Below are 57,671 nucleotides of genomic sequence, written 5' to 3'. Positions count from 1 at the left end.
CAGGTAGGTGCGAATGCCACCGCTGGTATCACCAAACCATTCGGTGATATCGAGCACTCCCAGCGACGACGATGGGCGCAGGCGCGGCGGCAGCGGATCGCGCCCGATGTGGATCACCGGCAGCTCGGATTCCGGGCGCGTCAACCGGTCGATGAATGCGCGTGTCTCGGCCATTCCCGAATACTATCGTGGCCGACCCCCGAGGGGACCGGCCACGTGGTCACAACACCGTTGCGCCGGGGGAGGGCAACGGGCTGCAATCAACGCATCGACAGCACCGCCACGGTCGCTTCGGCGGGGGCGTCCACGACAAACGTCACCCGACGGTTGAGTTCAGCGCCGGGCGCATCGCCCGTGGCGCCGGCCTTCACCAGCCGCGTCTTGCCATAGCCGACCGTCTTCAGCAGCGTGCCGTCGAGACCCTTCGTCACGAGATAGTCACGCACCGCATCGGCCCGTTCGCGCGACAAGCGCAAATTGTACTGCGCGCTTCCGGCAGGATCGGCGAAGCCTTCAATCGTGATCGTGGCCCCGGGATAGTGCTTGGCCGCCACCTGGGCGAAACGCTCCAGCGCCGCCTGATCCATCGCTCGAACGGCCGCATCATCAAAGCCGAAGTGCACCGGCATCGCAAACTTCACCTGTCCTTCCACGGCCGAAATGCGCGCGCCGAACTCGTTCTTGAGACCCGCGAGGTCGGTGCGGAGCGCCGCGAGGTCGGCTTTCACGCCGTTGACATCGGTCTTGACGCCGTTGACGTCCGTGCGGAGTGTGCTGTCCGCGGCAACGCGGGCGCTTTGCTCCGATGTCAGGGCGACCCGTTGATCTTCCAGGCCGCGACGCACAAATCCTTTCGTGGCGCACGCGCCAAGCGTGCTGGCCACCAGCACTGCTGACACCGCGAATCCAATGGCTCTCATGGCTCCTCCAAAATGAGTGAGTGGGAGACCGGGCACGGCTGTCATTCAGCAATGCTCCGGCCTACACGTGCAACCTCACCCACTGCCGCGCCCGATGTCGTGACCACCATCACCACGCGCCACGCGTCGTGCGACGCGCGTCACGTATTGCGCGGCGTCACCAATCGCGGCGCACGCGTCCGTTCATGTGGAGGCCTTGGCCAGCCACTCACCGCCATCAACCACGAAGATGGCGCCGGTAATCCAATCACCCGCCGGAGACGCGAGAAACGCCACCATGTTGGCGATGTCATCGGGACTGCCCCAGCGACCAAGGGGAATACCCTTCGCGGCGTATTCGGCCATATGACGTTCGGTGGCCGCGAACACGTCAGGCACGCCGCTGTCACTCGGTGGCGTGAATGCCTTGCGAACGCCTTCCGTCGGAATAGGGCCCGGGGCGATGGCGTTGATGCGAATGCGTTGCGGCGCCCATTCCACGGCCAACGTGCGGGTGAGCGCGTCCACACCGGCCTTGGCCGCCGTCGCATGGGCCATCAGTGGCCAGCCGCGATAGTGCAGCGTCATGCTGGTGCTCACGATGCGGCCACCGCCCTGCTTCGCCATGTGCGGAAACACCGCCTGCGAACAGTAGAACGTGCCGAATAAATCAATTTCGAGCACGCTGCGCCAGGCATTCGGTGACAACGTGGCGCTGGGCGCATAGAAATTGCCCGCCGCATTGTTGACCAGCACATCAATGCGCCCGTGTTCGGCGACGATCGCATCGACGGTGGCTTTCACCCGCTCCGGATCGCGCACATCGAGTCGCACGGTGGATGCGGAACCGCCGGCCGCTGTAATCTCGGCCAATGCCTTCTCGAGATGCTCCGGCTTCCGACTGGCGATCACGACGTGCGCCCCCAGAGCCGACAGCAGTCGAGAAATGCCGAAGCCGATGCCCGTCCCTCCGCCAGTGACGAGTGCGACCTGTCCATCGAGCAGGCCGGGGCGAAAGACTGAAGTGGACAGCGCCGTCATGGTGAGGATTCCCGGTAGGGGTTGGAGGTGTCGAACAAGAGGTCGTGCAGCGTCACTTGTTCGTCAAGACAGAAGCTCCGACGATGATGGGGCGTCAGGCCCTGCACCGCCAGCGCGCCGAGATGCTGGGGAGTCCCGTACCCGGCGTTTCGCTCCCACGCAAATCCGGGATACCGCACCGCGAGGTCATGCATCAGTCGGTCGCGGGTCACCTTGGCGACAATCGATGCGCACGCGATGGCATAGCATTTCGCATCGCCCTTGACCACGGCCGTGTGCGCGTGTCCAAGCGTGCGAATGGGATTGCCGTCCACGAGCACATGATCCGGTGGCCGGCCCAGTCGCTTCGCGACACGCAACAGGGCCCGCTGCATCGCCAGCACCGTCGCATGATAGATGTTCAGGCGGTCAACCTCACGCACCGACGCCGCGCCCAGCGCGATGATCAACGCGCGCTCACGGATGCGTACGGCCAGTGCATCGCGCGTTGCCGCGCTCAACTGCTTGGAGTCATTGACACCGGCGATGGCACGCTGGTCGGGCGGCATGACGATCGCGCATGCGACAACGGGGCCCGCAAGCGGGCCCCGTCCAACCTCGTCGACTCCGGCAATCAGCGGTCCGAACTCCGCGCGCACCGTGCGCTCGATCGGACTCCACCGTGCCACAACGCGCTCGCCTGGCGCTCGCGTCGGACCCGCGATCCCTTACTTGGCGGGTGTCACCCGCGTGACCTTGCGCTCCTTGATGCGCGCGGCCTTGCCGACCACGTCGCGCAGGTAATACAGCTTGGCACGACGCACCGCACCACGACGCACACAGACGATGTCAGCGATCATCGGGCTATGCAGCGGGAAGATACGCTCAACGCCTACGCCGTTGGAGATCTTGCGCACCGTGAACGTCTCGCTCACGCCACCACCGCGGCGGGCGATGCACACACCTTCAAACGCCTGAATGCGTTCCTTGTCGCCTTCCTTCACGCGCACGTTGACGCGCACGGTGTCACCCGGGCGGAATGGCGGGATGTTGGTCTTCAGCCACTCTTTCTGCGTTTCGATGAACGGATGCATATGTCGCTCCGGGGCCGCTTGAATAGCCCGGTATTGGGTGCCACTGATCCGGTCGATCCGGTGGCACACCGGAAACGAAGCCGTCGCGAGAGGCCATGACGCGGATTCGGGAGCGAAGTCCCCCGACCGGACCCGACATGGCATCGCCGCCGAGGCATCTGTCGCGGCACGCCGCGTCAGTCCCCAGGAAGCCCTGCTACACTACACCGATATTCTGGTGGAGCTTGGAAGAATAAGGGGGGTCCGGGCGTCTACGCCAGTGGGCTATTGTTCCCTAGCCGCGAAATCCCCCACAATCGACGATAATATTTGTGATGTACCCAACGACGCGGAAGGCGGACCAGCTGGACTGGCTGCACGGCACCCCGGTTCCTGACCCCTACCGTTGGCTGGAGGACGATACCTCCGAGGAGACCGGAGCGTGGGTTGCGGCACAGAATGCGGTCACCTTCGCCTGGCTGGATGCCATCCCCTTTCGCGATGCCCTGCGAGCGCGGCTGACGCAGTTGGTGGACTACCCGCGTGTGTCGGCACCCTTGGTGAAGCATCACTGGCACCTGTTCACCCGGAACACCGGGCTGCAGAACCAGGCCGTGTACTTCCTCCAGGCCGGTGAGGCCGGGACTCCCGAAATCCTGCTCGATCCGAATGCGATGTCCGTCGACGGGACCACGCGCATCGCCAGTGTCACGTTCGACGGTCGCGGAACCCGCGTCGCATACATGATCAGTGCCGCGGGCTCGGACTGGCAGCAGATCCGCGTCATGGATCTGGCCACCCGGGAGGATCTTCCCGATCGCATCGACTGGGTGAAGGTCTCCGCCATCGCCTGGTTCGTCGATGGCTTCTTCTACAGCCGCTACCCCGAACCGGACAACACGGCCGCGGCGTATTCGTCGATGAATGAAGACCATCAGGTCTACTTTCACACCCTCGGAACGTCACAGGCATCGGATCGAATCGTCTATCGCGACTCGGTCAATGCGCAGCGTTTCCATCAGGTCGTCACGACCGAAGACGAGCGCTTCGCGGTGCTGTATGTGAGTGACCGGGGCAATGGCAAGGATGGCACGGCATTTTCGGTGCTCGACCTGCAACAGCCCGAGGGCGAGATCCGATCGATCTGGCCTGGCTTCGACGACGAGATGCACGTCATCGACAACGACGGCAACTCCCTGCTGGTGCTGACCAATCGGCACGCGCCCAATCGCCGTGTCGTCCGCATCGATCTCGCCGATCCCGAGGAACCGCACTGGACCACGGTCATCGCCGAACGCGCCGAGCCGCTCGAAGGGGTCACCTCGGCGGGTGGTCGGTTATTCGCCAGCTACCTGCATGATGTCACGACGCGCATGGCGGTGCACCAACGTGACGGTACGTTCGAGCGCGAGATCGTGTTGCCCGGACTCGGGACCGCTGTCGGTTTCCTCGGCGAACGCGACGCCGACCTGGTGTACTACACCTTCACGTCATTCACCGCACCGGCCACCGTCTACGCGTACGACATCGCGAGTGGCGCCAGCCACCAGCTCCATGATGTCGCCTTGCCATTCGATCCGTCGCAATTCGAGACGCGGCAGGTGTTCGTGAACAGCAAGGACGGAACGCGGGTCCCGGCGTTCATCGTGGCGAAGAAAGGCCTGGTGTTGGACGGCAACAACCCGACCCTGCTCTACGGATACGGCGGCTTCAACGTCTCACTGCCACCCGCATTCAGTGCGCTGCGCGTCGCGTTTTTGGAACAAGGCGGTGTGTACGTGCAGGCCAATTTGCGCGGCGGCGGCGAGTACGGAGAAGACTGGCACCGGGCGGGCATGAAATCGCGCAAACAGAATGTGTTCGACGATGGCATCGCTGTGGCCGAGTGGCTGATCGCCCGCGGCTACACGCGGTCTGAACGACTCGCGGTGCAAGGGGGGTCCAACGGTGGCTTGCTGGTTGGGGCGATCATGACCCAGCGACCGGAACTCGCGCGCGTGGCGCTGCCGTCCGTGGGCGTCATGGATATGCTCCGCTTCCACCACTTCACGATCGGATGGAATTGGATTGCCGACTACGGCTCCAGCGACGACGCCGAGGCATTCCGGTATCTGCTGGCCTACTCGCCGCTGCACAACCTGCGCGACGGCGTCGACTATCCGGCCACGCTCATCACGACAGGCGATCATGACGATCGGGTGGTGCCGGCACACTCGTTCAAGTTCGCCGCGCGACTGCAGGAAGCGCATCGGGGCGAGCGTCCGGTACTGATCCGCGTTGAAACGCAGTCGGGACACGGCAGTTCGTCGCTGACCAAGAGCATCGCGGAAACGGCCGATGTGTACGCGTTTCTGTTCCACAACCTGGGCATGACACCGACGTTTCCCGGCTGAGGGTTCAGCATTCGGCGGTCGTCTGCCCGGAGCGCTACGGCAGCGACTGCAATTCGGCTGCGGTCCACGGCCTGGCGCGACCGGCTGTGGCCGCGCGCACGCGCGAGACATCGGCGGCGGACACCGCCGTGGCCGTGTTCCCCCAACTCGAGCGCGCGTACGTGAGGACGCTGGCGATCTCCTCATTCGTCATGGGCAGTCCATCACCTGACGGCAACATGGCACTGAGAAATGGCCGCCCGTTGACGGCGAGCGCGCCCTCGATGCCGTGCAGCGTGATGGCAATCGCCCGGTCGATCGGCCCGTTCACCCGAGAGTCGCCGGTGAGCGGTGGATACACATTCGGGATGCCCTGGCCGTTGAGTTGATGACACCCGACACAGCGGGCATACACGAGTGGCACGCCCGCCTGCACCACGGAGGCCGTGTCCGCGGCGCCCCCGTGGGACGGCGTGTCGCACGCCCACACGCACACGGCGAGGGGGCCAAGGGCACGACGGATCAACGGGCCATGCATCGGCGCAGCAGCACAATCTGCCCGGCGTGGTAGACGCCGTGCTCAACGACGCCATGCAGCATCTCGGCGCGCGAGTAGGGTTGCCCAATCACCAGTTCGTCAAGCGCATCAGCTGAAAGTGCCTCCACGGCGGCGGCCAGCGACTCGTACGCACCGACCGCGCGCGCGATGTCCCGCGACCAGGCACCGACCTCGCCCCTCGTCGGCGGCGGAAAATCCTCTGCGTTGCTTGGATCCCGCCATGGTGTGCCCTGCAAACGCGCATGCGCGATTTCGGCCCAGGCCGCAATGTGCAGCACCAGCTCCCACACCGAATGCGCACCGTCGATCGGCGATTCCGCTGCTCGACCTGCTGGAAGATCACCCATGGCCTCCAGGAGGCTGGGCCCATGCCACATGGGCCCATGCATCGTACGACGCAGTCGACCGGCAATATCCGGTGGCGAGGCCATGTCGGGGCGCTACCTGGCGGCCTTTACCGGAAACGGGCGCGGCGGCGGCAAGTCGTCGGCGAATCGCCACGGCGTCGCGCCGTCACGGGTCAACGGCAGCTTCAGCAGACGCGCCCGGATCATGGCGATCGGCATGGGTCCGCCCTGAATCACGGCGTCGTGGAACTCACGGTCCGTCATCTTCTTCGTCATCACGACTTCCTTGTACAGCGCACGAAGCTCCAGACCGCCCAACATGTACGCCGCTTGATAGGTTGGTGAATAGCTGCCATTGAACGATCGGCGCACTTCTCCTTCGGCGTTGGCCCTTTCGAAATTCACTGTGTCAATCAGAAATTGAATGGCCTGCTCCGGATTCATCTTGCCCAGGTGAAAGTTGAGCGAAAAGATGATGCGGGCGCTTCGGTGCATGCGCCAGAACAACGCGCCGATGCGATCTTCCGGCGTCACGTGGAAATCGTGATCCCACAGAAACATCTCCCAATACAACGACTGGCCTTCGTTCCAGAACGGCGTGGCGAACAGGCGGCGGTGCGAGTTGTAGCGTGCCGCCATGAAGCCCTGCAAATGATGGCCGGGATTGAGCTCATGAAACACGGTGGCATGGGAGAAGTGCGGATTGTTGCCCCGCAGACTCATCAGCTTCTCTTCGTCCGTCATGTCGTCGGTGGGATACGACACCTGGATCAGGTCGCCCCCAAGAAAGAACGGCGCGACGCGCTGGCGCTCCGGCGTCATCATCTCCATGCGCCAGTCTTCGCGCGCCAGGGCCGGAATCGTGATCCAGTCGTGCTGGTCGAAGAATGCCTCGGCCTGGCGCGCCAGGTCCCGAATGAGATCGGGCTGCTTGCCGGGTTCCACATACGTGTTCTTCACTTTCTCCATTGCGGCCTTCCAGTCGTCGCCAAAGCCCATTTCACGAGCGGCCTTCTTGGCTTCACTCAGGCTGAACGCATACTCCTTTTCCGCAATCGCGATGAGTTCCGGCGCGGTGTACGGAATCATTTCGTGACGCAGATCGACGGCGAGTCCTTCGGCGCCAATCGGATCGCCGATGATGGGACCGGTGTTGTCGCTGGCGGGCGCACCGCCTCGTCCACCACCGCCACCGGCTGCGGCGCCACCACGCCCCGCACCGCCGGCAACAGCGACGGTCGCTGACACGGGGATGCCCACGACCCGCTGCCGAATCGTCTGCGCATACCGCTGCATCGATTCTTCAAGCTTCTGATATGGACTGGCGGCCCACCAGGAAAAGAGCGGATCATAGCCATCGTAGAATCGGAACCACTGCCCGATGAGATTGCGCACGGCGTCGAGATTGTCCGCGGCGCGATTGCCGACTGTGCGCGAGACCTTGGGCGCTGGCGCCCGCGGCTTCGCACCGCTGTCGGCCGCGACCCCCGCACCGCCACCACGCCCCGCCGGTACCTCGAAAAGCGCCCGGAGGCTGTCGATCTGCTTGGTCACCTCGGCCAACGTGCGCGCGGCGCTTTGCCCATCAATGGACACCAGATTGCGCCGCGCGTCGTGCAACCCCAACAAACGGTCCGTAAACGGCAGCAGCGGCGTCATCTCGCCACGCATTTTTTCCTGACGGTCTGCCAACTCCTGCTGATAGCGCAGGTGGTTGTCGAGCAACACGTAGTCGGCCTTGCCTTCCTGCGACAGCTTGTCGAAGTCGATCTCGCGCAAGCGGTCTCGCCACGCGGTGGCAAACCCCCGCACGCGTTTGCGCTGCTCCGGAGAATCCACGCCATCGTAGCGCCGGCTCACGGCCCCTTGATCGGTCTGAAAGCGCTCGACGACGTCGGCCAGTTCACTGCCCTTGGTCGCAATCATCGCGGGCAACTTTGGCACGGACGCCATGGGATCGGTGGGGAACGGCACCTTGACCGTGGGCCGCGCATCCTGCGCGTGGAGCGAAGGTGCCGCCAGTGCACCCAACACCCATGCGCCGACGGCCAGCGCCCCGCGCACAACGGATAGGCGCCGGCGCCACGCGGCCTGTCGCAACATCGGTCGATTTACGGCCATCACGAGCAAGTCTCCCTGGGGCCGGAACGCACGTCGCGCGCCCATCGCGCGAGTTGGTTCACTGACCGATCACGACGAACATGGCCTGACGCCGTCCGGTGCGCCAGCGCGCCGCGCCTCAACGGGCGTTCAGCTATCGACGCCCCGGAATCCTGGCGATCACCACGGTTTCGGCATCGGTTTCGGGGGCCAGTTGCACGCAGGCCATCACGCCATTGCGCACCACCGGCGCGGGGAGCGTCGTACAATCGGCTGGCACCATCACGGTCCGGAGGTAGCGTCCGTCCGCGTTCAGCACATCAAACCACGACACCCCGCGCTGCCCGGACGCACTCCAACGGCGGGCCCAGGCAGGAGGGGAGCGCGGGTCGTGGTTGGCAGCCGTCGCGCGTGCGCCGACGGATACGAGACCGGGAGCGCTCGTCCACTGTCGGGCGCCGGACGCACGCACGTGCGCACGAGGCGCTGTGTGGCGTCGGTTTCCTACAACAGCATATCGATCTGACGGCATCGTTCCCGCGTCACAGGCAGCTGAGTCCTGGGTGAAGCGGCGTTACCTCGACGCGTCCAATTCCCGATACCACGCCGTCATGGCCCGTTCGACGCCAACCTGACTGGCCATCCATTCGCCAAGCGCCGCCGGCACGACATACCCGGTCGCCGCTTCCGCCGCCGATCGACCGGCCGCGTGCCCACGTCGCGCGGTCGCTTCGAGATCAGCCAGCAGGTTGATGTAGCGCGCGACACTCGCGGTATCCGCCGTGGCGCCATGTCCGGGCACAAACGCGTCGCGCGTTCGTGCGGCCAGATGTTTGATAGACACCGACAGCTGCGTGGGGGTTGCATCGACGAAGTTGGGGAACATGCCATTCCACAGCAGATCGCCCGCGAAGGTGATACCGGCATCCTCGTCGACCAGGGCCAGATCGCTGCGCGTGTGGCCATGCAAGCCCACTAGATCGACACGGCGATTCCCCAAGTCAATCACACCGGGCTGGGCGGCGTTGACGATCACCACGTCCGCGAACGCCCGCATCAAGGCGTCGTCACGGGCAGGGGCCACCGGACCACCTCCGGTGGCAAGCTCACGGGTGATGGCCGTGGTGCGCAACGCGGGCGTGGTCGAGCCGACGTACCCGCTCACTCCCGCGGCGTGATCGACATGGTAGTGCGTGAGGACCACGTGTGTTGGCCATCGACCGGTCAACGCCCGCGCATGCTGCGCCAGCCACGTCGCACCGGCAGGACGATAGAAGCCCTCGATGGCGATCACGCCGGTTCGCCCGGCGATAATACCGCCATTGGCAAAGGTGGTGCGGTCGCCACCCAGCGGCGTCGAGATGACCGCCCACGTATCCGCACCAATGGCATCGAGTCGTGCAAATGGGGTTGTCACGACGGTCGGATTCGTCGGCGCGGTCCAGCGCGCGCGCGTACCACGACCGGCGCACGCTGACATGAGCATGACGTGCGCCAGACACCCACCGGACACCCGCAGGAAATCGCGCCGGCTGGTGGTCATGAGGGAGACGGGAGACGGGAGACGGGAGACGGGAGGATTACTGTACGACTAAGGCGCGCACGTGAGAATCGCGGAAAGTCCTTCGATTTGTGTTCGTTGTTCTGACCTGGTGGCGAGGCGCTTGGCGTTCCGGAATGGCTCGCAGGCGCGATCGGGTCGTTCCGCCATACCATACGCCACCGCCAGTCCGAGGTAGGCCCACGCACTATCCGTTGCCGAACCAAGGCGCGGCAGCAATCGCGTGAGCTGTGGGATGGCCTTATTGCCGACGATCGCATCTTGGTCATCGGGCGCCGTGCTCAATGCCGTTCTGATTCCATCAAGTTCCTGCCTCGCGTTCGCGGCGTCTGCCGCACTCACACCACTCGCCACCGGCACACTCGGCGCGGCCGGCGGCGGCGCCACCGTGCCTGAAGCCGGCGGGGCGGCGACTGGTGGCGTCGTCGTACGTGCCGCGCCGCTACCCGGTCGCGTCACTGGAGCGGATCCACCGGCCGCATTCGGTACGGGCGCCGACGGTGTTGAGACCGGTGTCGTCGCCGGCGACTGCGACGCCACTTCCGGCGCCGCAACCACAGGAGCAACCACGTCGTTCGATCCATCGCGACCGAAGGCGAAATAGCCGCCGCCGGCCGCGAGAGCCAGCACCACCGCCGCGATAGCCGCGATGGGCGGGCGCTTCTTGGGCGACGGCTCCGGAATCGCCAGCTTACTGGCTGACGTACCCGCACCAGGTGTGGCGGGTCGGCCGTTTGTTGCCGTGGGCGCGGCCGCCCGCACCGGCGCCGCGGTCGGCGAGGACATGGGCGTCGGGCGCGCCAGCGAACTCGTACTCTCGTTGGCGGCGGAGACAATGGCTGGCGTCGACATCGGCGTGCGCGCACGCAGCACGGAAAGTCCCGTCCATGCCTCAACGGCGTTCACGATCGCATCACCAAACTCGAGCGCACTCGCCGTGCGTCCTTCGGGTTCGCGCACCAACGCATGATCGAACGCCGCCTGCAATGCCGCCGGCCATTCGATGTCGGGCGCGACCTCGGACAATCGACGCGCATCCTGAATCAAGCGCGCGGTGAGTTTGCGCTCGGGTGTCGTGCCGTCAAACGTCAACGCACCGGAGAACATTTCGTACGCGACCAGCGCCAGCGCGTAGACATCACTCCGTCCGTCCAGCTGCTCACCAAGCACCTGCTCCGGGCTCATGTAATCGGGCGTGCCCACGAGCATGCCCATCTGCGTGAGCTGTGTCTCGGTGCTGTTCGTCACCTTGGCGATACCGAAGTCCACCACTTTGCAGCGATCAACGCCGCTCTCGTCGGTGATGACGAGGATGTTGTCCGGTTTGAGGTCCCGATGCACGATGTTGAGGCGATGCGCGGCATCCAACCCTTCCGCCACCTGATACACGAGATTCGCCGCCCGCACCGGGGTCATGCGACCGTCCTCGTCCAGCACATCGCGCAGGGTCTTGCCTGGTACGAACTCCATCGCGATGTACCAATGGCCATCGCTCGTCTCACCGAAATCGAACACCCGGGCCACGCGATCGTGCTCGATGCGCGCCGCGTTGGCGGCCTCGCGATTAAACCGCGCGACGGCGCCGGCATCCTTCACCATGTCGTTATGCAGGACTTTGATGGCAGCCTTCTGCGGCAGGCGCACGTGCGTCGCGAGATAGACCTTTCCCATGCCGCCTTCGCCAAGGAGCTTTCCCACCAGATAACGATCGGCGATCACGCTACCGACGAGGTCACCGCCGACCTCATCCATTCGCAAGGCCGTGCCGTCAGTCGGGCAGAATACCGTTGTGTCGGGGTAGGTCGTGCCGCAGGAGGTACAGGTCTTGGGCATGGTGCTCGGGTATTCCAGTCAGGAGAAACAGGTCGGCCGACAGTGAAATGCGGTCCAGCTATTGACGATATGGCGCGAAAGGCACGACGTTGTAGGAGGTGCAGAAATTTCCCTCCATCGAGGTGCTCGCATGTCCGTGATCCTGAAAGCTCTACGTCGGTCGAACCGTTCGCGATCGCTGCTGATGGCGGCAGCGACCCTGGCGGTGTCGGCTGTGCCGGTTTCTGGCCAAGGCACTGCCGCCAACCAACGTCCGACGATCGCCGTCCTTTACTTCACCAACGGTGCGCTGATCGACAACGCGTCGTACGCTCCGCTCAGCAAAGGTATGGCGGAGATGCTCATCACCGAACTGGCTCAGAATAACGCCGTGCGCGTCGTGGAGCGCGACCGGCTGCAGAGCCTGATCGAAGAGCAGAATCTGCAGAACAGCGATCGGGTGGACAAGGAGACCGCCGTCAAACTGGGCAAGACGCTTGGCGCCCGCCATATGCTCATGGGCACGTTCGTCATCGATCCGAAGCGGAACATGCGCATCGATGTGCGCGCCGTGAACACCGAGACGTCGGCCATCGAGTACACGGAATCGGTCACGGGCAACGCCGACAATCTGTTGCAGATGGTCATCCAGCTTGGATCCAAGGTCAACGCGGGGCTCAAGCTGCCCGCCCTCAAGACCGCCAGCGCCACCACACCGGCGGCCAAGAGCCCCAATCAGTTCAAGGCGCTCATGGCCATGAGCCAGGCCCTGGAAGCTGAGGACAAGAAGAACAAGACGCAGGCCGTGTCGCTGTACAAGCAGGCCATTGCGCTGAACCCGGACTTTGATCGCGCCAAGGTGCGGCTGGCCTCGATCGAGAAGTAAGCCGGCCGGCGGTTCCGTCAGTGGAACGGGGGCGGTGAGGATGCGAACCACGCATCTTCACCGCCCCCTTTCACGTTCCGCTGACTGGACGTCAGCGCAGCATCACGGGATGAACCCGGCGGTGAAGACCCGCAGGAAGCCGATGCCGCGATAGGTGCATTCCTGAACTGGCGTACTGCTGACGCTTTCCACACACGGCCCGATAAATCCGTCAAAGCGCCATCCTGGTGCCGAGAAGCCTCGCAACACCGCGTTCGTCCCTCCCGGCAACGAGTAACGGCAAGACACCGGGGTTCCCGGCACGGACACCACGCATGGCGCCTGACTCGGCGCACCCGCCGGCGCGAATGTGATCGAGCCGGCACCCGGACCGCTCAACCGCACCTCGACGTCGATGGCGGCAGAGAAACCCGCCGACGCGCGCATGGGCGCATTGACCACCAGCGTGCACTCGTGCGTCACACGACCGGTGCAACTCCCCCCCCAGAACGTCAGCGCATTCCCGACGTTGCCCGTGCCTTGCAGCGTGATGGAGGTGCCAACGGGAACGGTCGCCACGCACCCGGAGCCTGACGGCTGTCCGCCGACGATCGCACAGTTGATGCGCGGCGTGGACTCCGTGCTGCGCAGCACACCGGATCCACTCGCCAGCCCTTCAATGGTCAGGGTCACCAGCACCGTGCCGGCAAACGCGCTGGTCACCGTCCGAGATTGGCTCATCACCAGGGTGCAGCTCGTCATGCCGACACAGTCGCCGGTATTCCCGAGGAAATCGGTACCCGCACCGGCATTGGCGCTCAGTGTGACCACGGTACCGATGTCGTAATCCCGAACGCAGGTGACGGTGCCGAATGTCGTGTTGGTACGATCGCAGCCGCTGATGCCGTTTACCGTGACCACGCCGTTGCCGCCGCCGGTCAGAATCATGTTCAGTGAAACGGTCCGACGGGTGTACGTGGCAATGGCCGAACGGGCCTGCGTCATCGACAACGTGCAGTCACCAACCTGGCCCGCGCACGCGCCGCTCCACCCGACGAAGACCGACTGAGGATCGGCGTTCGGCACCAACGTCACCGTTGTCCCGTGCGAGACAGTTTGCGCGCACGTGCCGCTCGTGACGTCTCCGCTGCGGATGCAGGAAAGGCCAGCGGTCGACGTGACAGAGCCGCCGCCAATCCCCGTCATGACGACGCTCACGGCCTTACCACCCAGGAACCCGACGCTGGCAGCCCGATTGCCACCCGTTGGCGTCAACGTGCAGGACGTCCCTGACGCAGCCGCGCAGTCACCCGACCATCCACCAAAAACCTGCGCCACAACGCCTGCATTGGCCCCGTCGGCCACGCTGGTGAGGGTCACCGGTGTGCCATCCGCGACGTCAACAGCGCAGGTGCCAGTGGTACCGGCGCCATCAATGCGGCAGTCCATGCCGAATCCACCTGTGACGCGTCCACGGCCATCCGTGCCAGCACTGGCCACGGTAACTCGACGCATGGCGGTGAACTGTGCCGACGCCGTACGTGCCTGCGCCATGGTCAGCGTGCAGCTTGCCCCAACCGAGCTTCCTACGCAGGCACCGCCCCACGAGCCGAACTGCTGACCGGCGTCCGCCACGGATGTCAACGTCACCTGCAGATCGGCGGCGAAGTCGACGGCACAGGCGCCTGAAACGGTTCCGGCAACTATGCGACAATCGATTCCCGCGGGCACGGAACGCACAACGCCAGTGCCGCTGCCTGTCGTCGGCGAGATCACCAGCGATACGGGCGGACGCACAACCTGCACCAGTGTACTGCCGGACAACGATCCAAGTGTCGCCGTGATCCGCGCCTGTCCGGCACCGATCGCGGTGACCTTGCCGTTGCCATCAACGGTAGCCACGGTCGGCGCGTCGGTGCTCCAGCCCACGGCGCGACCCGTCACGACCTGTCCTCGTGAATCCTTGACGCTGGGTGTCACGGTGGTGGTGCCACCCACGATCAGCGACACAGTGCCCGTAGGCGCGACCGTCACGGACGCGATTTCAAACAGCGTCACCGGCTGACTGACTTCGGTCGTCGCACCGGGCTTCAATCGCAGTGGCCCGACCGCCTGCCGATCGACCACGGCGTCGTTCACGCTTAATGCCAGTTCCAGCACGACAGAGCAGCCGCCGTCGGTTGCCGCGCCCTCACGATTGGAATCGGCCAGACAGCCGGCCAGATCGACCGGAATCGGCACGGATTGCGTCGAGGCCGAGGTGAGCGCCAGTGTCTGGGTGCCAATCGTGTCGCGCAAGCCACCAGCCAGCAGGTACGAGGTGGTGACGCGCAGACTTACCACGTCAGCCGCAGATCGGGCGGCTGGCGAGGCAATAGAGGCGGTGAAGGCCACCCGCGCGGGGCGCGCGTCTGCCGGACCGGACGACGCCACCATGTTCGCCAGATCGCCGCAGCCAGACAGCACCAGTGCCGAGGCCAAGGCGAGAGTGGATCCGAATTGTCGGTTCATGGGCGCGAAGGATCTATGGAATAGACGTTGGCGAACGATGGCAACTTGTTCCCGACCGGAGAATAGCCTGTTTCCCTGCAAGAATGGCACCTCAAAACCGCGTGACGGCCACGAGGCCCCCAGCCAGCCCGTTGAATGACTGCGAGGGAGCGGAGGACCCGACCCCGCGCTGCTTCAGGACTCCCCCCTGCGCTCTGACATACGGCTGAAACGACAACAGCCCACGCCGGATCTCAAGCCCTGCCGACAGGCCGCCACTGGCAACGCCAGACGTTGGCAATCCCTCGTCAACGCCGAGGCCCGCGTGCAGTCGAGAGTCCGCACCGAGAATCAGATCTCGCTGAGGTCCCATCGCCACCGCTGCACGAACGCCTGCATCGAAATACTGCCCGCTGGACTTGGCCACACTTTGGCCATCGCGAGAGAACGGCGCGCGCCGACGGAACGACGCATATCCCATGAACTGCCGAAACCGTGGAACGGCAAACAACATCTGGACATCGGCGCTGAAGACCGGTCCGAGTCTGACAATCGTGATGCCGCTCGGACCCGTGCCCGTTGTGCCCCCTACGGTCGACGGGGGCGTGCGCAGTTCATCGTCAGCAAAGACGTCAGCCGCAAGCGCGACGCTGAGCCGGTGCGGACCGACCGTGCGATCGGCCGTTACCGATGCGCGCATCACCCCGCCGGGTTGGAAATCGGCAGACGCCGATCCTGCGACGAGCGCGGCCACCGGCTGATAGCTGCCCCGATACTCATACGAGCCGCCGAACGCCATCGACCACGGTCCGGCGCGCCGAGCGAGTACCAGTCCCATTGTCCCGCTGGCACCGGCGCCCACCGGAGTACTGCCAAGTCCCAGACTCGGCGCCGCCATGATACGCAGGACGCCGAACTCTCTATTGGTGAGTGAGGTCCGCCCGGTCGGCACATTGATGCCGGCCGTGGCGACCAGCAAGTCACTGATCAGCGTGCCGGTCGCGCGCACACGCACATCGCTGATTCCCGACAAGGTGGCCGAGCGACGATTGTTGGGCGTGGCCGCGTCACGATACGACACCGTCGCCGACGCATACAGTGTCGTCAGATCGACGCGCCACGATGAGCCCAACGCGAACGCGGTGGTGATGGGCAGTGACATCTGCCGCACGCCGGTGATTCGCGCGGAATCCAATCCCGCGAAGTTGTACTGGCGCAGTCCCGTTCCGCCAAATCGAATGTTCTCATACGACATGCCAATTCCCGCCGACTGATTGCCCACCAGTCGCTCTTGCGCGGACCCGCGGGCGACGGGCAGCACGGCGAGCAGCGCGAGGGTCGCGGCCGGGCGCAGCCGTCGCCAGCGCTGCTGCGACGTGACGGCACCAGCAATTGTCCGCTGCAAACGACTCACGGGCGCGTCACTGTGATGACGACTGTCACGATCGTGCTGGGAAAAGACGGATCGCCGGGACCGGCCAGCGGGCGCGACAACGACGTGATGATGTCGATGGGGCGGTTCACGCGATCGACGGTGCCCGTGACGGGGGCATTGATCGAGCGAATGCCCGGCAACACCGACGGGGCCTCCGCAGACCGACGGGCTTCCGATTTCATCTGCGTCGCGCGATCACGTGCCTGACTGAACCCTGGATCGACCACGAGTGCTTTTTCGAACTCATCGATGGCTCGGCGGCGATCTCCAAGGAAGTCCGCTTGCACACCACGGCCATATGCCGACAGGGCCGCCAACGACGTGGTGGGATACGCATCAACCGACGCGCGTTCGGCCGGAGTGAGCGTGACGCCGAGGGCATCGAACAACCGCAACGCCAGCGCTTTCTCGGCGGCAAGCACGTCGTTCAGCGGTGCGCGCGCATCGAGCGCCGCATCGAGTACACCGCTCTCGACATCGGCCACACGCAAAGACAGGCGCAACTGACCGCCGGTCATCGTGTCGACCGAGCCCAACACCAGACGCTTGGCCCGAAGCAACTTGCCCAGACGCGGTGCCGACGCCGAATCGATACGCCCGCTGCGGACGAGATCCTGTTCGCGCAGGACGTCGGTCAGTCGCGAACGTTCAACGACCGTCACCCGGGCACTGCGCGAGAGATCGCTGGTCAACAGATCGGCGATCGCGAAGCCGAGCGCGGACAGCCCATCGGTTTTCGCCAGCAGCTGGAACGGCGGCACGCCGATCGCGGATGACGTGGTGGCACCACCCGCCTGCTCACGCGCGACCGCGGCGGCGAGCGACGAGTCGGCTCCCCCTCGCACGGCGACACGGCCCGCACTTCCAGCGGTCGCGCAGGCTGTCATCACGCCAAGGCCAAGCGTGCACACCATGAGCAACGCCACCTGGCGAAGTGGCGCGGTGCTGGCGCGAGCTGAGGCAGCCTGGACAGGTGAATCGTAGGTCACGGAGTTGGGCACGGGAATCCTCAGGCTGATGACGGACAGGCCCATCATCGCCAAGGAAACTTGCTGGACCACATCACCAGCGTCAAGAAAATGATGCGAAGCCTTTGGGGTGCGGCCTCCACAGCCTGATGCGGTCACGCAACAGCACTTCCGATTAGTTTACGCTGCTCTGGCGAACTCGGGCTTATTTGGCGTACTGTGGCGCACAGGGACGGTGGTTTTCGGGCTTCTGGCTCCGCGGTACGGTTCCTGCGAATAGGGTACGGGAAAGCCGTCCGATCCAGCCCGCCGGTGACAATCCAGCGAGGCGCGTCGTTCCATCCAACTCTCAGGCTCCCGTGATTCGTCGTCTTGGTTCAGCCCTCACATTGGTTCTCGCCGCTGCCGTTCCGGCCGCGGCGCAGGGCACCTGTGCGATCGGGATGACCGGGGAGTTGCTCGAGGGTCGCAACACCGGGCTATCGGGCAGCGTGTCGACGATCAACTTCGAAGGGCTTGGACTGGCCAGCGGCAGCGCGGTGACGGCGCCGTTCACGCAGGGCGGCGTCACGATCAATCTGCAAGGGGCATTTGCCGGTTCCGGAATTCTCTATTTTCCGTCATCCGGCTTTGCGATGTACAACTACGGCGGCGGTGCCATCGCGAATCCCGAAGTGGCGATGACGTTCAATGGACCCACACGCGCCGCCGCGTTCCAGTTTGCCACCGATGCCGGGAAAGCGACCTTCAAGGCGTGGAATGGCGCATCGCTGGTTGGCACCATCGCGGCCACGTTCCCGCGCATCGACAATCTCAGCAATGCCTGCTGGTGGGGCTTCGACTTCACGTCAACGACCTTTGATCGATTGACCATCATCATGAAGCCGGACGACGGGAGCACGCTCGCCTTTGGCTTCGACAATTTGCAGGTGCCGATCGTGAGCACGGTTCCCGAGTCGTCAACGGTTGGTCTGCTCGCCGTCGGATTGCTGGGACTTGGCGCTTCCGCCCGCCGACGCCGGAAACGCTGATCGACCGCGCCACCGACGGCTGAGACAGTACAAGGGGCGACCGGCATGCTGCCGGTCGCCCCTCGTGCGTTGGTGTCCTGAAATCGACGGTGTGCTGCGGCGCCATCACCGCGCGACCAGCGCGGTGATGGCGCCGGAGATCACGGAGGCGTTGGCACGACCGTCGCGGTGATCGTTGTGCCTGCATGCGCCTCGTACGCGAACACCTCGATTCGCCATACACCGGCCGCCGGGTTGGCTACGGCGCAGTCTTCGACAATGGTGCTGCCACCGTTTTCCGAAGCGCAGGCAACCGTGGTCTGGCCAGGCCGATACAAGTACAAATCGGGATCGCCGTTCCCGCCGCGAATAGCAATGGCAAAGTTGGTCGAGCCCGCCGGCACATAAACCGCGAAGAAGGTTGACGTGTTCACCGCGGCGTTGGTAAACGTCACAGGTGTGGCGCTGGCGAGTCCGCGCAGGGTGGTGAAGCTGGCAACGGCCGATCCACCGTCGTTGCTCGCGGTAATCGTGACGCTGCCCGCTGCTAGCGCTGTCACGACTCCCGAGGCGGATACAGTGGCAATCGCCGGGTTTGACGTTGTCCACGTGACGATGCGACCCAACAGTTCCACGCCGTTCGCATCGCGAAGGGTGGCGACGATTGGTACGCCAACACCGATGGGCATATAGCCGGTGTTCAGTGAAAGCGTGATCACCGGTACGGGCGGCAGAATGGTTGCGGCGGTCGTGGCCGACTTCCCCTCAACCGTGGCCGTGATTGTCGCGCTGCCAGCCGAGATTCCGGTCACCACCCCAGCGCTCGATACTGTCGCAACCGTCGGCGCCGACGAGGTCCACGTGATCGGGCGGAACAAATCGTTGCCCGCGGCATCCTTCACGGTGGCCAACAGTTGCCGCGTGAGGGGTACCGGAAATGAGAGGGTCGCCGCGGAAAGCGATATCGTTGCGACATTCGCGTCAGACACAATCGTCGCGAACCCAGAGGTGCCGCGCGCACTGGCCAGAATTGCCGTTGAACCTGGGCCAACAAGCGATACGAGTCCGGTCGCGGAAACCGTTGCCACCGACGGCTCGGACGATTTCCAGGTGAAGGTCTCTCCGGTCATCGGATTGCCACTGGCGTCCTTGGCAACCGCCGAAAGCTGCTGCGTGGTACCCACGCGAGCGGTCGACAAACGGGGTGTGACTTCCACCGTGGCCACACGAATGGGATCCGCTGGCGTATCCTCGGAGCACGCACCAACCGAGAGCAACGTGCCCAGAAGCAGTATGGACGAGACTCGCGAGCGGCGGAGGCGAGCAGCGCCACTCAGCGTGGAGCGAAGCGAGAGAGAAGGCATGGTGCGCTCATTCGAATAGATGGGGACAGATCATCCGATCGGTACGCCGAAGCGTGGAAGGGCCGAACGGACGCTGCATCATGATGCGCTGTCAGGCCCCGTTTCGGGAAGGGACCGCGCACACTTTGCTTGCGTCAGGCCGTCCAATCGGTAGCGTTCTTCGCCATGAGCCTCCCCTTCCCGGAATATGACGCGTTGGACGGACTCGGCCTGGCCGAATTGGTCCGCGCACGACAGGTCTCACCCGCCGACGTGCTGAATGCCGCGCTGGCGCGCATCGCCGCTCGCAATCCAGCCCTCAACGCCGTGGTGCGGACGCTCGAGACCGAAGCGCGCGACAGCCTGGCGCGCATTCCGGCCGATGGCCTCTTCGCCGGCGTACCCATGGTGATCAAGGACTTGCAGGCCACCATTGCCGGTGTCCCGACCAGTCACGGGACACGGCCGCTCAAGCGTGTTGTCCCGGACCACGACAGTGAACTGGTGGCACGCTACCGTCGGGCCGGCGCGGTCTTCGTGGGCAAATCCAACACACCCGAGTTCGGCCTGACACCATTCACAGAAAGCGAGGCCCTTGGCCCGGCCCGCAATCCGTGGGACACGACGCGCACCACCGGTGGATCGAGCGGCGGTTCCGGCGCAGCCGTGGCGTCACGTATGGTCCCCATCGGTCACGGTGGCGACGGCGGTGGGTCAATTCGCATACCCGCATCCTGTAATGGCGTGTTTGGTCTCAAGCCAACACGTGGCCGCATACCGACCGGTCCCGACTTCGGAGACATGTGGCGCGGCTTCGCGCAGGAGCATGTGCTCACGCGCAGTGTGCGCGACTCGGCGGCCATGTTGGATGTGACCGCTGGCGAAGACGCCGGAACCCCGGTGGCCTGCCCCGGACAGGCGCGCGCGTTTCTGGAGGAGGTGACGACGGAACCGGGGCGCTTGCGGATTGCCATGACCAGTACTCCGTTCTTCGGCAAGCACGTGCACGACGACTGCAAGGCAGCGCTGGCCGAGGCCGCCACGCTGCTCACGTCACTGGGCCACGACGTCGTGGCGGCGGAACCGTCACTCGACGGCGACGCGCTGGCCAAATCGTTCCTGACCGTGATTGCCGCGGAATGCCGCGCCGATATCGAGTGGCTGGGTGAGCAACTCAAACGCGCGCCGCGTCGCGACGACGTGGAGGTAGCGACGTGGGCGTTGGGAGTTCTTGGTCGTCACTTCCGGGCATCCGACTACGCGAACGCCGTCCGTCGCCTGCAGACCGCGGGACGAACGGTCGGCCAGTTCTTCACACAGTACGATTTGCTCATCACCCCCACGCTCGCCGATCCACCGTTCACGATTGGCGCTTTGCAGCCCAAGCCGTCGGAACGAATGGCGCTCAAGATTTTGGGCGCGCTAGGCCTGGGCAGCGTTTTGGGATCTGGCGGGCTGCTGAATGAGATGGCCGACAAGGCATTCGGGTTCATTCCCTACACACCGCTGTTCAACGTGACCGGGCAGCCCGCGATGTCCGTTCCGCTGTACTGGAACGCACAAGGGCTGCCCATTGGCACCCAGATCGTCGGCCGATTTGGCGATGAGGCGACGTTGTTTCGCGTGGCGGGGCAGTTGGAGCGTGCGCGACCGTGGGCCGGGCGTGTGCCGGTGGTCTGAAAGACGGGAGAAGGGAGACGGGAGACGTCCAACCGGCGAGAGACGTCCAACCGGCGAGATACGTCCGGTTCAGCGTCTCCCGTCTTTCCGTCTCCCCTCTCCCTTCTTTACTCCTACTTCACCCGCTTCGCACCCGCCAACTTCCCCAACGCCCCCAGGGTCGTTTGCGCCGCGTTCATTCCCAGACGGAAATCGGCGTCGCTGAACGTGGCGAAGACGTCGGTGGGCTGGTGCCAGTGCGGGTCCCAGCCACTGCCCACCTGCGTGCCGCGTTCGTTCTCGCGCAGACTCACGGACGCAATCAGATCCTGAAACGGACCGGAGTCGGTGTTGGTCATGTGTGGACCAACCTGCGCCGGATAGTCCGTGGCGTATTTTGCGTTGGCGGAATGCAGTGCCCACGCCAGTGTCTGCGATTGCGCGGCCATCTTCGAGTTGGACTGGAACTCGATGTTCACATCGGCTTCCGGTCGCTGCTCCTTGGCCATCGTGCCATCGGACTTGGGCATGCCGTGGTCGAACATCATCATGTCATGCTGGATCATCCCCAACCACCTGGGTTCGGGATACTTGCCGGATCCGGCCGGACTCTCTTTTCCCTGCAAGGGTGCGCGCTGGTCCACATAGGCTTTCGCGCCATTGAGGCCTGACTCCTCGTTATTCCACAGGGCAAATCGAATGGAGCGTTCGGTCTGCACGTCGGGGCTGCTGAAGATGCGAGCCAGTTCCATCACGATCGCTGAGCCGGACGCGTCGTCGTTGGCCGCTTCGCCCCACCCGATACCATCCATATGCCCGCCGACGATGTACATCTCCTCAGGGTGCGTGGTGCCGATCTTCGTGCAGAACACTTCCTGACGCTGGCCTGGCGTGCTGGGTTGGGCGTTGAGCGCGCGCAGCCGCGCGTCCGGCTGCAGCAACGAATCGTTGTTGACGCCGGTACGCGTCCGAATGCCACGGGCGCGCCCACCGCCGGATGCGGTGGCCGGTTGCGGCGGTCGTGCGGCGCCACCTGGCGCGCCCGCGCCCGCGCCCGCGGCGCCCGCGCGGTGTTGGCGGTGGCGGTGAGTAGTCGTAGGTGATGCGTTCGGTGTTGGTGCAGCCATAGCTCTTGAGTTGCGCCTCGATCCAGTCAATGGCCGCGCGATTCCGATCGGTGCCTTGACGTCGATCGCCAAACTGGGTGAGCCCCTTCACCGTCGCCTTATAGCGATCGAGTTCCAGTCGCGAGACCATCACGGCCACGGGGTCGGTGGAATCAATGACTACCGGCGCGCTGGGTAACACGCGTGACTGCGCCACCACAGGCGTCGCACCGAGTATCAGCACGAATGACACGAACGGGTTTCGCAGGCCACGGCGGGACGGCGCAAAAGGGGGGAGCGAGGTGCGCATGATGTGGGCGGGTCCGTGTGAAGGCGGCAGGTGAAGGACGGGATAAAGTGCGGGCCAGTGGGGTCGTGTGCCAGACTGCCGCGCGTCCATTCAAACCCTCCTACGTGCTCTGGCGTCCAAATGCTGACACCTGCGGCCACTGACCGCCGTACAGGTCACACCCTCAACCGCCGGTTGCCATGACGCATTTGTTCGTTCCGAGCCGCTCCCTCGCGATGTGCTCCATCGCCGTTGCCTTGTCATCCAGCGTGGCGTCGCCGCTGTACGCACAAGATCGCCAAGTGGTGGGCGGCCGCGAGGTCGCGATCTACAACGTGGCCGGGCATGTGCGTGTGGAGGCCGGCAGCGGCAGCGAGGTCACCGTCGAGATGACGCGCGGTGGTCGCGACGGCGCGAAGCTCAAGACGGCGATCGGCGAGATTCGGGGGCGCAACGCGTATCGCGTGCTGTACCCCACTGATGACGATATCGTGTACGGTGGAGATCGGACCGATCGCGCTGGCAGCAGTACGGACCTGCGCATAGATCGCGATGGCACGTGGGACGGCGGCGATCGCAACGGCAATCGCGGCGATCGCGTGCGGGTCACGACGCGCGGCGACGGCACGGACGCCTGGGCCGATCTCGTGGTGCGCGTTCCGGCGGGCACGACCGTGTCGGTGTATCTCGGACTGGGTGAACTGACGGCCACACGGGTGGACGCCGACCTTCGTCTTGATGTTTCCGCAGCGCGCGTGGTTGCCACCGGCACACGCGGCCGACTCGACATCGATGCGGGATCGGGTGGCGTCGAGGTGCGTGAGGTTCGGGGCAGTGAATTGAAGATCGACAACGGATCGGGCGGCGTGACGATGACCGATGTGCACAGCGACACGTGCACCATTGACACGGGCTCCGGCAGTGTTGGCGGCACGGGCGTGCAGTGCGGCGTGCTGCGCGTCGATGTCGGTTCGGGCACCGTGCGATTTGACGAGATCCGTTCGACCGACGTGGCCGTCGACGCGGGCAGCGGTGGGGTCCATCTCGGCTTCGTGTCGTCACCGAAATCCCTGAGTGTCGAGTCGGGGTCAGGAAGCGTTGCGGTCGCGCTGCCCGCCGGCGTCGATGCGACGGTCGACATCGAAACAGGCAGCGGCGGCATCAGTTCCGACTTCCCCGTGCGCACCAACAGCGTGCAGCGCGACCGTCTGCGCGGGACCATCGGCGACGGCTCTGGACGCATTCGCATCGAGACCGGCTCGGGGTCGGTGCGACTGCGCAGGAACCCCAACTGAGCAACGGCGCGGTTGCGCCTGTTGGTTTCGTTTGTTAACATGCTCCGCGCTGCAGTTCCCCGCGCTTCCGCGCTCGTTCCCCAGGTGCTTCGATGAACATGCTCCGAATCCCTCTGACTGCGTTCGCCGCCCCGGTGTGTCCGGGCCGGTCGGTCGTGCTCATGGACAGCAGCATCGAAGCAAGGAGCATCGAGTAGCAGCCGCGAATTGGTCGCCGCTCCTCGCTGACAGACGCCCCTCCTGCTTCGACGTGCAGGTGGGGCGTTTGTCTTGATGATGACGAGGGTGGCGTGACAACAGAAATCAACGCGGCAGCGGAACCCGTATCCATGTACCGGCGCATCAGTCGCGATGTGCGGCAGGCACTGCGCGGCAGTTCCCACGACTACACCACGGGGTCCATCGGGCAGGCAATTTTTCTGCTTGCCATTCCCATGGTACTCGAGATGATCATGGAGAGTCTGTTCGCGCTCTCCGATGTGTTCTTCGTGGCCCGACTCGGCGCCAGCGCGGTGGCCACCGTGGGACTCACCGAGTCCATGATGATCGTGGTGTACACGTTGGCGATGGGGCTCGCCATCTCCGGTACCGCGATCGTGGCGCGACGCATCGGCGAAAAGAACGCCGATGGCGCCGGACGCGCCGCCGTCCAGGTGATTCTGCTGGGGGCGGTCATCTCCGGTGCACTCGCGTTGATCGGTGCGGTCATGACGCCCGCGCTGCTACAGATGATGGGGGCCAGTGCCGATGTTCTGTCAACCGGCACCACGTTTGCCCGCGTCATGCTGGGTGGCAGTTGGACGGCATTCCTGCTGTTCGTGGTCAACGCGACCTTCCGCGGCGCCGGCGATGCGGCGGTCTCGATGCGGGTGCTGTGGCTGGCCAACGGCATCAATATCGTGCTCGGGCCGTTGCTCATTTTCGGCGTCGGACCGTTCCCGGAGATGGGCGTGACGGGAGCGGCCGTGGCGACCACCATTGGCCGCGGCACGGGCTTGCTGTTCGCGATCTCGCGCCTGTTCCGTGGCAGCGGACATCTGCGGGTGCAACGGCATCATCTGGTGGTCGAGCTGGACACCATGCGCAGCATGCTGCGACTCTCGTTGCACGGGACGTTTCAGGTGCTGGTGGGCAGTCTCAGCTGGATCGTGCTGGTGCGACTGATGGCGGCGTTCGGCAGTGCGGCCATGGCGGGGTACACCATCGCGGTGCGCATGGTGATGTTTGCGATGCTGCCAGCCTGGGGTCTGGGCAACGCGGCGGCAACCATGGTGGGTCAGGCGCTTGGGGCGCGGAATCCCGATCGGGCCGAGCGCGCCGTGTGGACGGCCGCCCGGTACAACGTGGCCTTTCTGGGCGTGATGGGGTTGACCTTCGTGGTGTTTGCGCGCGCCATCGTGTCCGGCTTCACGCATGATGCGGCCGTGGCCGAGGTGGCGGTGTACGGACTGCGGATCATCGCCTTCGGGTTTCCGCTGTTCGCTTTCGGCATGACCCTCACGCAGTCGTTCAATGGTGCGGGCGACACGACAACACCAACGCGCATCAACATCGGCGTGTTCTGGGGTTTCGAAATCCCGCTGGCGTGGTTGCTGGCCCGTCACACCAATATGGGATCGCACGCGATTTTCGTCTCGATCACCGCCGCCTACTCCGCGCTGGCGGGTGTCAGCTTGCTGATGTTCCGGCGTGGGCGTTGGCGGACGCGCCGCGTGTAGTCACGCAGCGTGAGCGGCGTGGGACTATGGTGACGGGGCAAGTTGTCGCAGCAGCGTCCCCTTGTTTCCGAAGTCCCACGTACCGCCATAGCGAACATCGTGCACCAGCCATCGTCCGTCGTGCTGCGTCACCACCACCGTGTCGGTCCAGCGCACCACCGGGCGTTCCTTGTCATTCGTGAACTCGACAGGCACCAGCGCGGGGTCCGTGTTGGGTATCGCCGGCATCACGCGGTACGCCGTCGCCCCTTCGAACAGACTCGAGAACATGTCGCCCTCCACAAAGCGCGGCTTCTCGTCCGGTGCCCGCTCCATGTCCGCCTGCCGCAGGGAATCGGCAATGAACAGACCGCGCGCCAGGGAATCGGCGATGAACGGCCGAAGCGCGGCCAGTTCCTTCGCCGTTGGCGCGCCCGTGCCGCCGAGGGCGTCGCGCATGGTGTAGAACTGCAGCACGGCGTCGGACGCGGTGGCCGGGTGCTCGCCACGACAGCCGGCCAGCAGCGCACACAATCCGATCGGCCACGTCCGACGAATCACCTGCCTGACGGCGCGCATCAGCGCGTCCCCACGTAGCCAGCACCGCGCAGGGCGCGTCCCGGTTTCGCACCGGTATGCTTTCCGTTCTTCCACACGGCGACACCGTTCACAAACACGTCACGAACGCCGGTCGCCAATTGATGTGGCGCCGAAAACGTCGCCCGATCACTGACGGTGGTCGGATTGAAGATCACCAAGTCGGCAAACATGCCTTCCTTCACCAAGCCACGATCCCGCAGTCCGAGAATCTGCGCGGTGGACCAGGTCATTTTCCGTACGGCCTCTTCCAATGTGAACAGTGATTCGTCGCGCGCGTACTTGCCGAGCATGCGAGCGAACGCGCCGTACGACCGCGGATGCACCAATGCCGTTGTCGTGTCGGGATCGTATCCCCCGGCGTCGCTGCCGACCACCACCCATGGCCGGCTGAGCATGCGCGCCACATTGTCGTCCGACATGGCGAAGGACACCTTGCCCAGCACATTGGATTCGCCGAGGGTGAGTTGGATGACGGCGTCCGTCCAGTCGAGCCCCAGCGCCGTGGCGATGGCATCAAGGCGGAGCCCCTCGAAACGCTTCCACTCAGGTTTCTTGAATCCCGCAATCTGATAGGCGTTGGGCGGATTCTGCTGACAGAGCGCCGGCGCCGTTGGCGTCTGGTCGGCCATTTCGCGCTTGATGCGCGCGCGCAGCGACGTATCGCGCAGTCGGTCCAGCAACCGGCCATCGGCATGTACCCACCCGGGAATGCACGACGAAAGGTTGTTGCCTGAGGCGGGATAGGTATACATGGTCGCCTTCACGTCCTGCCCGGCCGCGCGCGCTGAATCGATCTTCGCGATGGCCGGTCCGGCGAGGGGCCAATTGACGCGCCCGCTCGCCTTGAAGTGGTAGATCACCACCGGAACACCGCCGTCCTTGCCGATGCGGATGGCCTCGTCCATGGCGGGCAACAATTCGTTTTCTTCCGAGCGAATGTGGGTGATATAGGTTCCGTGCAGCGGCGCCATGGCCTTGGCATTTTCGATCAGTTCCGCCGTCGCCGCATACGAACCTGGCGGATAGATCAACGCGCTCGAAATACCGAACGCGCCGTCCCGCATCGCGTTGACCACCACCGCGCGCATGGTGTCCTGTTCCGCGGGTGATGCATTGCCTTCGCGTTGGCCCATGGCATACGCGCGCACGGTCGTGGCCCCCAGATAGCTGCCGACGTTGACGGCGTTGCCGTGCGCTTGCATCGAGTCAAGCCACGTCCCGAAGCCGTGGGTGCCGCGGAACTGCGGCACACGTGCCAGCATCAAGGCGTCGTCGGGGTCGCCGCCCATGTACAGCGAGTCAATCCGCTCGTTTGACGGCGCCGGCGTTGTCGCTTCGCCGAGGATCTCCGAGGTGACCCCCTGGGCCACTTTGCCGATGACGCGCCCGTCGGCAAACAACAGCTGGTTCCAACTGTGCGCCTGGATGTCGATGAAACCGGGAGACAGCACGAGTCCGGCCGCATCCACGCGCTCCGTGGCAGGGGCGGTGGCCAGCGCCCCGCGCGGCGCGACGGTGGCGATACGATCGCCGCGAATACCCACGTCTCCGTCGTACCACGGATTGCCCGTGCCATCCATGATGCGGGCGTTGGCAATCACTACGTCGTAGGTGGCCGTGCTGACGCGCTCGACCGCCTGGCGATCGCACGCCCCAAGCACTACCAGCAGCGCAAGCACAGGGCCACCACGGAAACGGTGCGGACGGTGGGGCATCGAGGATAGCTTCATGAGGGTATGGATAGGGGTCCGGTCATACAATCCGACGTTACCCGCCTGTTCACAAGGAGTCGTCTCGTGCCGGTTTCCATCTGCCAGCGCACACGGCGTATCGTGTGCGTCGTTGCGCTCGCCACGGCGGCACCGACGCCGGCAGTGGCCCAGCGGCCCACGCCGCTGGTGGGCACCGTCTCGCCGAATGCGATCGGACCGGCCGCACCGACAGCGGTTCCGATTGGCGGACTGCGTACGCGGCCGTTGTCGTCGCCCACCAACGCCGCGATTGCGCCGCGTCAGGCGGGTCACCTTCGTTTCGCAGTCGCCGACGCGCCTCGTTCGCAGGCAGGAGTGGTCGTCGCCACTGGCACCACCGGGAGGCGGTCCGACTTGCCCATGCCCACGTGGCTCCCCACCGCAGAACGACCTCGATGGATTCCTGACCCACGAGTCACACCGGTGCAGGCCTGGCGCGATCTGCTTGTCACCGATGTGGTCTGCAACGGCCTCGGCACGTGTCTCGAACGTCAGCAGGCGATTCGCGCGCGGTGGATTGGCGGATGCCGTTGCTACGCGTTTGCCGACGGTTGGAACCGCGTCTGGCGCGTGGAGTAGTTCGCGCACACTGCGTCAGGCCGTGCTGAGCACCGGGCGCGGCGCCCCTCGCTTTCGCAACTCGCGCAACAGCATCAAAATGCTGAGTACGGCCTGCACGGAGACCGTGGCGACCGACAACAGCCACACCTGTCGAAGTCCGAACCCGGCGCGCGTGGACATCCACAGCGCCGGCAAGGCAAACGTCAGCATGCGGGAAAAGCTGCTGATCAGTGATGGGATGGTATTCCCCAACGCCTGAAACATCCCCGAGGCCGTGAAAATCAGTCCGGTGGCAACGAAGTTCCAGGAAATCACGCGCAGAAACTCCGCGCCCACGGCCACCACGGCGGCCTCCTTCGTGAAGATGCCGATTGGCCACTCGGGTCGGATCTGACAGAGCAGCGTGAGCACGGCCATGGGCACGCAGCCGATGATGGCAGCCCAGCGAAACGTGTCGCGCACCCGATCCATGCGTCCGGCACCAACGTTCTGACCAGCCAGCGGCGCGGCGGAGAACGCCACGGCCATCACCGGCATGAAGATCGCCTGCATTACGCGCGACCCGATGCCATAGCCCGCCTGCGCCGGCGCCCCGAAGTCGCGAATCACGTAGTACACCACCGCCGTGTACATGAACATCAAGGCAAACTCACCGCCTGGCGGAACGCCGATCTTCAGGACACGTCGCATCACGTCGCCGCGAAACCGCAGCAGATGCGACTTGAACCCGACATAGTGCTCGAGACGCAGGAAGTACGTGGTCATCATCACGACGCCCGTCCCGATGGCCAGTGAGCTGGCCAGTCCGGCCCCCGCAGGGCCCAATGGTCGGCCCGTCCCCCACCCGGCGATCAGGACGGGCGCGAGCACGATGTTCATCACGACCGTGACGATCTGCACCAGCATCGTCGGTTTGACAATGCCGGTGCCGCGAAGGGCCGACCCCATGGAGATCAGTGCGAATTGCAGCGCCAGTCCGGGCACGAAGGCCCTCAGGTACTGCGTGCCCGCCTCCACGGTGGCCGCGTCGGCGCCGACCGCCAGCATGTATCGTCGGCAGAACAGCAGACCGCCGATCAGCACGGAGACGCCGCACACAGCCGCCATCAGCGTGCTCTGATTGAACACCAGATTCGCGTCGTCCTGATCGCGGCGGCCGACCGCATGCGCGATCAACGCCATGGTGCCGACACCAAGCACTTGTGTGAGCGCCATGACAATAAACTGAACGTTGCCGGCGGCGCTCACCCCGGCTACGGCTGCGTCACCGAGCCGGGCCACGAAATACAGATCCACCAGATAGTACAGCGTCTGGAAAATCATGCCGGCCGCCATGGGGATGGCCAGGCGGACGATGTGATTCGGAATCGAACCGGAGGTGAGGTCCTTCAATACGCAGGCCTGGATTTGAGGTTCCGAACGATCAGGGCGGGCGCCACTTCGCACAAGTCGCTTTTCGTGGGCAGCCGAACGGGTGTTGCCTGCGGGTGGCCGACGCGGCCCTGTATGGATAGCCTCTCCCTGCTCCTCCCGTCATCCTGTCGCCCTTCCCCGATGACCATGCGTGGCACCACACACATATCCGTTCGGAATTCCCTGCTGTTCACCCTGCTGGCGATTGCTCCGCCGCTTGCCGGGCAGACGCCAACACCGCTCAACGACGCCCCCAATCCGTATCGTACAATCGTCGGCTGGGCCAAACTGCCCGAGGGACGGGCGTGGGGTTCCACCAGCGCGGTGGACATTGACAAGGACGGTAAGAGTATCTGGGTGGCCGAACGATGTGGCGCCAACAGTTGTGCCACGTCGTCGCTGCCGTCCGTGTACAAGTTCGATGCGTCCGGCGCGATGGTGAAGGCGTTTGGAGAAGGCCTGCTGATGTCGCCACATGGCATTCACGTGGATCGCGACGGCAACGTGTGGGTGACAGACTGCACATGCACCGGTGGCGCACCGGCGGCCGGTGCGGCACCGGCCCCACCGCGCGGTCATCAGATTTTCAAGTTCAGTCCCAATGGCAAGCTGCTGATGACGCTGGGCGCAGCCGGTGGCGGTCGCGACAGCGCGTACTTCTGGATGCCGAATGACATCGTGACGGCGCCCAACGGCGATATTTTCGTGGCGGAAGGTCATGCCTCGCGCGCCGGATCGAACGCGCGCCTGTTCAAATTCGACAAGGCGGGCAAACTGCTGAAGACGTGGGGGACGTTTGGCAAAGGGCCCACCGATCTCGATCAGCCGCATGCCCTCGCCTTCGATTCGCGCGGCCGGTTGTTCGTGGGTGATCGCGGCAACGATCGCATCATGATCATGGACCAGAACTTCACGCTGCTGGACACGTGGTATCAGTTCAGTCGCCCCAGCGGCCTCTACATCGACAAGAACGACATGCTGTATGTCGCCGACTCGGAATCAGGCTCGGTGGCGCCGCCGCACAGTGCGTGGAAGCGCGGGATTCGCATTGGCAGTGCGCGCGACGGCAAGGTGACGGCGTTCATTCCCGACCCGGACGAGAAGGCGCCGAGCACGAGTTCCGCGGAAGGGGTGGCGGTGGATGCCGCGGGCCACATTTACGGGGCCGAGGTGGGGCAGAAGGCGCTCAAGCGGTACGAGCGAAAGAACTAGTTCAAGCCATTCCTGATCGGTGCAGGATATTGAACCGCGAAGTGCGCGAAGGTCGCTAAGTCAAATCCTTAGCGACCTTCGCGTACTTCGCGGTTCACGGCGTCTTACTTTCTCGGCAACACCAACGCCGTCAGTCCGGTGCTCTCCTCCGCACCCGTTGCAAACACGATGTACTGCCGTCCCATATGCATGAACGTCATCGGCACGGCCGTGGTGCGCGAGTCAATCTTGAGCGCACCCACCTGTTTGCCCGTGGCCTTGTCCACCGCATACAGCGTGGCCGGCGAACCCGGCGGTCCGCCGCCCCGACCGGTGCCGTAGATCATCAGCGTCTTGGTGGTGATCGCCTGCGCCTGACCACGCGCGCCTTGATCAGGCAGCGTGACGCCGGCAAACAGCGGATCACGACTGGTGATCTTCTGCATGCCGCCATTCGGGATCCACCAACCCTTGTCGCCGGTGTTCATGTTGTACGCGGTGATGCCGCCGTAGGGCTTGGGTTTGACGATGGACACGCCACCCAGCATTGAGCCCGCCGAGCGCGCGCCGAAGTCCCCGCCACGATCGCCACTGGCTGGCTTGACGTAGCCCGGCGGGGCTGGCAAGGCACCCGGCAATCCGCAACTGTCGCGCACCGAGCTGTAGTCGAATTCGGAGCACGGATCTTTCTGCACCTGCGCCGTGCTCATCCCGGTGATCGACGCCACGAACAGCGTGCCGGTTTCGGGATCGACGGCGGCCCCACCGTCGATGTTCACGCCACCACTCGCACCGGGGGAATACCAGGTGCACCGCACACCGCTCTTGCCCTTTCCATCGGCCGCCGCCGGCGGAATGAAGTACGGACCCATACGGCATCGCTTCGCCATCTTGAGCGCCGAATCCTTGATGGCCGGCGTGTAATCAATGAGGTCGGCTTCCACGAGCCCCTGCTGTGAGTACGGTGCGGGCTTGGACGGAATCGGCTGCGTCGGCGATGAGATCTCGCCGGGGACGTCGCTCTGCAGCACGGCCGTTTCCGGCATCGGCCAGATCGGTTCACCGGTCACGCGATCAAACGTATACACCCAGCCTTGCTTGGTGGTCTGTGCGATCGCCTTGCGACGTTTCCCGTCGACCGTGATATCCAGCAGGTTCGGCGCCATCGGTGCGTCGTAATCCCAGATGTCGTGATGGACCATCTGGAAGTGCCATTTGCGCACACCGGTCTTCGCATCAAGCGCTACGATGCTGTTGCCGAACAGGTTGTTGCCGGGTCGATGGCCGCCGTATTCATCCATGAGCGGCATGCCCACCGGGATGTACACCAGTCCCAGTTCCGGATCAGCCGAGTAGGTTGCCCACGCGTCATTCTTGCCGACGCCCTTGGTGCCAATCTTCGATCCATTCTTCCAGGTGTCCGCGCCGAATTCACCCGGCTGCGGCACGAGGTTGAACTTCCAGACCTGACGCCCCGTGCGGATATCGAATCCGCGAATGAACCCGGGAATGTTGTGCGCGCGAATCGGGTAGTAGCCGTGAATCGACGAGTTGCCGACGACCAGCATGTTGCCAACTACAATCGGCGGCGAACTGGCGGCAATCTGGCCTGCCTTGGGGTCGATCCCGATCGTGCCATCGGCGCCAATCTTCCTGACGGGATCCCAGGTCTCGCCCGGCTTGGCCTGACGCATCGGCGCGGCATCGCTGATGATCAGCGGACCGGAATCGTCCACAGCCAGCGGAACCATCGGGTACCCGAGACCTTCCATCAGGTCGACGACACCGTTCTTCCCGAACAGCGGATCGGGACGTCCGGTCTTGGCATCGAGTGAGACCAGATGGTAGCCCGGCGTCACGACCAGCACGCGTTCAATGCGTCCGTCGGTCCAGTACGACAGACCACGGCCGGAATACTGTCGCGGCGCTTTCTGCCACCGGATACCCTCTTCCATCCGATACATCCACAACGTCTCGCCCGTGCTGGGATCAAGCGCCATCGCGCTGCGTCGGGTCGTGGCCACGGTGAAGAGTCGACCGTTCGCATACAGGGGCGTGGCGCGGTAGTACTCATCCTTGCCGAACGCCCCCGCGTTCCATGTCCACGCCACTTTCAGTGAATCGAAGTTGCTGGCGTTGATTTGTTCGAGCGGCGAGTAGCGCGAACTCCACGCATCCGCCCCCCAGTATCGCCACTCGCCAACCGCGTTGCCACGCACCAGCGGCTTGCCGGCCTGGGCCACCGAACGCACCGCATTGACCCCCAGCGCACCGACTACCACCGCGCTGGCGGCCAACACCATCCCGAACACCCGCCTGGTTGATCGCTTCGTCATGGATTCTCCGTTCATGCTGCGATGTAGTCCCGCGCCATCACCGGATGCGCGCGCCGTGCCTGCTTCCACCACTCGACCGTTGGTTCACACCGTTCGGCACGGTGTCAATACGAATGCTTTTCAAGTCCTCCGGAACCGCCTTCAGCTCACTCGATCCGGCGGGCATGCCGTTGAGCTTGAGCACGTAGGCCGTCACCGACAGGTACTCTCCTTCCGACAGCGCGCCGGGCGCCTCGTCCGGCATCAGCCGACTGACATAATCGTAGAACTCCCACAACATCTTGCCCACCCACCGTTTGGCAAACTCCTCGCCGCTGTGCGACGCGGAGGTATGGCAGCCAACGCACGCGCCATTGAACACTTCCTTGCCCTTGGTGGCCTGTTCGACGGTGTAGACACCAGTCATCGTGGTGCGCACCGAGTCCTGCGCCGCGCCCACCGACGGCAGCATGGTGACCGCCAGCATCGTTCCCGCGCACAGGGCCAGCAACAGGGCCGACCCCCGCGGACGCACCGCAGTCCAGCGCGACATGAATCCGGACAGCGCCCACGCAGTGCCACCGACGACGAGTAATCCCATGGCCAATCGAATGAGGGTGATGGCCAGCGCCACGTCCATGGCGGGCCAGCTGAGGTGATACGTGCGAAGCGTCTCGAACCGTGACGTCATCCAATGCCAGGCCGTGTGCGCCACCAGCACGGAAATAACGATACGCCAGGGGCCTTCCGCCACTCGGCGTGTGAACAGCCACGACAAGAGCGGTACGGCGACCATCAGCACCGCCAGTTGCCCCAACTCAATGCCCACGTTGAACGCCGCCAACGCCGTCACCAAATGCGCGCCGGCAAACTGCAGCGATTCCCGCAGCGCATACGAGAAGCCGAATCCGTGCACCAGTCCGAAGCCGAACGCCACCAGCCACCGCCGTTCCAGTTTCGCGCCAACGATGTTCTCGATGGCCATGTAAACGATCGACGCGGCGATCAGCAGTTCCACGAGCGGCGGGAACCACAAGGCGTCGGGCGCGTACCCCAACGCCGATGCCGCCAGGGTCATGGAATGGGCCACCGTGAAAGCGGTCACAATGCCCACCAGCGGACGGATGCGACGCACGGGCAGGATCAGGCAGAGCAGAAACAGCAGGTGGTCGATGCCATCGAGTAGATGAGTGGCACCCATCACCACGAACCGCGTGGCGGCATGCCACCAGCTGGGATCGAGTGGGAGCAAGCCGGCATCACCCTCGTACACATAGGCGCGCTCGGTCCCATCCGCGAACACGGCGCGCAACGCCGTCGACGTGCGCACGCCGAGATGGGCAAAGCGTGCACGGATGGCCAGCCGCGCATCGGGCTCGGTGGCCGGGTATTCGAGCAGCACGTCAAGCATGGCCTGCGGCACGGGAATGTCGATCGCGCCATCGAGTGGCACTCCGCGCACCAACGCGAGCGCGTCGGCGTAGCGCTCGAACGCGTGGTCGGATGGCAATGACGCGCGGACGGCGGCGAGACGTCCCGTGGGAAGGGTGACATCGTTGGCGACGAGATCGATCGCATCGGCCACCCAAATACGCGCTGCGTCTCGCAAGGTGCTGTCGGCGCGCGCCACGTCGAGGTATCCCGCACCGCGTATCGGAAACTCCACATCGCGCATCGCGTCCAACGGCACCCGCACCAGCACCCGCACCACCGTTCCGCTGTTGACGACGAATGCCTGCACGGCCACGCGCCGAGGGATCTCGTGGGCCCACGGGGTTGACGGCGCGACCACCAACAGGCCGCCCGCGACCAGCGCGCCGCGGCGCCAGCGTGGCACGCGACCCCAGACACTGCGGACGTGGTGGAGCGCGCGATCGATCATGGAAATGCGCAATTCGCTGGACAGGCGGAGTGAGGCGGGATACTTCTATGGCGTCCTGCAGGCGACCCAACGCGACCACGCGTTTGAATTCGCCACGAACTTACCACCGCGACGCGCAGAACACAGGGGTCCCCCACCCCGATGAGGCTGCGCGCTGGAGAGGCACTGATGAGGCAGTCGAACAAGGCGTTCGTCGGGCTGGGACTTGGAGTGGCGATAGTGGCCCTCGCCGTCGCGCAGGCGAAGCTGGGCGCGGCCGATCGGCAATTGGTGCAGGCGCCGCGTTTTGAGGTGGACCCGGTCTGGCCGAAGCCGCTGCCCAACCACTGGATCCTCGGCTCGGTGATCGGCGTCGGCATCGACAGCCGCGACCACGTGTTCATCATCCATCGTGGCGATTCCACGCTGAACCAGCGCACCGAAGCCGGCATGAACGCCACGCCGCCCATTGCGGAATGCTGCCAGTCGGCGCCCCCGATCGTCGAGTTCGATCCCGAAGGCAATCTGGTCAAGGCGTGGGGTGGTCCGGGAAAGGAGTACGAGTGGCCGTCATCGAATCATGGGATCAGTATCGACGATAAGGACAACGTGTGGATCGGGGGCAATGGTCGCGTCGATTCCCACATGCTCAAGTTTACGCACGACGGCAAGTTCCTGATGCAGATCGGGAAGCCGGGGCAGAATCCGAGCAGCAACGACAGCACCCACTTTGGCCGGGTTGCCAAGATCTCCTTTGATGTGAAGGCACAGGAGGCATTCGTCGCCGACGGATATGGCAACAAGCGCGTGGCCGTGCTCGACATGAAGACCGGCGCCCTCAAGCGGTATTGGGGTGCCTACGGCAACAAGCCGGACGATGCCAATCTGGGCCCGTACGACCCCAGCGCGCCGTTGGCCAAACAGTTCCGCAATCCCGTGCACTGCGCGGAGCCCAGCACCGATGGCCTGGTGTACGTCTGTGACCGCCCGAACGATCGCATCCAGGTGTTCAAGAAAGACGGGCAGTTCGTGAAGGAAGTGCGGATCGCGCCCGCCACGCGAGGCGACGGATCGGTGTGGGACATCGCTTTCTCCCGCGACGCGGCGCAGAAGTATCTGTACCTGGCCGACGGCAAGAACGAACGGGTGTACGTGATGGACCGCCAGTCGCTGGAGATCCTCACCAGCTTCGGCGATGGAGGTCGTCAACCCGGACAGTTCTTTGCGGTCCACAGCATTGCCACCGACTCGAAAGGCAACGTCTACACGACCGAGACGTACGAGGGGAAGCGTCTGCAGAAGTTCGCCTACAAGGGGATTGGATCGGTCACCCGCGCCAATCAGGGCGTGGTCTGGCCCAGAAAGCCCTGACCGGCTGCGGGTAGTTCCGTCGCGATCCCTACATGGCGTTTACGGGATCGCGGCGGAGCACTCGATCTCGACCTTGGCCCCGGCCGACACAAGCGCCGCGACCACCACGGTCGAGCGAGCCGGCGGTGATGTCGGGAAGAATTCCCGGTAGGCCGCATTCATCCCGGCAAAATCCTTCAGGTCGATCAGGAAGACCGTGCACTTGACCGCATTGGCCATGGTCGTGCCGGCCGCCTCGAACACTTTCTGCGTGTTCTCGAGCGCCACCTTGGTCTGTCCCTGAATCGTGGAATCCGGCGCGTCGCGCCGGAGTCCCAACTGGCCGGACGCAAATACCATGTTCCCTACGCGAATACCCGGGGTCAGCGTCGGCGACGCACTCTGGCCAGCCGGTATGACCGGCTGCCGCGCCCCTTGTGCCAACGCCGGTGCGGCAGCGAGAGTAAGCAGAACGGGTACGACGTGGATCGAAAGGCGGAACATCAGATCCTCGGTGAATTCAGGTGAACGGGAGAAACCATCATGCCGATCTTCGATTTCGTCTGCAGCGATTGCCAGCATCCGTTTGAAGCATTGGTGCGTGGCAGTGCGGCGCCAGCGTGTCCGGCGTGTGGCAGTGTGGCGCTGGAAAAGCAGATGTCGCTTCCCAGCGTCAAGACGGAGTCAACGCGCGGAAAATCCATGCAGGCCGCCAAGCGCCGAGACCAGGCGCAAGGCGTCGATCGGATGCATGAACAGCGGAAGTATGAGCTCAGTCATGATGACTGAGAACTAAGTACCAAGTACTAAATACCAAGTACCCAGTACCAAGTACTAAGTACCAAGTACTCAGTACTCAGTACTCGGTACTCGGTACTCGGTACTCGGTATCAACACGACTTGCACTTGTTACTGTTCTTGGCCCCCATCTTCACCAGCAGGTCGACCGTCTCGAGAAATGGCGGCACACGTTGCACGGGGCCGTTCGCCATGTCCACCGTGGTTTGTCCGCGACGACTGATCGCCATGATATCCCCGCCCTTGCTGGCGAGATACGTGATCAGCTCGTTGTCGCCGCGAGCCGCGGCATGATGAATCGGGTTGTAGCCGTTATGGTCACGGAGATTCACATCCGCATGCAACTCCTCAATCAGGTATTTCATCGACGGCAGCCAGCCATCGGGGGCGTGGCGATGTGAGTTGGCGGCGAATCCTTCGCCATAGCCCACACCCGATGCGGCATGAATCGGATACACGCCAGGGCCACCGGCAGGAATCGGGGGCATTCCGGAGGGATCCTTCCCCGCGGCGCCGTCTTCGTCTGCTGGAGCGTCATCGCCCGGCAGTCGTCCGACCGGCTTGAGCGTGGGAATGTTCGGATCGGCACCGTACTTCACCAGCAGCTTCATGGCGTCGACGTCGGTGCCGTATGCGGCACGCCAGAACGGCGTGGCCCCGGTGGTATTCACACCGAGCAGGTCGAAGTTGAAGGACATGTACCAGAGATGCTTGGTGAGGCGCGCATTCACATCGGCGCCGGCCTTGATCAGCGCTTCCATCAATTGCAGGTGGGTCGTTTGTTGCTGCAACTGCGCCGTGGGCTGCGGATATAACGACTTGGCGGCCCACTGAATGTTGATCGTGGCATACAGCGGCGTTGCGTTGGCCTCACTGGCCAGCTTGGGATCCGCCCCTTTCTCCAACAGCATCCTCGCCATGTCAAAGCGACCATTGATCGTCGCCATCAACAGCGGGCTGGTGTGATCGCCATCGCTCACGTGATTGATCTTGGCACCCGACTTGAGCAACGCCTCAACTGCTTCCAGACTCCCGTCACGGACCGCAAACAGCAGTGGCGTCAGTCCACCCTTGTTGCCGATCAATTCGCCGTAGGACGGCCCACGGGCGTTGAATCCGGTATTCGGGCGCGCCGAATCCCCGGTGGCCGCGGGAGCGGCACCGCTTCTCCCACCCGCCGGAACGGCGGGCGCCGATGATGCTGCGACCACCGGCTTGGCTGGCGCGGCGACTCGCCGAAGAGTGTCCGCCGACATCGTTGCCGCTGACGACGCCCCGGCGGCGCCGGCGGCGTCCGGCGCGCCACGACCGCCCAATGGCACGACGCTGGCCGCCAACGGCGCCTGATCGGCCGCCTTCATCGCCGCCACCCGACGAGCGCGTGTCGTCAGCATCGTCCGATCAGCACGTTCTCGCGCCGGGATATCCTCGATCTTGGACACGGCCTCGATGTCGGCGCCTCGTGTGATCAGGATCTCCATGGCCCGCACCCGATTCGCTGACGCCGCCCACATCAATGGCGTCTGCGCCCACGCGCCTTCACGGACATCCACCACAGCGCCCTTGTCGAGCAGCGCCATCACCGATTCCACATCACCATTCGATGCGGCAAAGTGCAACGCGGCCGCGCCACCGGTGCTGGTAACCGCCTTCACATCCGCGCCACCGGCCAGCAGCGCCTTCACCGCCGCCGCTCGTCCGGCGCGCGCGGCCAGATGCAGCGGCGTGTAATTGCCGTTGCGCGTCAACGCCTCCACCCGTGCACCGGCGAAGACCAGCATGCGCGCCAGGTCGGCGTCCCCACGCGTGGCCGCCCAATGCAACGCCGTCATGCCATCGGCCTGCGCCGCGTTCACATCAGCGCCCTGCCGCAGCAACAGGCGCACGGCCGCACTGTCGCCTCGCATCACCGCGTCGGCAATGGCCGACTCCGGGGGCGCCAATCTCGCTGCCGTAAACAACAGCATCGCTCCGGCCAGCCACGCGCCCGCCAGCACGCGTCGACGACGCGACATCCGTCCCTGCGCCGAATCAGACATTGGCGCTGAGCGTCAACGCGTCCGTGCTGTCGCCGAAACTCTTCGTATCCTCCATCCCCAGCGTATGCATCATGCTGAGCATGGCGTTGGCCATCGGCGTGCCATCGGGCGCCTTGATGTGCTGATTGCCGCCCAGACGCCCGCCAGCGTGCCCCAGCAGAATGAGCGGACACCGGCGATGGTTGTGCAGGTTGGAGTCGCCCATCGGCGATCCGTAGATGATCATCGTCTGGTCAAGCATGTTGCCGTCACCCTCCGGGATGCTCTTGAGCTTGTCCAGGAAGTACGGCAACATCGACACGTGATACTTGTTGATCAGGTGAAAATCTTTCACCCCCTTCTCCGTGCCGCCGTGATGCGACGCGGGGTGGAACGGCTTGTCGGTGCCGCTCTCTGGATAGGTACGACTGGACCCGTCGCGACCCATCTTGAAGGAGAACACGCGCGTCACATCGGCCGCGAACGCCAACGCCTGAATGTCGAACATCAGCTTCACATGTTCGGCAAACGAATCCGGCACACCGGCTGGCGCTTCCGGCAACGCGCGGACTTCCCCGCTGCTGTTGCGCGCCTCAACGCGCTGGATGCGACGCTCAACCTCGCGAATGTCTTCGAGGTACCGATCCAGTCGTTGTTTGTCGGCAGGCCCCAGCGTCGACTTCAGCGAGGACATCTCGCCCGAGACGAAGTCCAGAATGCTGCGACGCGTGCGTCGACGCTCGGCCCGCTCGGCAGATGATCCGCCCACGCCGAAGAGCTTCTCGAAGGCCACACGCGGGTCCCGGATTACCGGCAGCGGATCACTGGGCGACGACCAGCTGATGGAGTCGGTGTACACGCAGGCGTACCCATACGCGCAGCCGCCCGCCTGGTCGACGTTCTCGATGCACAACTGCATCGACGGAATCGGCGTGTCCTGCCCGAAGCGTTTGGCATAGAGCTGATCGAGCGACGTGCCGACCTTCACGTCGGACCCTTCGGTCTGCTTCGCATGCGCCTGCGTCAGGAACGTCGCGCTCGAGCGAAAGTGATCGCCGCCAATTTCATTCGGCGACGTGGGTTCGGCCTCGCGCACATCGGTGTTGCTGATGATCGTGAGATAGTCCCGGTATGGATCGAGCGTGTGCAGCGCCGTGGGACTCAGGTCGAACTGCCGACCCGCCGCCGCCGGCGACCACATGTTCATCTTGGCGCCGTACTCGTTGCAGCCGGCGGCCCCGTGCACCATCTCGATCGCCACCAGGCGAGGCGCCTTGTTGGCGGCCCGCCACGCGCCGCGGCCCGTGGGCAGCATGGCATCGAGATAGGGTAGCGCAAACGTGGCGCTCAACCCCTGGACAAACTGTCGGCGCGGCATCGCCTTTCCGCTCAGAAAATGCATGGGTGCTGTACTCCGTGACGGTATGAGCGGGTGACTACTGGCCGCGGCTGTTTGCCGCGCCAGTGGACGGTGATGTGGACTGCGCCACCGGCAGGCGGCGCATGCGGAAGGCATCGCTCTTGACGACGCCGATCACGAAATCCTGCAGGCGGTAGTTGTTGGCGCGCGCCGAACCTTCGATGCGTCGGATGGCCGCCTGATCGTAATACTCGATGCGACGACCCAGCGCGTATGCCATGAGATTGCTGGTAAAGGCGCGCACCAACGGCACCGGTCGCTTCAGCAGCGCCCGCTGCAACTCCAACGGGCTGGAGATCTTGGTGCCGTCGTAAAAGTCGCCGCGGGTATCCAGCGCCGTGCCGTTCTCCCGAATGCGCCACTGCCCGTTCACGTCGAAGTTGTCCAGCGCCAGGCCGATCGGATCGATGAACTGATGGCACGACCGGCACGACGCGTTGTCGCGATGCATCTCCATGCGCTCACGGGTGGTCAGCATACGGCCTTCCTTGCTGGCACCGGTCTTCTCCAGGTCGGGCACATTCGGCGGCGGCGGCGGCGGCGGCGATCCCATCAGCACCTCCATCACCCACTTGCCACGCAGCACAGGGGACGTGCGATTGGCGTGCGACGTGAGCGTCAACACCGACCCATGACCGAAGATGCCGGTGCGCGTGCTATCCGCGTACGGAACACGCCGGAACGCGTCACCGGTGACGCCGGCAATGCCGTAATGGTGGGCCAGCCGCTCATTCATGTACGAGTAATTCGCCGTGTACATCTCCAGCAACGAGCGATTGTCCTGCACCAGATGATGGAAGAACAGCTCGGTTTCACGCCGCATATCCAACGCCAACTGCTCATGGAAATCCGGATACTGCAGGGCATCCGGATGCACCTTGTCGATGTCCTGCAGCCGCAGCCATTGGGCGGCAAACCGTGTCGCCAGCGCCTCGGCCCGCGGATCGGCCAGCAGACGCCGGGTTTGCGCCACGAGCACCGTGGTATCTGCCAGCAGTCCGCGACGTCCAAGCGACAGCAGCGTGGAATCCGGCGGCGCTCCCCACAGGAAGAACGACAACCGCGCAGCGAGATCCAGTCCGCCCACCGCCAGCAGATCGCCAGGCTTGGCCGACGCCGGTACTTCCTCAACTCGGAAGATGAAATGTGGACTGGCCAGAATCGCTTCCACCGCCGATCGCACACCCATCTCGAATCCCTGCTTGGCGCCTTCATCATAAAACGCCATCAGCGACTTCACGTCACCGGCGCTCAGCGGACGCCGATACGCCGCGGCGCCCAGTCGCGCGACAATGCGCTCGGCGCACGGACGTGCCTCGGTCGTCGAGGTGGGACGGCAACTGAAAATGCGACGACGACTGGGCGTGTCCGACACTCCGGTGGGGTTATACGGGCCCGTCACCGCGAAGCTCTGCAGATGCGACAGGATGGTCACGCCAGCCTGTGACCCGATCTGCGTATCGGCAATACTGTGTCCGATGGGCGCGATGTTGTCGTTGACCGGCCCCTCGAAGGTGCGGGTGTAGGCCGCGGTGATGCGCTGCGGTCCGGCCCGAACCTGGATGGGCTTGGTGCGGATATCCATACCCAGCGGGTCAGCCTGCGACATCCCGCGATCGATGTCCAGCAGCGCGACGCGTTCGCCATTGACGGAGATCTCGATCTTTTCGTCGAATGGCGCCGTCGAGCCGTACAACTGCCCGGTGGGAATCGCATGCAACGTCACCGCGAAAACGTACTCTCCGTCGGCCGGAAAGTTGTGAATCGCGGATACGCCACCGCGCGTACCGCGCGGCGCCCCGTCCACCGTTTCCAACTGCGACGCCAGGCGCGCAATCTTGTAGGTGCCGGTCGACACGCTCGCCTTGGGATCGCCCACCGCGAGTCGCGCGATATCGCTGGCCGCGTCGAGATAGGCATCGAGCGTCGTGGCCGATGGCATCTGCACATCGGCAATGTTGTCGAAGTTCGCGCTCTTCGTGTCGAGCGGCAGCCACGACGCCGGATCAATGTCGATGGCCAGCACCTCGTGCACCGAACGCTGGTATTCCGCGAGGTTCAGTCGCTGAAAGGTGCGCATCCCCGGATTCGGCGAGCGTGCCGCCTTGGCATCCATCAACCGTTCGAGCGTCGTCATGAGCACGTCAAGCGTGTCACCACCCGGCCGGGCGTCCGGGGGGCGGCATCATACCCGTGCGCAACTTGCCAATCATCTTCTCGGCGATTTCCGGCGACAGATTGGCCACGGACGCGAGGTCAAAGTTGGCCAGAACCAGATTGCCCAGCTTACGCTGCTCGCTGTGGCACCCGGCGCATGTCTTCTTGACGACCCCGGTCAACGCTTCGGGAGCGATGACCGTCGGCGCCGGTCGCGGAACCGCATGCGAGGCGTACGTTCGTGGCGAGGCGGTCCGGCCGTGGCCGGGGCCCGCCAATCGCGTGAACGCCGCGGGCACAATCCGAGTCGCGTTCTGGGCGGCCGGACTGTCGACGATCACCAAAGCAAGCAGCAGCGCGATGCTCGCGCGGGCGGCGACGTGTGACAACATGCCCGGTCCTCAGGGTCTGGGCGGGAAACGACGGGGAGCCCCTCAAAGTTGTTACGGACTCGACCGTGCAGCAAGAGCGAACATCGCGCGGTGACATCAACCACTGGTGCGCCTGCCGCGTATCTCTTGCACTCCCATTCAACCGGGGCGTAGATAGTCGGCGTTACCAGTACCTACGGGGCACAGGCGTGCTCTGTTGGAGGCCCGGATGGGCTGCCAATCCTCAAGGAGGAACACCACGTGCGCATGCGCTGGATTTTGACGGTTTCGGCCGTGTCAACGTTCGTCGGACCACAGACGGCAATCGCCCAGCCTCATATGAACCCGGTCGTTGACCTGCTGGCGGGTCGCAAGCCGGTATTCGGGCTATATGCGCCGGCCAACCGCCGTGGTGGCCGAGGCGGGCAACCGGCTCTGCCGCCGGACTCGGTCAAATCGCCGGCGCAGTTGGCCGCCGACGCGGTGGCCTACAAGCTGACGGACTACATCTTCGATGGCAGTATGGAGGGCAACTTTGATATCGGATATGCCGGGTTTTCCGAATTTTCAAAGGGCATGGCCGCCGCCGGGATGCTGCAGACATCACCCGCAAAGCGATTCTCACACCCGCTGTTTGTAAAGACGCCGGAGATCGCACCCGATCCTGCGAAGGCTGGTGAACGCATCGCCAAGCAATTGGATCTTGGCGTGGCGGGCATCGTCTTTGTCGGAGTCGAGAGCGCCGATGAGGTGAAACAGGGCCTGGCGATGATGCGTTTCAAGTCGAAAGGCGGTACCCGCCCGGACCAAGTCGGCGATGCGGCCGCGCGATGGGGGCTGAGTGACAAGGAGTACCGCGAGAAGGCCGATGTGTGGCCGCTCAATCCGAAGGGTGAGCTGGTCAATTTCACCATTGTGGAGAGCAAGGAAGGACTCGCGCACATTCGAGAGATTGCCGCCGTCAAAGGCATTGGTGTGCTCTTTCCAGGCGCCGGCACGCTGCGCGGTGTTTTCAGCCCGCCCGACGCGAACGGTCAACGGGTGTTCGATGAGAAGGGTTGGGAAGCTGCCATTCAGCAGGTGCTGGCGGCCTGCAAGGAATTCAAGGTGCCCTGCGGCTATCCCGCCGGCGCGGCAGACATCGAAATGCGCATGAATCAGGGGTTCAGCGTATTCGTGATTGGCTGGGGCGACGGTGGCTTCAAGGCCGTGGATATCGGACGCAAGGTGGGCGGACGCTGAGACTCAGTCGCAACGCACCGTGTGCACGCGATTGTCGCATGGGATTTCGGTGACATACCACCGCAATCGCAGCGAGCACCGAGGCACAAACAGAACGGGCGGGCCATCACTGGCCCGCCCGTTTCGTATCTCGACTATCAAACCGACTTACGGATTCCGATTGAGGCAGCCCGTGAAGTTCGGGTTGTTTCTCTCCGGGAACGGTACGATGAAGTTCACGTCGCTGCCGTACGTGGAGCCCGGCCGTAACGACATCGGGCCGGTTGGGAATACCGTGTTCGCCGCACGTCCGTACTGGCGAATGAGGCGACGCATATCACCCATGCGATGGCCGGTCAGCCACATCCAGAATGCCCGCTCCTTGAACAGCATATCCACCGCGGCGTCCTGCGTGGTTGGCGACGTCGGCAGCGGCGCGATGGCCGTGGCGAGTCCCGTGGCACGCAGGGTGTTGAGCAGCGCAAACACCGCATCGCGATCTCCCTGTGAACCACCCGACGTGGCGTTCAGCCGCGCCTCAGCTTCAATGAGACGCGCTTCGATGCCGTCGGCCAGCACCACCGCCGAGTTCTGCGCCGGGTACTTCTGCTCCACGGGCAGGTTCCGGCTGGTACCGTCAAAGCCTACGCGCGTGGACGCCGTCCACGGCACACGGGGATCGGCCGGTGTGGTAAGGAAGTTCAAGCCGTTGATGCCTTCGCTGGTCCCCACCGTGTAGCGTGAAGCGGACTGGAACGTCGCGTTGAACACGCCGTTCTGCTGTCGGCCGGTAGCCACGGAGTGGTACAGCGTGTACTTGAAGTTGGTCGGCACACTGCCAACAGCCGCAGCCGCCTGGGAGAACTGCCCCAGGTTGACCAGTACGCGCGCCTTCCCGACGGCGGCAAGATTCTTGTAGGACGTACCTGTGGCCAGCGTTGTCGCGCTGTCCAACGAGCTTCCGGCAACCGCCAGCATCTGCGCCGTAGTGAGCGGTTGCCCAAAGATGAACGAACCGTCGCCGCTCACTATGCTGAACGGCACGCCCGAGCAGTACGCTTCAGCGAAGAAGTCTTCGGTGTACCCGCGAATGGAGTACATCTCGCTGAGTGAGTCCTTGGCGGCCGACGTGGTGGGCTTGACCTTGGCCCAGGCCACAATAGCCGACGTGAGTCCGGCACGGGCCAGATGCAGCCCGTTGTACATGGTGTTCGTCGCGCCACCGAGCACTTCGGTTTGCGCGCGTCCGTCGGTGAAGTACCGATCGGCAAAGGTGTCTGACGTCTGGATTTCGTCGGCCATATTGCCGGTCGACACCAGGAACCCATCGATGGTGCCGGAGAAGCCGACGACGAAGTCCTGCATGGAGCCGTTACGCAGCGTGGTGGCCCCAAGACTGCCGCCAAGCGCCGACTGCGAAAGCACGTCGGGCGTATCGACGGTCAGGATTTTGTTGCTGCAACTGGCCAACGCCATGGCCGCAGCCACGGTGCCAACCGGACGGAGTGCCCGGCGAGCGGCGGAAGAGAAGTTCATGTATCGCTCGCCTCAGAAAGAGAAGTTCATACGCAACGTGAAGTAGCGCAGCGGTGGAGTGGCAAAGTACTCCTCATTGCCACGCGTGTCGCTATTGGATGCAGCGGCCTCGGGATCGACGCCCTTGTACTTGGTCTTCACGCCGAGGTTACGGCCCGTAAGGACCACACTCCACCGTTCGGCGCGCATGGCGTTGGCCCACTTGGTGGGCATTTCGTACGACACCGACGCTTCGCGCCAACGGGTGAAGGCTCCGTCTTCGAACATCCCGGTAAACACCGACTGTGACGTGGCCAGCGCGTTCGCCTGCTCCTGCAGCGACGCACTCTGGTCGTAGCGCCCGCGGCAGGACACGCCGTTCATGCACTGATGACGCAGCGTGTTGTTGAACTTGAGGAAGCCCCACTTGCTGTCGAACTGCGAAGAGATGCGCAGCTTGTGGTTGAGCAGCTCGATGCTCGGGCTGAACGCGATTTCACGGGTCGGGAACGTGCCACCCTGGAATACCGCCGTATCGCTGTACGTCAGTTCGCTCAGCACGATGATGCCGTCGGCGTTGGCATCGTTGTACTTGATATTCTTGTCCCACAGACCGTACAGCGGATACCCAGGCAAATTGCGTTGCGTGTTGCGGTTTCCGCTGGCAATGGGCGAGACGCCCTCACCCAGTTTCAGCATGCGGTTCTTGTTGGTCGACCCCGTAAGCGTCAGGTCGAGCGCGAACTGCTTGGTGTCCATCACCTTCTGATTGAAGGTCAGCTCCACGCCCGTATTGCGGATGTTGCCGATGTTCACGAACTGATTGGTCAGCCCCGACAAAGACGGCGCAATCAGAATGTTGATCAGGGCGTCCGTTGTGTTCTTGTTGTACGACGTCACCTCGAGGTTGGTGCGTCCGGACAGCATCGTCAGGTCGAAGCCGAACTCGGTCTCGGCCGAGAACTCGGGCTTCAGCACGGAATTGCCGAGCGATCCCAGCGAGGCGCCCGGTGTGTCGCTGCCGGTGGAAAGCGTGGTCGGTCCGGCCGAGTAGTACAACACGGCGGCCGTGGCACCGGGGATCTGCCCCGAAGCTCCATAGGTGCCGCGCAACCGCAGCGAGTTCATCCAGCTGGGCTTCGGAAAGAACGACTGTTCCGACACCAACCATGATGCGCCAAGCTTCGGGTAATACACGGCGTTGAAGTTCTTGCCGAACGCGCTGGCCGCATCGCGACGGACACCGCCGGTGAGGAACAACTTGTCATGAATGGCAAGCTGCTGTTCGACGAAATAGCCCAGCGTGCGGTTTTCCGAGCGCGTCTGGGTGCTGGACCGCGTCGCCGCCGTCGACACTGTCACGCCGCCCGGCGGCAGGGCGATGCCCGTACCGCTGGTCTGGTTGAGGGCAGTGCGGATGTAATTCATGCCGACCGACGTCTTGGAGTTGAGCCACGGCAGCAGTTGGAACGTGCCGGTGGCCCCATAGTCGACCGTCTGCTGATTGATGTCGGCACGCGTGCTGGTGATGTTGCCCGTCCGCGTGGTTCCCGTGTTCGGGCCTTCGCCAACCTTGGACAGGAACAGCTCGTTGCGGCCGGTGAAGTCGAGACCGACCGACGCGCGCGTGGCCAACCACGAGAACGGGTTGTACTGCGCATTGACGCCGTTGATGAAGCGGTTGATGCCGAATGTCGTGGTCTGCGACAACACATCGCCCATCATGAAGGAGCGATAGCCACGCAGGGAGTCGCCCTGCGCATCCAGCAGGTCGCCGCGCCAGGCGCCTCCCAGCGCCGCTACCATCAGGCCGTTGGCGTTGTCCTCGTTCTGCGGCAAGCGCAGGTCACTGTTGACGTACGCCGACGACACCTGCACGAACAGATTCGATGCCAGGCGGGCCGACAGGTTGGCGCGCAGGCTGTTGCGACTGAGTGCGTTGGGACGGACCTGCGTGGACGGCAGCTGACCCACGCCGCGGCGGGTGAGCAGCCGCGAAACTTCCGCGTCGGGCATCTTGTAGACACCCGCTTCATGCTCGGTCTGCCCGGAGACGAAGAACTGGACCTGATCGGAACCGCCCGAGGCCTGGAAGCTGTACTGCTCGCGATTGCCCTTGTCGATCGGGGACAGGCGATCATCGTTCAGCACATTGCCATGCGACAGCGAGTCTACCGTGCACGTCTTGGCCGCAACGGCCGACAGCAGACAAATAGAGGAGACCGTGGGCGCCGCCGTGGTCTTGCCCCACAACGACCACATATCCGGATAGTCAACGGATTGGCGATCGTTCCGGCTTTCCGCCGACACCGAGTAGCGCGTCTTGCCCGACTTGCCGCGCTTGGTCGTGATCACGATCACGCCGTTGGCGGCCTCGGTGCCGTACAGCGTGGCGGCCGACGGACCCTTCACCACTTCGATGGTCTCGATTTCAGCCGGGTTGATATCGTCCAGTCGGGACGGACCTGAGCCACCGACACCCAAACCGTTGTTCGTTGTGGACGTGGCCCGAATGCCGTCGATGACGACGATCGGATCGTTGCTGAGCGAGAACGAGTTCTGGCCGCGAATACGGATGCGCGAGCCGGTGCCGGTAGCACCCGTTTGCACCACCTGTACACTGGAGGCGCGACCCGAGAGCAGCGCGCCCATGTTCGTCACCGGCAACTCGGCCAGCTTGTCGGCCACCGCGATTTGCGTGGTGGAATTGGCCAGTTCGACCTTGCGCTGGTTGCCACTGACCGTGGTCACCACTGCCGCCAGCGAGAACGCCGATTGGGTGATCTGGAAATCGGCCACGGCCGGGGTGTTCGCCAGGACGGTGACCGTCGCCTTCTTGGCCTCGTAGCCGATGCGATTGATGTCGATGACATTGGGGCCAGCGGTAAGACCACGCAGCGTGTAACGACCATTGTCGCCGGTCAGGGTGCCGTTCGTGGTTCCCGTGACCAGAATGCGAACCTGCCCGACCGGTTGGCCGGTTGCCGCGTCCACGACGCGCCCAGTGACGGTTCCGCCACCCTGTGCCATCAAAGGGGTCCATCCCAGAAGGGCGAGTGATGCCAGTGCCCCCAGTGCCCTGCGCACGGTCGCGGCGGCGCCACTCGGCGTGTTGGGAATGGCTGAACGCTGTCGCCCTCGAACCGATTGCCAAGCATATCGGAACACGTGCGTGGTTGTCTCCCCTGAGCAGGATCTTCAGCCGACCACGGTGGGCGGCCCGGCAAACCGACTTGCGCGCTCGCGTGAGGCCACGATACGCGCACGAAGGCACCTGGGTGGTTCACGGGCGCAACCGCGCCCGAAAAGGTCAATCGGGGGTGGACCGCGCCGCGAGGCCGCGCGCAAAGGTCCGACGAACGGTGGGATCTGGAACAGCAGACTGGACAGCGAGCCATCGTACGGATTTCAGACGGCCCTGTCAATAGTTGTCCGCTCCACGCGGAGCGCGTTCCTGTCAGGGCGCCGGCGGCGGCAATTCGAGTTTGACGTTCTTCATGGCGCTGCTGTCTGGCATCACCGGGGTATCGCCGGCTGGAAGCCCGTTGAGCTTGAGAATGTAGGCCAGCGCCCCGGCATACTCGTCACGTGAGAGCCCGCCCGGGTTGCTGTCAGGCATCGTGGTCCTCACCAACTCGAACAAGTCCAGGATCGGACGCCCCGTCCACTTGGCACGGAAGTCCGCCTTGGTGAGGTCCTTCTTCTCGTGGCACTCCGCACAGACGCGGCCAAACAGCACCGCTCCGGCCGTGGCCTGTTCCTCGGTATACAACGGCGTCGAGTCCGCCCGCACCAGAGGACGGTCCGATGGAGTCCAGTGCCCGAGCGGCCGGCCGCTGACCTCTCCCGCACTATTGGAGACGGCCAGCATAAGCGCGGCCAGCACGGCAGAGAGCGACGTGAAAAGCATCATGGGGGAAACGTGCAGGACGGCAAAACCGCTGACCGCTCGGGACCCGTCGAAGGAAGGGCGTCAGGGAGCGAGCAATTTGCCACAACGCGTTCGAGTTTGCATCTTCGCCCCCTACCCTTTTCCCAATCGACATGCCGGACGCCTCCAATCCCTTCCTGAATGCCACCCCCGCGCCTCCTGCCGCAGATGCGGGCGGCGATATCGACACCATCGCACGACGTGACTTCCTGCGTATGGCGGGGATTGGTGCCGGCGCGTTGCTGGCGACAGGCTGTGCGTCGGGTGGCACGTTTGCCTCGGCGCAGCCCGTCGTCGGCATCGATCGCAAGGGTCCACGCGACAAAGGCGTTGGACACGTCGTCGTGATCGGCGCCGGAATCTGGGGCGGTTGGACGGCGTACCATCTGCGTCAGCGCGGCGCCCGCGTGACACTCATTGATGCCTTCGGACCGGGCAACTCCCGGTCGACCAGCGGCGACGAGACGCGCGGTGTTCGCTCGTCGTACGGGGATCGCGCGGTGGGCGACCTGTGGACGCCGTGGGCGCGCGCCTCGATTGAACGGTGGAACCTGTTCGAAAAAGAATGGGGGCCGGTGTTCAAGACCAAGTTCTTCCACCAGACCGGCGACGTGATCATGCGTGCCGCCGAAGAGCCGTTCATTACGAAGACGCTTGAACTGTGGAAGGCGAACAACGTGCCGCACGAGGTGCTGTCAGGTGACGAGGCGCGCAAGCGCTGGCCGGTGATTGACGCGCACGACATCACCATCGCGATTACCGAGCCCGATGCCGGCGTGGTGCGGGCCCGCGCCTCCACGCAAGCCATCGCCGCGATCGGCCAGCAGATGGGCGTCAAGCTCGTCGTGGGGCGCGCGCGATTGGGCGAGATTCGCGGTGGACAACTGCAAGGCGTCATTCTCGACGACGGCACGGTGATCCAAGGCGATTCCTATGTCTTCGCCTGCGGCCCGTGGCTGCAGAAGCTCTTCCCGTATCTCGAGAACCGCATGCGCGTTCCCATGGGGTACGTCTGTTACTTCGGGGTGCCGGTGCACGACACCCGATTCACCGATCCCAACTTGCCCAGCTACAATTTCCCCGGTGTCACGGGATGGGCAATGTTGCCGACGGACAGTCGCGGCTTCCGTGTACGTGGCGCCATCGCTCCGCCAGCGGCACCGGGTGCACCCACCGCGCCGCCGCCATCAAACTCGCCCGCCGGTGCCGCCCCGACGCGAAACGCCACGCCAACGGCGCCGGTGGACCCGCTGCAGCAACATCCGGACACCAGTTCCCGGTGGGCGTCGCAGGAGCGTATTGACGGATCACGACGATTCCTCGCCGCACGCTTTCCGCTGCTGGCTAATGCCCCACTGCTGGAGACACGCGCCTGTCACTACGAGTCCAGCATCAACGGCAACTTCATCATCGATCATGTCCCGGAAACACAGAACGCCTGGATCGCCGGGGTCGGGCAGGCCGAAGGATTCAAGTTCGCGCCGTTGGTGGGTGAGTACGTTGCCCAGCGCGTGCTGGGCAACGACGGCGATCCGAAGCTCGTGAAAGCATTCAAGCTGCCCACCGAGCAGTACGAAGTACCCAAGTAGGGCGCGGTCAGCGTCCCCCGCGCTTCCCCCACACCGGAGGCGCGGGTTCCTTGCTCATCCGGTCACCCGGCTTGGCCGCGAGCAACCGCAGCGCCTCAGCGACGGCCCGCTCCAACTGCGCGTCGCGACCGGCGATTGCCTCTTTCGGCCAGTTCTCCACCTCGATATCTGGTCCAACGCCTTCGTTCTCCACCGCGAACTTGCCGTCGCGGGCGAAGAATCCGAAACGCGGCGCGATCATGGACCCTCCGTCCACAAATGGCGGCGTGTCCGTGGTGGCCACGAGACCGCCCCAGGTGCGCATGCCCACCAGCGGCCCCAGCTTGCGTCGCTTGAACATGAACGGCATGAGGTCGCCGCCCGAGCCGGCCATTTCGTTGATGATCATCACCTTCGGGCCCCAGATGCCGTTGGCCGGGCTGGTGAATGGATAGCGATCGCCAACGGGGTTGTTGAAGTATCCGTCGTAGTCGCGGCCCAGCAGGTCCACGATGTAGTCGGCCGCAGAACCACCGCCGTTGTAGCGCTCATCAACCACGACGCCCTGACGATCCTGCTGCGCGAAGTAGTAGCGATTGAAGCTGGTGTAGCCGGGCTGTCCGGTATTGGGCAAGTAGACATACGCGATCTTGCCGCCGGAAAGCGAATCAACAATGCGGCGATTCCGCTCCACCCACGCGCGCGTCCGCAGCCCTTGCTCGTTGGCAATTGGCACCACGGTGATTTGCCGCGCGCCTTGCACATCGGGCCGTGCGTTCACCGTCAGCACCGTCTGCCGACCGGCCGTGCCATCCAGCAACCGAAAGATGTTGTCCGGTGCCGCCAACGCCACGCCGTTCACCGCCAATATGTAGTCGCCCACACTCACGTTCACACCCGGCGTTGCCAGAGGCGCGCGCAACTCCGGATTCCAGCTCTCGGCATCGTAAATCCTGGTGATACGGTACCGACCGCCCTCCACGCTGAAGTCGGCGCCCAGCAACCCGCCGTTGCCGTTCGGCACATCGGGCAGGTCGCCGCCGCGCACGTACGAGTGCCCGATCGCGATTTCCGCGCCCATGTTGTCCATGAGGTAGTTCAAGTCGGCGCGGTGCATCACGAACGGCAGCAGCGGCTCGTACATCTTCTTCATCGCCGCCCAATCCGATCCGTGCATATTGGGCACGTACAAATTGTTGCGCTCGTTCCGCCAGCCTTCGTTGAAGATCTGACGGAATTCCTCCTTCGGGTCAACATACGCCCGCAAAGTGGCACTCAAGCGTCCCGTGCCTGCGGCTGGCACCGCACGGTCGGCATCCACGAGATACAAACCACTCTGCGCCCCGCCGGTGCGATACAGCAGCTTTCGCCCATCGGCACTGACCACGAATTGCGCGACCCCCTGAGCGAACGGCGCGGCACGGCGCGTGGACAGCTGATAGCGATGCAACGTGCCTCCGCCTCCGCCTGCGCCGACACCGCCGCCGCCGGTGCCAGTGGCCGGAACCGGTTCGACAAAGAACACCGTGCCGGCGGGGCCGGTACGCAGCTGCGAATAGTCGCGATCAACGATGCCCGGGACGGCGATGATCCGCTGTTGGATCCCGTCGAAGTCAATCGTCACCGCGCGGGTGACAACCGGTGGAGCGGCGCCCGGCCCGCCCGACGCGGCCGTGCGCGCGGAGTCGGACGGCGCACGCGCGCTGTCACCACGCGCCCGGGCGATTTCATCGTCACTTTCCGGCAGCAGTGGCGATGGATCAGCCTTCGTGAGCACGGCCAGGTACAACGATCGCGTATCCGGATGATCGTACTTCGACATGTCCAGCAACGACGAGTTCAGTCCGAAATTCGTCGACGCGAAGAACCACAGATACTTGCCACTGGCATCCCAGGCTGGGGTGGTCGCATCGGCCAGCCCGTCAGTCAATTGCTTCACCTGACCCGACTCCGCATCGTACGCGTAGATGGCGCGGAACAGCGACTTGAGTCGCTTCGGATACGCCAGCCAACGCGAGTCCGGGCTCCACACCGGTATAATGGACCGATCGGCCATGAAGTACGGATCGGTGTCGACAACTTTCGCCGCGCCCGTCGCGACATCCAGCAGCCAGATCCGGAAGTGCGTATCCTGAAACGCGATCTTGCGCCCGTTGGGTGACCATGCCGGCGAATACGGACGACTGGGTTCCGGCAGGGTGATCTCCCGGGGTGCCGCGATCCCGTCCTGCGACGCAATCACCAGTCGGTATTCGCCGGATTTGTCGCTGAAGTACGCCACCGACCGACCATCCGGTGACCACACGGGCGCGATCTCGGCCGAGCCGCTGGAGTTGGTCAGGTTGCGAACATCGCCCTTCTCGGCAGGAATCGTGAAAATCTCCCCACGGGCTTCAACGGCGGCCCGTTTTCCCGTCGACGACAACGCCAGACTGGTGATGCGCGTGGAAACGTCCTTCCACTGCGCCATCATCCACGGAAAATCACCCGTCGCCGAAATGTTCACGATGTGCGAACGTCCAAGCTTCGGATCGTACTCATGCAGATACCCGGCCTGTTCGAACACGACGACGCCGGCGCCCGCGTCGAGAGACTTGACATCGAAGTCCGTAAATTTCGTGGCTTGCGCCAGCTTCTTCGACTTCGTGTCGTACGACCAGACATTCGACACACCATCCCGATCGGAGAGGAAGTACACGACATCACCCACCCACGCCGGATCCATTTCCTTCGAACCGGCAAATGGCGTCGTGTCCACCGCCATCGTCTTGAGATCCAGAATCCAGATCGGACGATTTTGTCCGCCACGATAGTTCCGACGTTCTTCGTCCCACGAGGACGGCATGCGATAGGCGACGCGTCCGCCGTCGGGCGAAATCTTTCCCTGGTTCGCGCGGGGCATCGGCATCGGTGATTCCACTCCGCCCGCTGCCGGCACCGTCCAGAATCGCGGCACACCATTGGCCGCCCACGTTGCACGCCCCGAAGCAAACACAATGGTTCGTCCGTCGGGCATCCAACCCTGCACGAGATCGGCGCCGGGGTGCCACGTCAGGCGCGTCGGTTGGCCGCCCCCAACCGGCACCGTGTACACGTCGGTATTTCCCGCGTACTCGGCACTGAACGCGATCATCGTTCCGTCTGGTGACAGCTTGGGGTTTTGCGTCTGACCCTGAAAGCTCGTCAGCCGGCGCGCGGCACCGCCGGCGCGCTCGACCACCCAGACATTGTTGGCATAGGCGAAGGCGATATGCTGCGCACTCACCGACGGCGTGCGCAGCAGGCGGGTGCCAGCGGGCGACTGCGCCGATGCGGCCAAGACGGCCGCGGCCTGCACCACCAAGGTCAGGGAGAGCGGGAATACCGGAAGACGACGAGTCGCGCGCATCGGCAGAGTCCTGAGAGGCGGGTTCGAGTCATGCGCAATCCGCCCATGACGGCTGCGCGTCATTTCATGCTACGCCCCAACCCTCAGTAAGGCCAGAGCTCACCGTTCGCATTTGTGCGGACGGACAGCGTCGCGACCGACTTCGAGGCGATCTGGCCGTCGCCGGGCGACGTCGCGATGCGATCGAGGATGATCCGCACGTCGTACGAAGTATTTGGCTCCAGCGCCTCAACCAGGATCTTCGACAACGGCAGGAGATAATGCTGCCGATCGGGGGCGGCAATCCAACCGTCGCTCGAAACAGGCGCATCGGGTGCCCCTGGCATGGGCAGATAACTCGTGCCCACCAGCGCCGACGGGCGGTTGTCGCGGCGCGAACGACGCACATCAATGAACAGGATGCCCCGACCGTCTGCCCACTGCAGTTGCTTGCCGGTGATCGATACCTCGAGCGCCACCCCACGATTGCCCGCGAGCCGCATCGAGCCATCACGTGTAAACGGACTCCGCTGATCGCGGCCAATCAGCCACGCGCTCGTGAGCCGGGCGCTGGACGATCTGATGCGCACCGCGCCGAGGTCGGCAAAACCGTCAAACTGCTCACTGATGCTCGTGGTGAGATCGTCGCGCGTGTCACGGAAGTTCGTCATGACGACACCCAGCGAGTTGGTATTGCTCAGTGCGCCGTGCGTGCCACCCAGTGGACGCATGCGATTGGCGATGGACACCATGCCAAGACCCACGCGATAGGAATCGGCGATGGACACGAGAATGGGAGCGGGATTGAGCGTGACCACGGTGTGTCCCCGCACGATGCGAACAACCGCGGCAGGGTAACGCGCACTGGCGGTGTACCGCACCCACGTGGGAGCATCGGCGAATCCGTCGTCATCAAACGCGCCATCCTGCTGCATCCGGTTGATCGTGCCGGCATATCCCAGCGGATCGCCGCTCAGCGGCACATACCGATAGCGATCCCCGGCGGCTCCTGCGCGCCGGTCAATGCGCCCGTCCTGGGTCGCGTTTCGTACGATGTACACATCGTCGTTGACGCGTTCCGACACCAGGTCCACCCCGTCCACGGAGGCGAGCAGGCGCGACAGCGACGACACGGAGTCCGCCGCGGCAAATACGCCAAACCCGGTGGTCACCCCGTCGACGCTGAATGCCACGTCGGTGGGAAGGCGCAACCGATCGGCGGTGTGGAAGCCGCGGGCCTCCAGGGCCTTCACCACGGGGAGAAAGCGCGCGTCCACGGCACGATTGTGCCCGTGATCGGAGAGTACCACGATTTCCAGCGACCGTCCCGTGCGTTGGCGATACTCCGCGTCCAGCGCGGTGAGCTGTTGATCGAGATGCTCGAGGTAGCGCACGAGGTCGCCCCGCGTATGCTGCAGCGCATCCGGTCCCACGTTGTACACGTACACGGTCGACCGACCACTGACTGTCAGGAAATCGCGCACCGCCACATCGACTTCACGGCGGGCGATGGTGTTGGAAATGAGGTACGCGCCCAGATGATGAAATTTGGCGCCGAACGCCATGTCCATCCGGTCTTCGAATTCAATGGGACGAATGGCGTCGAGGGGAGCGCCAACCACATCGTTGTAGCCGGCGCTGTAGAAAATGCGCTGATATCCGCGGGGCGCCTGAACGCGAAAGATCTCGTGCCACGCGATGTCGCTGATCGACGGGAAGGTCGAGATCAGCCGACTGGGTTCGTGAAATCCGGCGAACAGGCCGCGTTCGCGCGCCGCGACGATGTCGCGATAGTCGATGCCGTCCAGTGCAAGCACCAGTCGCCGCGCCAGCAGCGGCGCCGGGGTTGCGCGACGCAACGAGGGCAGACATGCCGCCAGCAGCAGAGCGAGCAGCAGCGGCCAGCGACAGGATGATGGACGGCGAGCGGTCATGGCTCAACCTACTACGCCTGCACCCGCGACGGGTTTCCGCCTACTCCCTGGTGCGTGCCGCCGAAGGCACGTTGTACTCAATGTGCCGGAGCACGAATCGCCCGTAGGTCCAGGCTTTGCCATCCTCAAGCCATTGGGCCTCGCCCACGGCCGCCAGTCGCATGCCGCCGAAGTCCCTATATGAGGAAACCGGCGTGAGCCACGGCAACAGCTTGTCCGTCTTGCCGTCGAAGTAGTGCCGATCGTCCGAACGGAAGTTCGCCAGATCCCCCTGCGCGTCAAACGTCAGGACGGCTGCAATGCCGTATCCGGCGTTGCGGAACTCGGCGCGGACATGGGTGGCATCAAGCGTCTGCCAGGTGATGGGCGCGTCCACCAGTGCCGCCGGCGCCAGAATGCACATGTCGTTGAAGAGCGTCACGGTCTCGC

43 protein-coding genes and 1 pseudogene (2 of these 44 only partly in view) are annotated in these 57,671 nt (G+C 64.3%); 12 read left to right on the top strand and 32 right to left on the bottom strand.

What is annotated here, in order from left to right; all coding sequences use genetic code 11:
- The 5 genes from IPP90_19875 to rplS form a co-directional block, all read right to left on the bottom strand.
- Positions 1-174, bottom strand: the 5' end (the start) of a protein-coding gene (locus IPP90_19875; GenBank protein ID MBL0172919.1) for a glycosyltransferase. 1,122 nt of this gene lie to the left of the window's left edge; the window shows 174 of its 1,296 coding nt (coding positions 1-174); its start codon is at positions 172-174; its stop codon lies beyond the left edge, outside the window.
- 86 nt (positions 175-260) lie between these two features.
- Positions 261-920 (bottom strand): OmpA family protein, encoded by a 660-nt coding sequence (locus tag IPP90_19870; GenBank protein MBL0172918.1) that lies wholly within the window; start codon positions 918-920, stop codon positions 261-263.
- A 183-nt stretch (positions 921-1,103) separates the two neighbouring features.
- Positions 1,104-1,940 (bottom strand): SDR family oxidoreductase, encoded by an 837-nt coding sequence (locus tag IPP90_19865; protein ID MBL0172917.1) that lies wholly within the window; start codon positions 1,938-1,940, stop codon positions 1,104-1,106.
- Positions 1,937-2,608, bottom strand: a complete 672-nt coding sequence (locus tag IPP90_19860; GenBank protein ID MBL0172916.1) for a ribonuclease HII — start codon at positions 2,606-2,608, stop codon at positions 1,937-1,939. The genes IPP90_19865 and IPP90_19860 overlap by 4 nt, the downstream gene beginning before the upstream one ends.
- 39 nt (positions 2,609-2,647) lie before the next feature.
- Positions 2,648-3,013 carry a 50S ribosomal protein L19 gene (rplS, locus tag IPP90_19855; GenBank protein MBL0172915.1) on the bottom strand — a complete coding sequence of 122 codons (366 nt, stop codon included), beginning with the start codon at positions 3,011-3,013 and terminating at the stop codon, positions 2,648-2,650.
- 314 nt (positions 3,014-3,327) lie between these two features.
- Between rplS and IPP90_19850 the strand changes: the two genes are divergently transcribed.
- Positions 3,328-5,385 carry a S9 family peptidase gene (locus IPP90_19850; protein ID MBL0172914.1) on the top strand — a complete coding sequence of 686 codons (2,058 nt, stop codon included), beginning with the start codon at positions 3,328-3,330 and terminating at the stop codon, positions 5,383-5,385.
- A gap of 34 nt (positions 5,386-5,419) precedes the next feature.
- Here the strand turns inward: IPP90_19850 and IPP90_19845 are convergent, their stop codons facing one another.
- From IPP90_19845 to IPP90_19820, 6 genes are all read right to left on the bottom strand, one after another.
- Positions 5,420-5,890 (bottom strand): cytochrome c, encoded by a 471-nt coding sequence (locus tag IPP90_19845; GenBank protein MBL0172913.1) that lies wholly within the window; start codon positions 5,888-5,890, stop codon positions 5,420-5,422.
- A complete protein-coding gene (locus IPP90_19840) occupies positions 5,887-6,354 on the bottom strand; it encodes a DinB family protein (GenBank protein MBL0172912.1) in 468 nt (155 codons plus the stop codon). The genes IPP90_19845 and IPP90_19840 overlap by 4 nt, the downstream gene beginning before the upstream one ends.
- A 9-nt stretch (positions 6,355-6,363) precedes the next feature.
- Positions 6,364-8,394 (bottom strand): DUF885 family protein, encoded by a 2,031-nt coding sequence (locus tag IPP90_19835; protein ID MBL0172911.1) that lies wholly within the window; start codon positions 8,392-8,394, stop codon positions 6,364-6,366.
- A 130-nt stretch (positions 8,395-8,524) separates the two neighbouring features.
- A complete protein-coding gene (locus IPP90_19830; protein MBL0172910.1) occupies positions 8,525-8,842 on the bottom strand; it encodes a hypothetical protein in 318 nt (105 codons plus the stop codon).
- A gap of 102 nt (positions 8,843-8,944) precedes the next feature.
- Positions 8,945-9,913, bottom strand: coding sequence for an MBL fold metallo-hydrolase (locus IPP90_19825; protein ID MBL0172909.1), 969 nt, complete (start codon positions 9,911-9,913; stop codon positions 8,945-8,947).
- 48 nt (positions 9,914-9,961) lie between these two features.
- Positions 9,962-11,764: a protein kinase gene (locus IPP90_19820; protein MBL0172908.1), complete on the bottom strand. Its 1,803-nt coding sequence runs from the start codon at positions 11,762-11,764 to the stop codon at positions 9,962-9,964.
- A gap of 130 nt (positions 11,765-11,894) precedes the next feature.
- On the opposite strand from IPP90_19820, the gene IPP90_19815 reads away from it, so the two are divergent.
- The gene (locus IPP90_19815) at positions 11,895-12,629 is read left to right on the top strand and encodes a hypothetical protein (GenBank protein ID MBL0172907.1); all 735 of its coding nucleotides are present in this window, start codon (positions 11,895-11,897) and stop codon (positions 12,627-12,629) included.
- Positions 12,630-12,731: 102 nt separating this feature from the next.
- On the opposite strand, the gene IPP90_19810 is transcribed toward IPP90_19815, so the two are convergent.
- The 3 genes from IPP90_19810 to IPP90_19800 form a co-directional block, all read right to left on the bottom strand.
- Entirely contained in the window at positions 12,732-15,119 is a 2,388-nt protein-coding gene (locus IPP90_19810) for an Ig-like domain-containing protein (protein MBL0172906.1), read from the bottom strand.
- Positions 15,120-15,210: 91 nt separating this feature from the next.
- Positions 15,211-16,512 carry a hypothetical protein gene (locus IPP90_19805; GenBank protein ID MBL0172905.1) on the bottom strand — a complete coding sequence of 434 codons (1,302 nt, stop codon included), beginning with the start codon at positions 16,510-16,512 and terminating at the stop codon, positions 15,211-15,213.
- Positions 16,509-17,534 carry a hypothetical protein gene (locus tag IPP90_19800; protein ID MBL0172904.1) on the bottom strand — a complete coding sequence of 342 codons (1,026 nt, stop codon included), beginning with the start codon at positions 17,532-17,534 and terminating at the stop codon, positions 16,509-16,511. Before IPP90_19800 ends, IPP90_19805 begins: the two co-directional genes overlap by 4 nt.
- 326 nt (positions 17,535-17,860) lie before the next feature.
- Between IPP90_19800 and IPP90_19795 the strand changes: the two genes are divergently transcribed.
- Complete coding sequence (locus IPP90_19795) at positions 17,861-18,532, top strand: PEP-CTERM sorting domain-containing protein (GenBank protein MBL0172903.1); 672 nt, start codon at positions 17,861-17,863, stop codon at positions 18,530-18,532.
- A gap of 140 nt (positions 18,533-18,672) precedes the next feature.
- Here IPP90_19795 and IPP90_19790 read toward each other — a convergent pair whose 3' ends face one another.
- Positions 18,673-19,875 (bottom strand): Ig-like domain-containing protein, encoded by a 1,203-nt coding sequence (locus IPP90_19790; protein ID MBL0172902.1) that lies wholly within the window; start codon positions 19,873-19,875, stop codon positions 18,673-18,675.
- Positions 19,876-20,040: 165 nt separating this feature from the next.
- Here IPP90_19790 and IPP90_19785 point away from each other — a divergent pair, with 165 nt between their 5' ends.
- Positions 20,041-21,534: an amidase gene (locus IPP90_19785; protein MBL0172901.1), complete on the top strand. Its 1,494-nt coding sequence runs from the start codon at positions 20,041-20,043 to the stop codon at positions 21,532-21,534.
- A 113-nt stretch (positions 21,535-21,647) separates the two neighbouring features.
- On the opposite strand, the pseudogene IPP90_19780 reads toward IPP90_19785, so the two are convergent.
- A pseudogene (locus IPP90_19780) lies at positions 21,648-22,929 on the bottom strand (M20/M25/M40 family metallo-hydrolase).
- Between the two features lie 179 nt (positions 22,930-23,108).
- Here IPP90_19780 and IPP90_19775 point away from each other — a divergent pair.
- Both IPP90_19775 and IPP90_19770 read left to right on the top strand, forming a co-directional pair.
- Positions 23,109-24,203 carry a DUF4097 family beta strand repeat protein gene (locus IPP90_19775; GenBank protein MBL0172900.1) on the top strand — a complete coding sequence of 365 codons (1,095 nt, stop codon included), beginning with the start codon at positions 23,109-23,111 and terminating at the stop codon, positions 24,201-24,203.
- 329 nt (positions 24,204-24,532) lie between these two features.
- On the top strand, positions 24,533-25,921 hold the full coding sequence (locus IPP90_19770) for an MATE family efflux transporter (protein MBL0172899.1): 1,389 nt from the start codon (positions 24,533-24,535) through the stop codon (positions 25,919-25,921).
- 24 nt (positions 25,922-25,945) lie between these two features.
- Here IPP90_19770 and IPP90_19765 read toward each other — a convergent pair whose 3' ends face one another.
- Both IPP90_19765 and IPP90_19760 read right to left on the bottom strand, forming a co-directional pair.
- Positions 25,946-26,479, bottom strand: a complete 534-nt coding sequence (locus IPP90_19765) for a lipoprotein (protein MBL0172898.1) — start codon at positions 26,477-26,479, stop codon at positions 25,946-25,948.
- The gene (locus IPP90_19760) at positions 26,479-28,215 is read right to left on the bottom strand and encodes a D-aminoacylase (protein ID MBL0172897.1); all 1,737 of its coding nucleotides are present in this window, start codon (positions 28,213-28,215) and stop codon (positions 26,479-26,481) included. The genes IPP90_19765 and IPP90_19760 overlap by 1 nt, the downstream gene beginning before the upstream one ends.
- A gap of 81 nt (positions 28,216-28,296) precedes the next feature.
- On the opposite strand from IPP90_19760, the gene IPP90_19755 reads away from it, so the two are divergent.
- Positions 28,297-28,830 carry a hypothetical protein gene (locus IPP90_19755; protein ID MBL0172896.1) on the top strand — a complete coding sequence of 178 codons (534 nt, stop codon included), beginning with the start codon at positions 28,297-28,299 and terminating at the stop codon, positions 28,828-28,830.
- Positions 28,831-28,845: 15 nt separating this feature from the next.
- Here the strand turns inward: IPP90_19755 and IPP90_19750 are convergent, their stop codons facing one another.
- Entirely contained in the window at positions 28,846-30,204 is a 1,359-nt protein-coding gene (locus tag IPP90_19750; protein ID MBL0172895.1) for an MATE family efflux transporter, read from the bottom strand.
- A 225-nt stretch (positions 30,205-30,429) separates the two neighbouring features.
- On the opposite strand from IPP90_19750, the gene IPP90_19745 reads away from it, so the two are divergent.
- On the top strand, positions 30,430-31,437 hold the full coding sequence (locus tag IPP90_19745) for a hypothetical protein (protein MBL0172894.1): 1,008 nt from the start codon (positions 30,430-30,432) through the stop codon (positions 31,435-31,437).
- 104 nt (positions 31,438-31,541) lie between these two features.
- Here the strand turns inward: IPP90_19745 and IPP90_19740 are convergent, their stop codons facing one another.
- Positions 31,542-33,752, bottom strand: coding sequence for a PQQ-binding-like beta-propeller repeat protein (locus IPP90_19740; protein ID MBL0172893.1), 2,211 nt, complete (start codon positions 33,750-33,752; stop codon positions 31,542-31,544).
- A 37-nt stretch (positions 33,753-33,789) separates the two neighbouring features.
- Positions 33,790-35,625, bottom strand: coding sequence for a HupE/UreJ family protein (locus IPP90_19735; protein MBL0172892.1), 1,836 nt, complete (start codon positions 35,623-35,625; stop codon positions 33,790-33,792).
- Positions 35,626-35,781: 156 nt separating this feature from the next.
- On the opposite strand from IPP90_19735, the gene IPP90_19730 reads away from it, so the two are divergent.
- A complete protein-coding gene (locus tag IPP90_19730) occupies positions 35,782-36,963 on the top strand; it encodes a hypothetical protein (GenBank protein ID MBL0172891.1) in 1,182 nt (393 codons plus the stop codon).
- Between the two features lie 39 nt (positions 36,964-37,002).
- Here IPP90_19730 and IPP90_19725 read toward each other — a convergent pair whose 3' ends face one another.
- The gene (locus IPP90_19725; protein MBL0172890.1) at positions 37,003-37,446 is read right to left on the bottom strand and encodes a RidA family protein; all 444 of its coding nucleotides are present in this window, start codon (positions 37,444-37,446) and stop codon (positions 37,003-37,005) included.
- 39 nt (positions 37,447-37,485) lie between these two features.
- On the opposite strand from IPP90_19725, the gene IPP90_19720 reads away from it, so the two are divergent.
- Positions 37,486-37,731, top strand: a complete 246-nt coding sequence (locus IPP90_19720) for a zinc ribbon domain-containing protein (GenBank protein MBL0172889.1) — start codon at positions 37,486-37,488, stop codon at positions 37,729-37,731.
- Between the two features lie 101 nt (positions 37,732-37,832).
- Here IPP90_19720 and IPP90_19715 read toward each other — a convergent pair whose 3' ends face one another.
- Genes IPP90_19715 through IPP90_19700 form a run of 4 tightly spaced genes read right to left on the bottom strand, consistent with a single transcriptional unit; the run spans position 37,833 to position 43,727 of the window.
- Positions 37,833-39,779, bottom strand: coding sequence for an ankyrin repeat domain-containing protein (locus IPP90_19715; GenBank protein ID MBL0172888.1), 1,947 nt, complete (start codon positions 39,777-39,779; stop codon positions 37,833-37,835).
- Complete coding sequence (locus IPP90_19710) at positions 39,772-41,160, bottom strand: DUF1552 domain-containing protein (GenBank protein ID MBL0172887.1); 1,389 nt, start codon at positions 41,158-41,160, stop codon at positions 39,772-39,774. Before IPP90_19710 ends, IPP90_19715 begins: the two co-directional genes overlap by 8 nt.
- A 34-nt stretch (positions 41,161-41,194) precedes the next feature.
- A complete protein-coding gene (locus IPP90_19705) occupies positions 41,195-43,315 on the bottom strand; it encodes a DUF1592 domain-containing protein (GenBank protein MBL0172886.1) in 2,121 nt (706 codons plus the stop codon).
- A 16-nt stretch (positions 43,316-43,331) separates the two neighbouring features.
- A complete protein-coding gene (locus tag IPP90_19700; GenBank protein ID MBL0172885.1) occupies positions 43,332-43,727 on the bottom strand; it encodes a hypothetical protein in 396 nt (131 codons plus the stop codon).
- 240 nt (positions 43,728-43,967) lie between these two features.
- Here IPP90_19700 and IPP90_19695 point away from each other — a divergent pair, with 240 nt between their 5' ends.
- Positions 43,968-44,948 carry a hypothetical protein gene (locus IPP90_19695; GenBank protein ID MBL0172884.1) on the top strand — a complete coding sequence of 327 codons (981 nt, stop codon included), beginning with the start codon at positions 43,968-43,970 and terminating at the stop codon, positions 44,946-44,948.
- 147 nt (positions 44,949-45,095) lie between these two features.
- Here the strand turns inward: IPP90_19695 and IPP90_19690 are convergent, their stop codons facing one another.
- The 3 genes from IPP90_19690 to IPP90_19680 all read right to left on the bottom strand — a co-directional run bounded on the left by IPP90_19690 (position 45,096) and on the right by IPP90_19680 (position 50,355).
- Positions 45,096-46,463, bottom strand: coding sequence for a hypothetical protein (locus IPP90_19690; protein ID MBL0172883.1), 1,368 nt, complete (start codon positions 46,461-46,463; stop codon positions 45,096-45,098).
- Between the two features lie 12 nt (positions 46,464-46,475).
- Positions 46,476-49,610 carry a SusC/RagA family TonB-linked outer membrane protein gene (locus IPP90_19685; GenBank protein ID MBL0172882.1) on the bottom strand — a complete coding sequence of 1,045 codons (3,135 nt, stop codon included), beginning with the start codon at positions 49,608-49,610 and terminating at the stop codon, positions 46,476-46,478.
- Positions 49,611-49,899: 289 nt separating this feature from the next.
- Positions 49,900-50,355 (bottom strand): cytochrome c, encoded by a 456-nt coding sequence (locus tag IPP90_19680; GenBank protein ID MBL0172881.1) that lies wholly within the window; start codon positions 50,353-50,355, stop codon positions 49,900-49,902.
- A 131-nt stretch (positions 50,356-50,486) separates the two neighbouring features.
- Between IPP90_19680 and IPP90_19675 the strand changes: the two genes are divergently transcribed.
- Positions 50,487-51,962: an FAD-dependent oxidoreductase gene (locus IPP90_19675; protein ID MBL0172880.1), complete on the top strand. Its 1,476-nt coding sequence runs from the start codon at positions 50,487-50,489 to the stop codon at positions 51,960-51,962.
- Positions 51,963-51,969: 7 nt separating this feature from the next.
- Here the strand turns inward: IPP90_19675 and IPP90_19670 are convergent, their stop codons facing one another.
- The 3 genes from IPP90_19670 to IPP90_19660 all read right to left on the bottom strand — a co-directional run.
- Positions 51,970-55,329, bottom strand: a complete 3,360-nt coding sequence (locus IPP90_19670; GenBank protein MBL0172879.1) for a PD40 domain-containing protein — start codon at positions 55,327-55,329, stop codon at positions 51,970-51,972.
- Positions 55,330-55,412: 83 nt separating this feature from the next.
- Complete coding sequence (locus IPP90_19665; protein MBL0172878.1) at positions 55,413-57,242, bottom strand: hypothetical protein; 1,830 nt, start codon at positions 57,240-57,242, stop codon at positions 55,413-55,415.
- 40 nt (positions 57,243-57,282) lie between these two features.
- Positions 57,283-57,671, bottom strand: partial view of a hypothetical protein gene (locus IPP90_19660; GenBank protein MBL0172877.1) — the 3' portion only. The gene runs 748 nt beyond the window's last position; 389 of the gene's 1,137 nt are visible here — the last part of the coding sequence; its start codon lies off the right edge, out of view; it ends in the stop codon at positions 57,283-57,285.

It is taken from the genome of Gemmatimonadaceae bacterium, assembly GCA_016720905.1.
Lineage (GTDB): Bacteria > Gemmatimonadota > Gemmatimonadetes > Gemmatimonadales > Gemmatimonadaceae > Gemmatimonas.
This window is presented reverse-complemented; position numbering and strand designations above follow the sequence as displayed.

Coding starts and splice junctions, on each gene's coding strand:
- IPP90_19870 (MBL0172918.1), bottom strand. CDS start 920: ATGAGAGCCATTGGATTCGCGGTGTCAGCAGTGCTGGTGGCCAGCACG.
- IPP90_19865 (MBL0172917.1), bottom strand. CDS start 1,940: ATGACGGCGCTGTCCACTTCAGTCTTTCGCCCCGGCCTGCTCGATGGA.
- rplS (MBL0172915.1), bottom strand. CDS start 3,013: ATGCATCCGTTCATCGAAACGCAGAAAGAGTGGCTGAAGACCAACATC.
- IPP90_19850 (MBL0172914.1), top strand. CDS start 3,328: ATGTACCCAACGACGCGGAAGGCGGACCAGCTGGACTGGCTGCACGGC.
- IPP90_19840 (MBL0172912.1), bottom strand. CDS start 6,354: ATGGCCTCGCCACCGGATATTGCCGGTCGACTGCGTCGTACGATGCAT.
- IPP90_19825 (MBL0172909.1), bottom strand. CDS start 9,913: ATGACCACCAGCCGGCGCGATTTCCTGCGGGTGTCCGGTGGGTGTCTG.
- IPP90_19820 (MBL0172908.1), bottom strand. CDS start 11,764: ATGCCCAAGACCTGTACCTCCTGCGGCACGACCTACCCCGACACAACG.
- IPP90_19815 (MBL0172907.1), top strand. CDS start 11,895: ATGTCCGTGATCCTGAAAGCTCTACGTCGGTCGAACCGTTCGCGATCG.
- IPP90_19810 (MBL0172906.1), bottom strand. CDS start 15,119: ATGAACCGACAATTCGGATCCACTCTCGCCTTGGCCTCGGCACTGGTG.
- IPP90_19790 (MBL0172902.1), bottom strand. CDS start 19,875: ATGCCTTCTCTCTCGCTTCGCTCCACGCTGAGTGGCGCTGCTCGCCTC.
- IPP90_19785 (MBL0172901.1), top strand. CDS start 20,041: ATGAGCCTCCCCTTCCCGGAATATGACGCGTTGGACGGACTCGGCCTG.
- IPP90_19775 (MBL0172900.1), top strand. CDS start 23,109: ATGACGCATTTGTTCGTTCCGAGCCGCTCCCTCGCGATGTGCTCCATC.
- IPP90_19770 (MBL0172899.1), top strand. CDS start 24,533: ATGTACCGGCGCATCAGTCGCGATGTGCGGCAGGCACTGCGCGGCAGT.
- IPP90_19765 (MBL0172898.1), bottom strand. CDS start 26,479: ATGCGCGCCGTCAGGCAGGTGATTCGTCGGACGTGGCCGATCGGATTG.
- IPP90_19760 (MBL0172897.1), bottom strand. CDS start 28,215: ATGCCCCACCGTCCGCACCGTTTCCGTGGTGGCCCTGTGCTTGCGCTG.
- IPP90_19740 (MBL0172893.1), bottom strand. CDS start 33,752: ATGACGAAGCGATCAACCAGGCGGGTGTTCGGGATGGTGTTGGCCGCC.
- IPP90_19730 (MBL0172891.1), top strand. CDS start 35,782: ATGAGGCAGTCGAACAAGGCGTTCGTCGGGCTGGGACTTGGAGTGGCG.
- IPP90_19725 (MBL0172890.1), bottom strand. CDS start 37,446: ATGTTCCGCCTTTCGATCCACGTCGTACCCGTTCTGCTTACTCTCGCT.
- IPP90_19720 (MBL0172889.1), top strand. CDS start 37,486: ATGCCGATCTTCGATTTCGTCTGCAGCGATTGCCAGCATCCGTTTGAA.
- IPP90_19715 (MBL0172888.1), bottom strand. CDS start 39,779: ATGTCTGATTCGGCGCAGGGACGGATGTCGCGTCGTCGACGCGTGCTG.
- IPP90_19710 (MBL0172887.1), bottom strand. CDS start 41,160: ATGCATTTTCTGAGCGGAAAGGCGATGCCGCGCCGACAGTTTGTCCAG.
- IPP90_19705 (MBL0172886.1), bottom strand. CDS start 43,315: ATGACGACGCTCGAACGGTTGATGGATGCCAAGGCGGCACGCTCGCCG.
- IPP90_19700 (MBL0172885.1), bottom strand. CDS start 43,727: ATGTTGTCACACGTCGCCGCCCGCGCGAGCATCGCGCTGCTGCTTGCT.
- IPP90_19690 (MBL0172883.1), bottom strand. CDS start 46,463: ATGAACTTCTCTTCCGCCGCTCGCCGGGCACTCCGTCCGGTTGGCACC.
- IPP90_19680 (MBL0172881.1), bottom strand. CDS start 50,355: ATGATGCTTTTCACGTCGCTCTCTGCCGTGCTGGCCGCGCTTATGCTG.
- IPP90_19675 (MBL0172880.1), top strand. CDS start 50,487: ATGCCGGACGCCTCCAATCCCTTCCTGAATGCCACCCCCGCGCCTCCT.
- IPP90_19670 (MBL0172879.1), bottom strand. CDS start 55,329: ATGCGCGCGACTCGTCGTCTTCCGGTATTCCCGCTCTCCCTGACCTTG.
- IPP90_19665 (MBL0172878.1), bottom strand. CDS start 57,242: ATGACCGCTCGCCGTCCATCATCCTGTCGCTGGCCGCTGCTGCTCGCT.